53 protein-coding genes, 1 pseudogene and 1 riboswitch (1 of these 55 running past the window's edge) are annotated in these 56,144 nt (G+C 69.0%); of the genes and pseudogenes, 29 read left to right on the top strand and 25 right to left on the bottom strand.

The window, feature by feature from the left end; translation table 11 throughout:
• Positions 1 to 125: 125 nt before the first annotated feature.
• The gene (locus ABI214_RS09695) at positions 126 to 557 is read right to left on the bottom strand and encodes a MarR family winged helix-turn-helix transcriptional regulator (RefSeq protein WP_348609373.1); all 432 of its coding nucleotides are present in this window, start codon (positions 555 to 557) and stop codon (positions 126 to 128) included.
• An 89-nt stretch (positions 558 to 646) separates the two neighbouring features.
• Between ABI214_RS09695 and ABI214_RS09690 the strand changes: the two genes are divergently transcribed.
• Positions 647 to 2,599, top strand: coding sequence for an ABC transporter ATP-binding protein (locus ABI214_RS09690; RefSeq protein WP_348609366.1), 1,953 nt, complete (start codon positions 647 to 649; stop codon positions 2,597 to 2,599).
• On the opposite strand, the pseudogene ABI214_RS09685 reads toward ABI214_RS09690, so the two are convergent.
• Together ABI214_RS09685 and ABI214_RS09680 are read right to left on the bottom strand one after the other, a co-directional pair.
• Positions 2,516 to 3,928: pseudogene (locus ABI214_RS09685) on the bottom strand (FAD-dependent oxidoreductase); the annotation flags it as partial. The gene ABI214_RS09690 and the pseudogene ABI214_RS09685 overlap by 84 nt on opposite strands.
• Before the next feature lie 142 nt (positions 3,929 to 4,070).
• Complete coding sequence (locus ABI214_RS09680; protein ID WP_348609359.1) at positions 4,071 to 5,297, bottom strand: cytochrome P450; 1,227 nt, start codon at positions 5,295 to 5,297, stop codon at positions 4,071 to 4,073.
• Positions 5,298 to 5,544: 247 nt separating this feature from the next.
• Between ABI214_RS09680 and ABI214_RS09675 the strand changes: the two genes are divergently transcribed.
• The 5 genes from ABI214_RS09675 (at position 5,545) to ABI214_RS09655 (ending at position 8,781) form a co-directional block, all read left to right on the top strand.
• Positions 5,545 to 6,099: a TetR/AcrR family transcriptional regulator gene (locus ABI214_RS09675; protein ID WP_348611453.1), complete on the top strand. Its 555-nt coding sequence runs from the start codon at positions 5,545 to 5,547 to the stop codon at positions 6,097 to 6,099.
• 11 nt (positions 6,100 to 6,110) lie between these two features.
• Positions 6,111 to 6,539: an HIT family protein gene (locus ABI214_RS09670; RefSeq protein WP_348609354.1), complete on the top strand. Its 429-nt coding sequence runs from the start codon at positions 6,111 to 6,113 to the stop codon at positions 6,537 to 6,539.
• The gene (locus ABI214_RS09665) at positions 6,532 to 7,548 is read left to right on the top strand and encodes a 1-aminocyclopropane-1-carboxylate deaminase/D-cysteine desulfhydrase (protein WP_348609348.1); all 1,017 of its coding nucleotides are present in this window, start codon (positions 6,532 to 6,534) and stop codon (positions 7,546 to 7,548) included. The genes ABI214_RS09670 and ABI214_RS09665 overlap by 8 nt, the downstream gene beginning before the upstream one ends.
• Before the next feature lie 127 nt (positions 7,549 to 7,675).
• Positions 7,676 to 7,819, top strand: a complete 144-nt coding sequence (locus tag ABI214_RS09660) for a hypothetical protein (protein ID WP_348609343.1) — start codon at positions 7,676 to 7,678, stop codon at positions 7,817 to 7,819.
• Between the two features lie 170 nt (positions 7,820 to 7,989).
• On the top strand, positions 7,990 to 8,781 hold the full coding sequence (locus tag ABI214_RS09655) for a 3-oxo-5-alpha-steroid 4-dehydrogenase (RefSeq protein WP_348609338.1): 792 nt from the start codon (positions 7,990 to 7,992) through the stop codon (positions 8,779 to 8,781).
• A gap of 14 nt (positions 8,782 to 8,795) precedes the next feature.
• On the opposite strand, the gene ABI214_RS09650 is transcribed toward ABI214_RS09655, so the two are convergent.
• On the bottom strand, positions 8,796 to 9,158 hold the full coding sequence (locus ABI214_RS09650; RefSeq protein ID WP_348609330.1) for a hypothetical protein: 363 nt from the start codon (positions 9,156 to 9,158) through the stop codon (positions 8,796 to 8,798).
• Positions 9,159 to 9,365: 207 nt separating this feature from the next.
• On the opposite strand from ABI214_RS09650, the gene ABI214_RS09645 reads away from it, so the two are divergent.
• The gene (locus ABI214_RS09645; protein ID WP_348609327.1) at positions 9,366 to 10,319 is read left to right on the top strand and encodes a helix-turn-helix domain-containing protein; all 954 of its coding nucleotides are present in this window, start codon (positions 9,366 to 9,368) and stop codon (positions 10,317 to 10,319) included.
• A gap of 12 nt (positions 10,320 to 10,331) precedes the next feature.
• Here the strand turns inward: ABI214_RS09645 and ABI214_RS09640 are convergent, their stop codons facing one another.
• The 8 genes from ABI214_RS09640 to ABI214_RS09605 all read right to left on the bottom strand — a co-directional run bounded on the left by ABI214_RS09640 (position 10,332) and on the right by ABI214_RS09605 (position 19,321).
• Complete coding sequence (locus tag ABI214_RS09640; protein WP_348609324.1) at positions 10,332 to 12,110, bottom strand: AMP-binding protein; 1,779 nt, start codon at positions 12,108 to 12,110, stop codon at positions 10,332 to 10,334.
• Between the two features lie 28 nt (positions 12,111 to 12,138).
• Complete coding sequence (locus tag ABI214_RS09635; protein WP_348609321.1) at positions 12,139 to 13,557, bottom strand: aldehyde dehydrogenase family protein; 1,419 nt, start codon at positions 13,555 to 13,557, stop codon at positions 12,139 to 12,141.
• Positions 13,558 to 13,704: 147 nt separating this feature from the next.
• Positions 13,705 to 13,998 carry a SelT/SelW/SelH family protein gene (locus ABI214_RS09630; RefSeq protein ID WP_348609319.1) on the bottom strand — a complete coding sequence of 98 codons (294 nt, stop codon included), beginning with the start codon at positions 13,996 to 13,998 and terminating at the stop codon, positions 13,705 to 13,707.
• On the bottom strand, positions 13,995 to 14,750 hold the full coding sequence (locus tag ABI214_RS09625) for a (2Fe-2S) ferredoxin domain-containing protein (protein ID WP_348609316.1): 756 nt from the start codon (positions 14,748 to 14,750) through the stop codon (positions 13,995 to 13,997). Before ABI214_RS09625 ends, ABI214_RS09630 begins: the two co-directional genes overlap by 4 nt.
• Positions 14,747 to 15,556: an ABC transporter ATP-binding protein gene (locus ABI214_RS09620; RefSeq protein WP_348609313.1), complete on the bottom strand. Its 810-nt coding sequence runs from the start codon at positions 15,554 to 15,556 to the stop codon at positions 14,747 to 14,749. Before ABI214_RS09620 ends, ABI214_RS09625 begins: the two co-directional genes overlap by 4 nt.
• A complete protein-coding gene (locus ABI214_RS09615; RefSeq protein ID WP_348609310.1) occupies positions 15,553 to 16,611 on the bottom strand; it encodes a FecCD family ABC transporter permease in 1,059 nt (352 codons plus the stop codon). The genes ABI214_RS09620 and ABI214_RS09615 overlap by 4 nt, the downstream gene beginning before the upstream one ends.
• Entirely contained in the window at positions 16,608 to 17,594 is a 987-nt protein-coding gene (locus ABI214_RS09610) for an ABC transporter substrate-binding protein (RefSeq protein WP_348609307.1), read from the bottom strand. Before ABI214_RS09610 ends, ABI214_RS09615 begins: the two co-directional genes overlap by 4 nt.
• Before the next feature lie 31 nt (positions 17,595 to 17,625).
• Positions 17,626 to 17,810: riboswitch (cobalamin riboswitch) on the bottom strand.
• Positions 17,811 to 17,881: 71 nt separating this feature from the next.
• Positions 17,882 to 19,321, bottom strand: coding sequence for an MDR family MFS transporter (locus ABI214_RS09605; RefSeq protein WP_348609303.1), 1,440 nt, complete (start codon positions 19,319 to 19,321; stop codon positions 17,882 to 17,884).
• A 141-nt stretch (positions 19,322 to 19,462) separates the two neighbouring features.
• On the opposite strand from ABI214_RS09605, the gene ABI214_RS09600 reads away from it, so the two are divergent.
• Both ABI214_RS09600 and ABI214_RS09595 read left to right on the top strand, forming a co-directional pair.
• Complete coding sequence (locus ABI214_RS09600) at positions 19,463 to 20,347, top strand: phosphoribosylaminoimidazolesuccinocarboxamide synthase (protein WP_348609300.1); 885 nt, start codon at positions 19,463 to 19,465, stop codon at positions 20,345 to 20,347.
• A gap of 1 nt (position 20,348) precedes the next feature.
• Complete coding sequence (locus ABI214_RS09595) at positions 20,349 to 22,466, top strand: S9 family peptidase (protein ID WP_348609297.1); 2,118 nt, start codon at positions 20,349 to 20,351, stop codon at positions 22,464 to 22,466.
• A 60-nt stretch (positions 22,467 to 22,526) separates the two neighbouring features.
• Here ABI214_RS09595 and ABI214_RS09590 read toward each other — a convergent pair whose 3' ends face one another.
• From ABI214_RS09590 to ABI214_RS09580, 3 genes are all read right to left on the bottom strand, one after another.
• Positions 22,527 to 23,882, bottom strand: coding sequence for an MFS transporter (locus ABI214_RS09590; protein WP_348609294.1), 1,356 nt, complete (start codon positions 23,880 to 23,882; stop codon positions 22,527 to 22,529).
• Between the two features lie 150 nt (positions 23,883 to 24,032).
• Positions 24,033 to 24,737: a response regulator gene (locus ABI214_RS09585; RefSeq protein ID WP_348609291.1), complete on the bottom strand. Its 705-nt coding sequence runs from the start codon at positions 24,735 to 24,737 to the stop codon at positions 24,033 to 24,035.
• Complete coding sequence (locus tag ABI214_RS09580) at positions 24,734 to 26,371, bottom strand: sensor histidine kinase (RefSeq protein ID WP_348609287.1); 1,638 nt, start codon at positions 26,369 to 26,371, stop codon at positions 24,734 to 24,736. Before ABI214_RS09580 ends, ABI214_RS09585 begins: the two co-directional genes overlap by 4 nt.
• A 147-nt stretch (positions 26,372 to 26,518) precedes the next feature.
• On the opposite strand from ABI214_RS09580, the gene ABI214_RS09575 reads away from it, so the two are divergent.
• From ABI214_RS09575 to ABI214_RS09565, 3 genes are all read left to right on the top strand, one after another.
• Positions 26,519 to 27,931 carry a cation:dicarboxylate symporter family transporter gene (locus ABI214_RS09575; RefSeq protein ID WP_348609284.1) on the top strand — a complete coding sequence of 471 codons (1,413 nt, stop codon included), beginning with the start codon at positions 26,519 to 26,521 and terminating at the stop codon, positions 27,929 to 27,931.
• A gap of 86 nt (positions 27,932 to 28,017) precedes the next feature.
• On the top strand, positions 28,018 to 28,512 hold the full coding sequence (locus tag ABI214_RS09570; protein WP_348609281.1) for a glutathione peroxidase: 495 nt from the start codon (positions 28,018 to 28,020) through the stop codon (positions 28,510 to 28,512).
• Positions 28,513 to 28,621: 109 nt separating this feature from the next.
• A complete protein-coding gene (locus ABI214_RS09565) occupies positions 28,622 to 29,326 on the top strand; it encodes a DUF2334 domain-containing protein (RefSeq protein ID WP_348609278.1) in 705 nt (234 codons plus the stop codon).
• A 14-nt stretch (positions 29,327 to 29,340) separates the two neighbouring features.
• On the opposite strand, the gene ABI214_RS09560 is transcribed toward ABI214_RS09565, so the two are convergent.
• Positions 29,341 to 29,988 carry an MBL fold metallo-hydrolase gene (locus tag ABI214_RS09560; RefSeq protein WP_348609275.1) on the bottom strand — a complete coding sequence of 216 codons (648 nt, stop codon included), beginning with the start codon at positions 29,986 to 29,988 and terminating at the stop codon, positions 29,341 to 29,343.
• Between the two features lie 142 nt (positions 29,989 to 30,130).
• Between ABI214_RS09560 and purS the strand changes: the two genes are divergently transcribed.
• The 7 genes from purS (at position 30,131) to ABI214_RS09525 (ending at position 35,363) form a co-directional block, all read left to right on the top strand.
• Positions 30,131 to 30,367, top strand: a complete 237-nt coding sequence (purS, locus tag ABI214_RS09555; RefSeq protein ID WP_280760017.1) for a phosphoribosylformylglycinamidine synthase subunit PurS — start codon at positions 30,131 to 30,133, stop codon at positions 30,365 to 30,367.
• Positions 30,364 to 31,041, top strand: a complete 678-nt coding sequence (gene purQ, locus ABI214_RS09550) for a phosphoribosylformylglycinamidine synthase subunit PurQ (protein ID WP_348609271.1) — start codon at positions 30,364 to 30,366, stop codon at positions 31,039 to 31,041. Before purS ends, purQ begins: the two co-directional genes overlap by 4 nt.
• A gap of 118 nt (positions 31,042 to 31,159) precedes the next feature.
• Complete coding sequence (locus tag ABI214_RS09545) at positions 31,160 to 32,287, top strand: NAD(P)H-dependent amine dehydrogenase family protein (RefSeq protein WP_348609268.1); 1,128 nt, start codon at positions 31,160 to 31,162, stop codon at positions 32,285 to 32,287.
• Positions 32,284 to 32,772 (top strand): carboxymuconolactone decarboxylase family protein, encoded by a 489-nt coding sequence (locus ABI214_RS09540; RefSeq protein WP_348609265.1) that lies wholly within the window; start codon positions 32,284 to 32,286, stop codon positions 32,770 to 32,772. Before ABI214_RS09545 ends, ABI214_RS09540 begins: the two co-directional genes overlap by 4 nt.
• A 32-nt stretch (positions 32,773 to 32,804) precedes the next feature.
• A complete protein-coding gene (locus ABI214_RS09535; protein WP_348609262.1) occupies positions 32,805 to 33,155 on the top strand; it encodes a VOC family protein in 351 nt (116 codons plus the stop codon).
• Positions 33,156 to 33,178: 23 nt separating this feature from the next.
• Positions 33,179 to 34,471, top strand: a complete 1,293-nt coding sequence (locus ABI214_RS09530) for a M18 family aminopeptidase (RefSeq protein ID WP_348609259.1) — start codon at positions 33,179 to 33,181, stop codon at positions 34,469 to 34,471.
• A 169-nt stretch (positions 34,472 to 34,640) separates the two neighbouring features.
• Positions 34,641 to 35,363, top strand: coding sequence for a hypothetical protein (locus tag ABI214_RS09525; RefSeq protein ID WP_348609256.1), 723 nt, complete (start codon positions 34,641 to 34,643; stop codon positions 35,361 to 35,363).
• A 147-nt stretch (positions 35,364 to 35,510) separates the two neighbouring features.
• On the opposite strand, the gene ABI214_RS09520 is transcribed toward ABI214_RS09525, so the two are convergent.
• Positions 35,511 to 37,151, bottom strand: coding sequence for a class I adenylate-forming enzyme family protein (locus tag ABI214_RS09520; RefSeq protein ID WP_348609253.1), 1,641 nt, complete (start codon positions 37,149 to 37,151; stop codon positions 35,511 to 35,513).
• 120 nt (positions 37,152 to 37,271) lie between these two features.
• On the opposite strand from ABI214_RS09520, the gene ABI214_RS09515 reads away from it, so the two are divergent.
• Positions 37,272 to 38,129 (top strand): TetR family transcriptional regulator, encoded by an 858-nt coding sequence (locus ABI214_RS09515; protein WP_348609250.1) that lies wholly within the window; start codon positions 37,272 to 37,274, stop codon positions 38,127 to 38,129.
• A gap of 6 nt (positions 38,130 to 38,135) precedes the next feature.
• On the opposite strand, the gene ABI214_RS09510 is transcribed toward ABI214_RS09515, so the two are convergent.
• Genes ABI214_RS09510 through ABI214_RS09500 form a run of 3 tightly spaced genes read right to left on the bottom strand, consistent with a single transcriptional unit; the run spans position 38,136 to position 41,601 of the window.
• The gene (locus ABI214_RS09510; protein ID WP_348609247.1) at positions 38,136 to 38,963 is read right to left on the bottom strand and encodes an SDR family oxidoreductase; all 828 of its coding nucleotides are present in this window, start codon (positions 38,961 to 38,963) and stop codon (positions 38,136 to 38,138) included.
• On the bottom strand, positions 38,963 to 40,639 hold the full coding sequence (locus ABI214_RS09505) for a class I adenylate-forming enzyme family protein (protein ID WP_348609244.1): 1,677 nt from the start codon (positions 40,637 to 40,639) through the stop codon (positions 38,963 to 38,965). The genes ABI214_RS09510 and ABI214_RS09505 overlap by 1 nt, the downstream gene beginning before the upstream one ends.
• Positions 40,636 to 41,601 (bottom strand): cyclase family protein, encoded by a 966-nt coding sequence (locus ABI214_RS09500; RefSeq protein ID WP_348609241.1) that lies wholly within the window; start codon positions 41,599 to 41,601, stop codon positions 40,636 to 40,638. The genes ABI214_RS09505 and ABI214_RS09500 overlap by 4 nt, the downstream gene beginning before the upstream one ends.
• A 251-nt stretch (positions 41,602 to 41,852) precedes the next feature.
• On the opposite strand from ABI214_RS09500, the gene ABI214_RS09495 reads away from it, so the two are divergent.
• From ABI214_RS09495 to ABI214_RS09480, 4 genes are all read left to right on the top strand, one after another.
• Entirely contained in the window at positions 41,853 to 42,263 is a 411-nt protein-coding gene (locus ABI214_RS09495; RefSeq protein WP_348609238.1) for a hypothetical protein, read from the top strand.
• Between the two features lie 214 nt (positions 42,264 to 42,477).
• On the top strand, positions 42,478 to 44,757 hold the full coding sequence (purL, locus tag ABI214_RS09490) for a phosphoribosylformylglycinamidine synthase subunit PurL (protein WP_348609235.1): 2,280 nt from the start codon (positions 42,478 to 42,480) through the stop codon (positions 44,755 to 44,757).
• A 3-nt stretch (positions 44,758 to 44,760) separates the two neighbouring features.
• On the top strand, positions 44,761 to 46,545 hold the full coding sequence (locus tag ABI214_RS09485) for an alpha/beta hydrolase (protein WP_348609232.1): 1,785 nt from the start codon (positions 44,761 to 44,763) through the stop codon (positions 46,543 to 46,545).
• Positions 46,542 to 47,216, top strand: a complete 675-nt coding sequence (locus ABI214_RS09480) for a CPBP family intramembrane glutamic endopeptidase (protein ID WP_348609229.1) — start codon at positions 46,542 to 46,544, stop codon at positions 47,214 to 47,216. Before ABI214_RS09485 ends, ABI214_RS09480 begins: the two co-directional genes overlap by 4 nt.
• 6 nt (positions 47,217 to 47,222) lie before the next feature.
• On the opposite strand, the gene ABI214_RS09475 is transcribed toward ABI214_RS09480, so the two are convergent.
• Positions 47,223 to 47,669 carry a PPOX class F420-dependent oxidoreductase gene (locus tag ABI214_RS09475; RefSeq protein ID WP_348609226.1) on the bottom strand — a complete coding sequence of 149 codons (447 nt, stop codon included), beginning with the start codon at positions 47,667 to 47,669 and terminating at the stop codon, positions 47,223 to 47,225.
• Positions 47,670 to 47,727: 58 nt separating this feature from the next.
• Here ABI214_RS09475 and ABI214_RS09470 point away from each other — a divergent pair, with 58 nt between their 5' ends.
• From ABI214_RS09470 to purM, 3 genes are all read left to right on the top strand, one after another.
• Positions 47,728 to 48,114 (top strand): sterol carrier family protein, encoded by a 387-nt coding sequence (locus ABI214_RS09470; protein ID WP_348609222.1) that lies wholly within the window; start codon positions 47,728 to 47,730, stop codon positions 48,112 to 48,114.
• A 119-nt stretch (positions 48,115 to 48,233) separates the two neighbouring features.
• Positions 48,234 to 49,814, top strand: a complete 1,581-nt coding sequence (gene purF, locus ABI214_RS09465) for an amidophosphoribosyltransferase (protein ID WP_348609219.1) — start codon at positions 48,234 to 48,236, stop codon at positions 49,812 to 49,814.
• Between the two features lie 141 nt (positions 49,815 to 49,955).
• A complete protein-coding gene (purM, locus tag ABI214_RS09460) occupies positions 49,956 to 51,035 on the top strand; it encodes a phosphoribosylformylglycinamidine cyclo-ligase (RefSeq protein WP_127918058.1) in 1,080 nt (359 codons plus the stop codon).
• A 170-nt stretch (positions 51,036 to 51,205) separates the two neighbouring features.
• Here the strand turns inward: purM and ABI214_RS09455 are convergent, their stop codons facing one another.
• From ABI214_RS09455 to ABI214_RS09440, 4 genes are all read right to left on the bottom strand, one after another.
• The gene (locus ABI214_RS09455; RefSeq protein ID WP_348609215.1) at positions 51,206 to 51,421 is read right to left on the bottom strand and encodes a DUF3073 domain-containing protein; all 216 of its coding nucleotides are present in this window, start codon (positions 51,419 to 51,421) and stop codon (positions 51,206 to 51,208) included.
• A gap of 185 nt (positions 51,422 to 51,606) precedes the next feature.
• Positions 51,607 to 52,560, bottom strand: a complete 954-nt coding sequence (locus ABI214_RS09450; protein WP_348609212.1) for an asparaginase — start codon at positions 52,558 to 52,560, stop codon at positions 51,607 to 51,609.
• Positions 52,557 to 53,207, bottom strand: coding sequence for an MOSC domain-containing protein (locus tag ABI214_RS09445; RefSeq protein ID WP_348609209.1), 651 nt, complete (start codon positions 53,205 to 53,207; stop codon positions 52,557 to 52,559). Before ABI214_RS09445 ends, ABI214_RS09450 begins: the two co-directional genes overlap by 4 nt.
• The gene (locus ABI214_RS09440; protein ID WP_348609206.1) at positions 53,204 to 54,334 is read right to left on the bottom strand and encodes a YgfZ/GcvT domain-containing protein; all 1,131 of its coding nucleotides are present in this window, start codon (positions 54,332 to 54,334) and stop codon (positions 53,204 to 53,206) included. Before ABI214_RS09440 ends, ABI214_RS09445 begins: the two co-directional genes overlap by 4 nt.
• Before the next feature lie 88 nt (positions 54,335 to 54,422).
• Here ABI214_RS09440 and ABI214_RS09435 point away from each other — a divergent pair, with 88 nt between their 5' ends.
• Together ABI214_RS09435 and ABI214_RS09430 are read left to right on the top strand one after the other, a co-directional pair.
• On the top strand, positions 54,423 to 55,283 hold the full coding sequence (locus ABI214_RS09435; protein ID WP_348609203.1) for an aminodeoxychorismate lyase: 861 nt from the start codon (positions 54,423 to 54,425) through the stop codon (positions 55,281 to 55,283).
• A gap of 156 nt (positions 55,284 to 55,439) precedes the next feature.
• On the top strand, positions 55,440 to 56,144 hold the beginning of the coding sequence (locus ABI214_RS09430) for a cytochrome ubiquinol oxidase subunit I (protein ID WP_348609200.1). 813 nt of this gene lie beyond the right edge of the window; the window shows 705 of its 1,518 coding nt (coding positions 1–705); it begins with the start codon at positions 55,440 to 55,442; its stop codon lies off the right edge, out of view.

Below are 56,144 nucleotides of genomic sequence, written 5' to 3'. Positions count from 1 at the left end.
GCCGGCGGCCGTCGATCGGCGCTTTCAGGGTCGGGGAGTGCTGCCCCTGCTGCTCACCGAGCTCAGCCGCGCGCTCCGGGGCGGCTTCGACACCGGCGTCGCGTTCGTCGACCGCCCCGGAGGGGTCAGCACTCGTCGGCGGTGAGCTTGTCGAGGATGCGGCTGAGTTCGGCGCGGTCGTGTGCGTCGAGCGGGCCGAAGAAGTCGGCGGCCTGCGCGTCGCGGGCGGCCGACATCTTGGTGAGGAGTGCGCTGCCGGTGTCGGTGAGTTGCACGCACACCGCCCGGCGGTCGGCGTCGTCGGCGACGCGTTCGACGAGGTCGCGCTTCTGGAGTCGGTCGACCACCTCGGTGGCCGAGCGGGGCGCGATGCGCAGGGCCTTGGCCACGTCGCCGAGGCGAGGACGGCCGCCGGACTCCTGCTGGATGATGCGCAGCGCGCGGAACTCGTGCGGTGACAACCCCCACGGCTCGAGGGCGGTGAACCAGCGCCGGCGCAGCGCCCGCGACGTCGACATCATGAGGTCGCGAAGCTGCTCGGGCGATACGTCCGTCATGCTGCCGGAGCTTACCTCACTTGACAGTCACCTCATGTTGAGGCAACCTCAGCAATAGGCTTGCCCCGACATCTGAGAGGGGTGATGGCATGACAAGCCCTCATTTCGGCGGACCCGGTCCCGGACGCGGCCCGCGCGGCGCGAAGGTCGACCCCGCGGACCGCGCCCAGCTTGCCGAGAAACCGGTCAGCCTGCGCCGGATCGGCGCCCTGTTCGCGCCGTATCGCTGGCAGATCGCGGTCGTCGTCGCGCTCATCGTGGCGTCGTCGACGATCTCGCTGGCCAATCCGTTCCTGGTGCGTGAGGTGATCGACCGCGCGATCCCCGAGCAGAACGTGACGCTGCTCGTATGGGCGGTGCTCGGCATGCTCGCGATCACGGTCGCGAGTTCGGTGTTCGGCGTGATCCAGACATGGATCTCGACGACGGTCGGGCAGCGGATCATGCACAACCTGCGCACCCGCGTCTTCACGCACCTGCAGCGACAGTCCCTCGGGTTCTTCACCCGCACCCGCGGCGGCGAGATCCAGTCCCGGCTCACCAACGACATCGGCGGGATGCAGACGGTGGTCACGTCCACGGCCACCTCGATCGCGTCCAACCTCACCACCGTGGTGGGGACCGCGGTCGCGATGGCCGTGCTCAGCTGGCGCCTCTCGCTGCTCTCGCTGATCGTGCTGCCGCCGGCGATCTGGTTGACTCGCAAGGTCGCCCGGATGCGACGCGCCATCACCACCGAGCGTCAGCGCACCCTCGCCGACATGCAGACCCAGATCGAGGAGTCACTCTCGATCAGCGGCATCCAGCTCGGCAAGACGCTCGGTGCGGGTCCCGCGATGTCTCAACGCTTTACGGACTCGTCGCTGGTGCTCACCGACCTCGAAGTCCGCTCCGAGCTGTCGGGTCGCTGGCGGATGGCGACGATGAGCATCGTGTTCGCGGCCATCCCCGCGCTGCTCTACCTCGCTGCCGGCTTGCCCGCTACCTCCGGGGGCATGACGATCGGCACGTTGGTCGCGTTCACCGGATTGCAGGGTGCCCTTTTCCGGCCGCTGATGCAGCTGCTGGACGTCGGTGTGTCCGTGACGAGTTCGCTGGCACTGTTCAGCCGGATCTTCGAGTATCTGGACCTGCCGGTGGAGATCGACGACCCCGAACGCCCGGTTCCCATGCCGCGTGAACGGGCCGACGGTGCGGTGCGTTTCGAACACGTCGGCTTCCGGTACGAGAATGCCGACCGGGACGCGCTGTCCGACGTCACGATCGACGTCGCCGCCGGATCGTCGCTCGCGTTGGTCGGTGAAACCGGTTCCGGCAAGACCACGCTGGCATCGCTCGTCGCCCGCCTGCACGACCCGACGTCGGGTGCGGTGACCGTCGACGGTGTGGACCTGCGCGACATCCGGCTCGCGCAGCTGTCCGAGCTGGTCGGCGTGGTCTCGCAGGAGACGTACCTGCTGCACGCGACGATCCGCGAGAACCTGCGGCACGCCCGACCGGAGGCGACCGACGCCGAGATCGAAGCGGCGGCCCGCGCCGCGCAGGTGCACGAGCTGATCTCGTCGCTGCCCGACGGCTACGACACCGTCGTCGGCGCGCGCGGGCACCGGTTCTCCGGCGGCGAGAAGCAGCGCATCGCGATCGCGCGAACCCTGTTGCGGGACCCGCGGATCCTGGTGCTCGACGAGGCCACCAGCGCGCTCGACAACGAGACCGAGCGGGCGGTGCAGGACGCGCTCGACGTCGTCAGCCGCGGCCGGACCACGATCACGATCGCGCACCGCCTCTCGACGATCCGGGACGCCGATCAGATCGTGGTCCTCGACCACGGGCGGGTCGCCGAGCGCGGCACCCACGAGGAGCTGCGCGCGCTCGGCGGTCGCTACGCCGCGCTACTCGCTCGCGGCGGCGACACCCGCGCGCCGGCCGAAGAACGTGCCGTCGCCGAGCGAGGTGCCGCTGATGTAGCCCCACGAGTGCAGGCCCGACGTCGCGCGTCCGGCCGCGAAGAGCCCGGGGATCGCGTTCCCGTCGAGGTCTAGGACGCGGCCGTCGACGGTGGTCCGCAGGCCGCCGATGGTGAACACCTCGGCGCCGCCACCGCCGGTCCCGCCGTCGCCGTACTCCGGCGGGGCCATGCCGCGCTGGACGTCGATGGCCGCGAACGGCGACTGCAGGGGCCGCAGCCAGCGCGCCGACTTGCGGAAGTAGGGGTCCTCGCCGTGCTCGGCGAACCGGTTGTACTCGCCGACCGTGTTCTGCAGCGCGCCCTCCGGCATCCCGATCTCGCGTTCGAGCTCCTCGAGGGTCTCGGCGACGAAATGCGGCTGCACGCCCCAGCGTTCGTCGACCGGGACCTCCTCGTACGCCTGCTCGTCGAGGATGACCCACACCTGCAGGTTGTGCTTGAACAGGGCCGCCTGCCCCACCAGGCCGGGGTAGACGTCCTCGTTGATGAACCGCTGACCGACGCTGTTGACGATCATGCCGCGCACCATCATTCCCGGCACCAGCGAGATGCCGACCTGGCCCGCGGACATGTGCTTGACGGCCGCGCCGACCGCCTGCGCCATCACGATGCCGCGCCCGTCGTCGCCGCCGTCGCTGTTGACGCCCAGCCCCACGAGTTGCGGCGCGTGCTGCGCGAGCATCTCCTTGTTGTCGGCGAAGCCGCCGGTCGTGATGATCACGCCGCGCCGGGCCCGGTAGGTGACGGTGGCGTTGAAGTGTCGTGCGACCACACCGACGACCCGGTCGCCCTCGACGACGAGACGCAGCGCGGTGGTGTCGGCGTGGACCGCGATGTCGGTCTTCGTGAGGGCCTCGCTCAGCACCGCCATCAGCACCTTGCCGCCGAAGCCGTCCGAGGTGACGCGGTGACCCCGCGGCGCGGGCTCGGCGATCTCGTAGAACGGATAGGCGTTCTCGCCCATCCACATCAGGCCGTCGTCGGTCGGCGGCACCCACGTCGGCGAATCCCACAGCGACGGCTTGAACGGCACGCCGTGGTCGACGAGCCACTGGTAGTGGGCGACGCTCTCGCGGCTGTAGAGGCCCACCTTCTCCTGGTCGGCGTCCGGGCCGAGCGCGGCGAGCAGGAACTTCTCCATGTCCTCGGCGGTGTCGGCGAACCCACACGCCTCCTGGATCGGGGTGCCGCCGCCGAGGTACATCTCGCCGCCGGACAGCGCCGACGAGCCGCCGCCGCCGCTCTGCCGTTCGAGCAGGATCACGTCGGCGCCCGAGGCGTTCGCGTCGAGCGCGGCGGACGCACCGGCGCAGCCGTAACCGATGATCAGGACATCGGTCTCGTGGTCGTAGGCGTCGATCTCGGCCGCGTCGATCGGGCTGACCGGTACGCGTGCGCTCATCCGAAACTCCTGTCCTGGGGCGGAAGCTGTTTGTGGTGCCCGTCACAGTAGGGCGGGAGTCGCGGGGTGGGGAGGTGGTTTTCCGGTCAGCGGGACGGCGGGTTCGTTCTGCCAATTCGTCTGGGCCGCTGTAGGTCTCCGGTCACATGGTCGTGATTCGCAGCGGCAGGGACCGGTGCCGGCGCACGAGCAGGCTCGGGACCCACTCGGCTCCGCCGGCCTCGACCTCGAACGACGTGGTGCGCGTGAGCAGTGCGGTGAGCGCCGCGAGCGCCTCCGTCCGGGCCAGCGCCGACCCGACGCAGAAGTGCAACCCCTTGCCGAACGCGAGGTGGCCCTTGAGGTTCGGACGGTCCAGGACGACGTCGTCCGGGTTCTCGAAGGCGGACGCGTCGCGGTTGGCGGCACCCCACAGCAGCAGGAGGTGGCTGCCGGCGGGCAGGGGCACTCCGCCGAGGGTGGTGTCGGCGACGACGTGCCGGTGGTGGCCGCGGAACGGCGATTCGAGTCGCAGGGCCTCGTCGAGGAACGGGTCGATCAGGGTGGGATCGCGGCGCAGCCGGTCCTGCAACTCGGGTCGGCTCGCGAGGATGCGTGCCCCGCTGGCGATCAGCCCCGCCGTCGATTCGCCGCCGGCACCCACCAGCTGGACGAGGACGAGGACCGCGACGTCGTCGGTGAGCGCACCCTCGTTGCATGCGTGGGCGAGCACTCCGAGCAGATCGGTCTGCGGATCCCGCTTGGCGGCGGTGAATTTCGTGTGCAGGTATCCGGCGAGCTCGGCCGCGGACGTCACGAGCGACGCGAGCCGATCACCGGTCACGATGCCGCCGATCAGTTCGGTGCTGTCGTACGCCCACGCCAGCAGCTGTGGGACGTCCTCCTGCGGCAGCCCGATCAGGCTCGCGACGAGCGCGAGAGGCAGCTTGTCGGCCATGTCGCGGGCCCACTCGAACGAGCCGTCCGATCTCAGGCCTGCGTCCCACAGTTCGTCGACGAGCGTGTCGACGGTGGGGCCGAGCGTGCGGATGCGCTTGGCGAGCGTCGCCAGGACGAGCTTGCGGTGCAGCGCGTGGGCGGGATCGTCCGCGGTGGCGAGGACGTGGACGGCCCGGCCGCCGCCGTCCATGTCGAACGTGACCGGTGGGCCGCCGGGCTGGTGCACCATCGCGCCGGTGAGGTTCGACGAGAAGTCGTCTGGCCGGGCGAGCGCCTCCGTCACCAGCGCCCACGACGACACCAGGTGGAAGTCGGTGCCGGGCACCCGGTAGACGGGCGCGTGTTCGCGCAGCGCCGCGTAGAGGGCGTACGGGTCGTCGAGGTGCTCGGGATCGAATATGTCGATGCCGTCCAGTGGTGTCGCGGTCACGGGCCATCCCTTCACTGTGTTCGAACGTGTTGCATCTTCTTCACCGTTCCCGGCGTCGGCGACGTGTGTCAATGGTTCGGGGAGAAGTGAGAAGGGGTACTTCACCAGGGGTTTCGCGGTGTCTCCGGTTGGTGGCGGCGTCGTGCGTCCGTGCTGGTGGGTGCCGCGGTCGCGAGAAGCGTGTTGTAGACCGATCGGCGAGTATGTCTCACACTGAGACGAAGGTGTGCGGGTGATCGGAGTGCGGATGGCCGGGGGAGCGGACGACTGGCTGGCGGGCGGGCGGCGGCGCGTGCTCGCGGTCGAGCGGATCACGGCCGCGGCCACGGAGTTGTTCCTCGAGCGTGGATTCGATCGGGTGAGCGCGGTCGACGTCGCCGAGCGGGCGGGGTGTTCGCGGGCGACGCTCTACCGCTACGTCGGCGGTAAGCCGGCACTGGTGGCAGCGGTCGTGTCGGCGGGCGCGGCCGGCGTCGCGGACCGTGTGCGGCAGGCCGTCGACGGGCTCGACGGCGCCGATCGGGTGGTCGAGGCGATACTCACGTCGGTGGCCGCGGTGCGCGCCGACCCGACGCTGTCCCACTGGTTCGCGCACACCCGCTCCGGCGCGGCCGACGAATTCCTTGTCGCGTCGCCCGATCTCACCCGGATCGCGACGACGCTCACCGGGATCGCGACGGACGACGCGGCCGGACAATGGATCGTCCGAGTGGTGCTGGCACTGCTGGCGTGGCCCGCCTCCGACACGGAGGCGGAACGAAACATGGTACGAAGCTACGTCGCGCCGGCGTTTGCCGCATAACATCGTCAAACATGAGTCACTGCGTGTTCTGCGCCATCGTCGAGGGCGAGGCCGAGGCGAGCATCGTGTACGACGACGAGCACACGATTGCGTTCATGGACATCCGGCCGTTCACGCCCGGTCACCTGCTGGTGGTGCCCAAGACGCACGCCGCGAACCTGGCCGCGCTCGACCCCGTCGACGGCGGTCGCCTCTTCCGAGTGGGGCAGCGGATGGCGGCCGCGTTGCGTGAGAGCACGGTGGCTGCGGACGGAATCAACTTCTTCCTCGCAGACGGGGTGACGGCCGGTCAGGAGGTGTTCCACGTGCACCTCCATGTGGTGCCGCGGACAGTGGGTGACGGGTTCGGTCTGCGCGGTCGGCCCGGCACGCCGCCGCGAGCCGACCTCGACTACCTGGCGGGTTCGATCCGCGGACGGCTCGGAGTGCAGGATGCGTGACGTGACGACCACCCCGCCCCAACTGCATCGACGCTTCCCTCAGCTCGTCGAATCGCTTCCGTATGTCCGCCTCGGGGAATCGCCCACCCCGGTCCGGAAGCTCGAGGGACTCGGAACTCGAAACCGGATCTGGCTCAAGGACGACAGCGTGTACGGGTCCGGCGGCTGGGGCGGCAACAAGGTGCGCAAGCTCGAGTGGATCATCCCGGACGTGATTGCCCGCAAGTCCAAGCGGATCATCACCGTCGGTGGCCTCGGCACCAATTGGGGTCTGGCGACCGCGTTGTACGCCAGGCAGTTCGACATCGAGACGGCTGTCGCCCTGATCGACCAGCCCGTCGACGACCACGTCCGCGCCCAGCTCGGACGGTTGGAGCGGTCCGGCGCCGCGCTGCACTTCACACGGAACAAGTTCCGCACGTTCGCGGCCGCGCCGTACCTGATGCTCCGCAACATCCGCGGTGGCCGGCTGCCGTACTACCTGCCCCCGGGCGGCTCCTCCCCGATCGGGGCGGTCGGTTACGTCGAGGTGGGCCTGGAGTTGGGTGCGCAGGTGGAGGCCGGTGAGATCCCGGAGCCGGCGCAGATCGTCGCCCCGGTCGGGTCCGGTGGAACCGTCGCGGGCCTGCTGCTGGGTCTGCAACTGGCCGGCCTCAGTACCGGTGTCGTCGCGGTCGTCGTCAACGACACCCTCCCACTCGGTCCGCACGAGATCCGCGACCTCGCCCGCCGGACCGAGTCGCTGCTGCGTCGGCGGGGCGCGAAGCTCGACGACGTCGACCTCGACGCGGCCGAGCTCACCGTGACCCGCGAATATCTCGGTCCCGGATACGGGTACGCCACCGCCGAGGGTCGGGCGGCGCAGCGCGTCGGCACCGAGTACGACGTCCCCCTCGACCCCGTCTACACCGCGAAGGCGTTCGCGGGACTTCTCGAGATCGACGCGAAGTCGCGCGGGGACGACCGGCCGATCGTCATGCTCGACACCTTCGGTCCGCGGCCGGACTGACCACCGGCGAGGTCAGTACCCGCGGCCGGGTTGAGGATTCCTCGCGGGTCGAACACCGCCAGTGCCGCGACCCGATCGATCTCGGACAGCATGGGCGGCAGCTGCGGCCGGCGCCATCGTCGTCGAGGTGGAGGGAACGTTGTGCTTCAAGGCTTCCGACGGTGGTCGACAACGATGGTCGCTGCTGCCGACCGCTGTCTGTTACGTCGCCGCGTTCGGTCTCATCGCCGGCGTCCTGGCGATCGAACTGGGCGCGGCATCGGCGGCGTAGTCGCCGCGCCTTCTGTCTCGGTCAAGTTCCACATATGTGGACTGGTGTCCGGAAAGGTGTCGACCGACGATTCCCCGGCGTGGTAGAACATGTTCCAGTTTGCTGATGGTTCGTGGTGGGTGTGGCCGAGTGACGCGCGCTGTGCCGACCGCGCTCACCGAAGGATTTCGATGCACTGGTATACCGGTAACACCGTCTATGACACCGTCCTGACCTGCGCGTTCGCCTTCGCGGCGTTCGTGATCGTCGGGGGGTTCTTTGCGCAGAGCTCGTACGGCCGCTTCTCGTCGACGAATCTCGGCTTCAACCTGAACCCGAAGCTCGGGTGGTGGCTGATGGAGATTCCCGCGACCGTCGTGTTCGCAGTCTTCTACCTCACCGGCCCCAACCGGTTCGAGCCCACGTCGATGGTGCTGGCGGCGGTGTGGCTGCTGCACTACGCAAACCGTGGCTGGTTCTTCCCGCTGTCGATCCGGCAGGTCCCGGGCAAGCGCAGCACGTTCAACGTCTCCGTCATCGGTATGGGCATGCTGGTGACGTGCATGCACGGCTACCTCAACGGCGCCTTCTTCAGCCACGACTACATGCACCAGTACGGCACCGAGTGGCTCACCGATCCGCGGTTCCTGGTCGGTTTGGTGATCTACCTGAGCGGCTTCGCGCTGCTGGTGAGCTCCGAGTCGATCGTCCGCAACCTGCGCGACAAGAACAACCCCGGAGCCACCGAGTACCGCATCCCGATGGGTGGCGGCTTCCGATTCGTCTCCAGCCCTGCGTATCTCGGCGAGCTGATCGCCTGGGCCGGCTTCGCGTTGCTGACTTGGTCGCTGGCCGGCGTGGTCATCTTCCTCATCACCGCCGGTAACCTCATCCCCCGGGCGCTGGCGACGCACAAGTGGTATCAGGAGAAGTTCGACGAGTACCCGACCGACCGGAAGGCACTGATTCCGGGCGTGGTCTGAATCTGCTGCGCCGGTCAGTGGAGGCGGAAGACGGGCAGGCCGTCGTGGGCCCGGTCCGGTTCGGCCGTCACCCGGGACGCTGGGGCGCACACGTCGTACGTGCACCCCACGATCCAGGCGCAGATCCAGGTGCCGTCATCGATCTCCACCACGGCGATCACCGCCGGGGTCGGCTCGCCGCGCTGGTGGCCGGGCGGCGTCGGTAAGGGCTGCCGTGCCGAGACGATCGTTCCGCGGGTGAACTCGCGGATCTCGCCGAGGTCGGAGGTGTCCAGGTCCGGGTGGATCGGGTCGACCGGCGGCAGCGGGCCCCATGCGGGGGTGTCGTAGTCGCCGGCCTGCCCGATCTGGGTGTGCGAGGTAAGACTCTCAAGCATCGAACTACTTCCCGTGACGTTCCGTGTCCTTGCAACAGCAATCATGTCGGCCGCAGCGCCTACCGGGGTTGGTTGTGAGCGCCACGTGATTGTGTTTGAGTGTCAGAAGCACCGAAACGGCGCAGAACAGACCGGTTGTCTCGTTGTGGTGGAACGATTCTCGATCTGTAGATACCGAACGCCACCGAGAAGAGTGAAGCGGTCGCCATGGAGGATCGGGAGCTCGGTCTCCGCTCACCGGCGGACACCCGCAGTGCGTCGGCGGAGACGGCGATCGCCTGGACGGACCTGCTGCGCGAATGGTTCGTGTCCGTAGACATCCTTCCCTCCGACCGGGACTCGTGTCGCGGCCACGTCGAGCTCAAGAACCTCGGCCACCTGTCCGCGGCCGAGTTGAAGGCCAGTGGGCAGTCGGTGCTCCGGACGAACCGGATGGTTTCGGCTGAGTCGACCCAGCTGTTCCACGTCGGTCTGATCACGGGAGGCACCGCGCAGCTGACTCAGGACGGTCGGACCTGCCGGCTCACGAAGGGTGATTTCGCCGTGTACGAGACCGCACGTCCGTTCCGTTGGGACTTCCCAGGGGACTGGAACGTGATGGTCTTCACCTGGGATCGAAATCGAATCGAGTTGGCGGACGGCGAATCCGAGCGACTCACCGCGCGAACCATGCGCGGCGACTCGGGGCTGACCGGCCTGTTGTCGAGGACGCTGTCCGGCGTCGCATCGCAGGACGTCGACGTGTCCGCCCGGAACGCAATGCGGTTCGCCGACGAACTTGCCGCCCTCACCGTCACCGTCGGGCTCGAGCAGTGCACCGACACCGCGGAGCCGTCGCAGCCGGACTTGCTGCTGCGGATCCTCGAGTTCATCGAGGAGAACCTGGCGGATCCGCGACTGGGACCCCAGACGATCGCCGCCGAGTTCTACATCTCCACGCGCACCCTGCACCGACTGTTCGCGGGTGAAGGCCACACCGTCGCACAGTGGATCCGCGGGCGTCGGCTGGAGCGGTGCCGGCAGGCACTGATCGCGCGTCCGAAGGCGACGATCTCGGAGATCATCTCCCGGTTCGGGTTCGCCGACCTGGCGGCGTTCAGCCGGGCCTTCACCGTCCGTTACGGCATGAGTCCCACCGCGTTCCGCGCTGTCGCCGCGTGAACCGTTGGATCCTCACCCCGCGTACAGCGACTCGATCTCGCGCGCGTACTTGGCGTCGATGGGTTTGCGCCGCAGCTTCATCGTCGGGGTGAACTCGTCGCCGCCGGGCTCCCAGATCGTCGGTAGCAGGGTGTATTTCTTGATCTGCTCGACGCGGGAGAGCAGTGCGTTGGCTGCCGCGATCGCGCGGTCGATCTCTGTGCGTACCAATGGGTTCGACGCGAGATCTCCGGGAGAGCCGTCCTCGATGCCGTTGCGGGTCGCGAAGGCGGCCGCGGCGTCGGGGTCCAGCGTCAGCAGGGCGACGACGTAGGGGCGGTCGTTGCCGATCACCGCCGCGCCGCCGATCAGCGGGCTGGCCGCGCGGATGGTGCCCTCGATGTTCGACGGCGACATGTTCTTGCCCGCCGCGTTGATGATCAGTTCCTTCTTCCGGTCCACGATCCGGACGTAGCCGTCCTCGTCGATAGTCGCGATGTCGCCGGTATGCAGCCAACCATCTGCATCGATGGCCGCGGCCGTCTTCGCCGGGTCGCCCCGGTAGCCCTTCATCACCAGTGGACCGGAGACCAGGAGTTCGCCGTCTTCGGCGAGCCGAAGCTTCGAGCCGGGGACCGCCTGCCCTACGGTGCCGATCCGGATGGCTCCCGGGCGGTTGACGGTCACGATGCAGGTCAGCTCGGACATGCCCCACGACTCGCTGCACGGGATACCGAGTCCGAGTACGAACTCGAGGACGTCAGGCGAGATGGCCGCCGCTCCGGACACGGCCCAACGCACCTGGTCCATTCCGATCTTCCTACGGATGGGGCGCAGCACGAGCCGGTCCGCGAACTGGTGCTGCAGCGCCAGGCTCCGCGGCACCGACCTGCCGTCCGACTCCAGGCGGGCCCTTGTCCTGCCGACCCCGATCGCCCACTGAGCGAGCCGCTTCTTGACCGGGCTCGACTCCTCGGCGAGCGCCAGTTCGATCGCAGCCTTGATCTTGTACCAGACATGCGGCACTGCGAAGAAGGCCGTCGGCCGGACCTCGGGCAACACGGTGACCGCCTGCTTGATATCCGCCAGGGTGATGACCTGCACGCCGTTGGTGATGGAGACGTAGTGAGTACCGAAACGGTTGGCCATATGCGCGTCCGGCAGGAAGGAGACTATGCGGTCCTCGGGTCCGATGGGTAGTACGCGACTCGCCGCGTCGATCCCTGCGAGCAGGTTCGCGTGTGTCAACTCCACGCCCTTCGGCGGCCCAGTGGTGCCGGAGGTGTAGACGAGGGTGAGCACGTCGGAAGGTTCGACGGCGCGCCATGAGGCCTCGAAGTCGAAGTCCCGCTCGCCGACCGACTCGAGCCCCTCCAAGCTGGTGGTGCCCCCGGGCGCGCCGTCCACGCAGATGATCCGTTTGACGGCGGTGCCTTCGGCTGCTCTCCGTACGACGGGCAGGAACTGGTCCTCGCAGAACATGATTCGGTTTCCGGCATTGGTGAGCACGTAGTTCAGCTGCTCGGGGGCGAGCGTGTTGTACACCGAGAACGGGGTCGCGCCCGCGTGCAGCGCGCCGGTGTCGGCCAGATGGAACTCGGGCCGGTTGGTGAGCATGATGCCGACGGTGTCACCGTGGCGGACACCGAGTTTCGCCAGGCCGGCGGCGATCCGGCGGACCCGCTGTGCGTACTCGCGCCAGGTGACGACGACGGTGTCGCCGGGGGTGCGGAGCGCCACGGCGTCCGGGTGGATTGCGGCGGTGCGCTGGAAGGCCTCGCAGAGAGTCCGGGGGGCGGTGCTCGCGTTCATTGTGGCCCTCCCTGCTCCACGCCTGCCCTCAGGCCCGGTACAGCCGCCGGATCAGCTTGCGCGCCCGGTCGCCGTAGGGTGGGTAGGCGAAGCGGGGATCGGGTCGGAACGGCTTGACCAGCACGGCCTTCCGGTGGCTGAGCTCTTCGAAGCCCCACCGGCCGTGGTACCGCCCCATGCCGCTGGAGCCGACGCCGCCGAGCGGGAGCTGGGGTGCGACGACGTGGTAGGCGAGATGATTGACCACCGCTGCGCCGGAGCTGATCTCGGAGAGGAACCGGCGGCGCGTCCGCGGCGACTTCGTGAAGATGTAGGAGGCGAGCGGCTTCGGTCGTGCCTTCACGAAATCGATGGCCTCGTCCAACGAGTCGACGGCGAGCACCGGCAGGATCGGCCCGAAGATCTCCTCCCGCATGATCGGTTCGTCGGGGCTCGGGTCCACCAGCACGGTCGGCTCGACGGTCAGTGTCGCCCGATCGCAACCGCCGCCGTACGCAACCCTCGCCCTGGTGCCGGCGAGGTACCCGGCCAGTCGGTCGAACTGGCGTTTGTTGACGATGCGCAGGCCCCGCGGTGATCCCTCCGAACGGAACTCTTCGAGGCTGTGGACCAGGTGCTGTACCAGCTCGTCCCGGACGGTACGCGCCGCCAAGACGTAGTCGGCCTCGAGGCAGGCTTGCCCGGAGGCGAAAACCTTGGTCCAGGCGATGCGGCGGGCGGCGACGGCGAGGTCCGCGTCGTCCATGACGATCACCGGATCCTTGCCGCCGAGTTCGAGGGTCACCGGCGTCAGGTGCGGCGCGGCCCCGGCGAGGATCTTGCGGGCGATCTCGGTGCCGCCGGTGAAGACCGCGTGATCGAATCCCTGTGCGAGCAGGGCTTGGGTGGTCCGACCGTCGCCCTCGACCACCGCGACGGCCTTGGGATCGACGTACTCGGGGAGCATGCGGGCCAGCAATCGCGACGATGCGGGGACGAGTTCGGATGGCTTGACCACCACACAGTTCCCCGCCGACACGGCATTGATCAGCGGTCCCAGCGTGACCAGCACCGGGACATTCCAGGCGCCGATGACGAGCACCACGCCGAGCGGTTCGTACTGCACCCATCCCAACGCCGGCATCTGATTCAGCGGCAGCAGTTGCGGTCGGTTGCGCATCCATCGTCGCAGGTGTTTACGAGCATGCCTGGCCTCGATTTTCAGGTCGAGAATGTCGGTCATCCAGGACTCGAAGGGATCGCGACCCAGATCCTCGGCGAGGGCGCGGGTGATCTCGTCCTCGCGCTCGTCCAGCATTCGTTCGATGCCGCGCAGTTGCTCGATCCGCCACCGCGCGGTTCTGGTGCGTCCGCTCGCGTGGATATCTCGTAGCCCGGCAACGACGCCGGTGATTGCGTCAGTGGTATCCGAATCGATTGCGCGGGTCTCTACCTCGTCGGTGGTCATGACGCCTCAGCTCCATCGTGCGGTGGCACAGCTGTATCGGTGCGGCCGACGCGCGACGGGGGTCGGCCGTTTCACTGGGTGCGGTATCGCCCCATATGTCTCTGATCAACAGTGGTCGCTGATCGAGTGACCGTCAAGACCCCGAGCTCAGTCGTTGTGCTTGCGATCTGCGTGCCCGAGATCCCGGTCCGGAACGACCGCGTCACGCACCAATTTCTTGAGTGTCACGATGTCGGGAAACCCGCTGTCGCGCTTGCGATCCCATACCAGTGTCTCGCCTGCGGTGACTTGGAAGATCCCGCCGGTACCGGGAATCATTGCCACCTCGCCCAGTTCGGTGCCGAAGGTGTTCAACAGTTCCTGCGCCATCCACCCGGCCCGGAGCAGCCAGTTGCATTGAGTGCAGTATGTGATGGTGACGCGGGGCGCGGCGGTCGTCATGACTCCAGGATCGCAGATTCCCGCCGAGCGCCCTGCCACTCGACGATCGGCCGGCCCGCGACGAGGTGCTCGTCCACGAACCGTTCGACACGGTCGGCGCACATCTCGCCGTACCAGGTGTTGTCGGGGTACACCGCGACAACGGGTGCCTGAGAGCACGGGAACATGCATCCGGTCTGGGTGACGAGGACGTCGTCGTCACCCAGACCGCGCGTTTCGAGCGTCGAGTCCAGGGCCGCTGCGGTTTCCGGGCCGCCGCGCGCCGAGCACCGCGGACCCCGGCACACCAGGACGTGCCGTGCGAAGCCGGGCACCTCGTCCCAGGCGGGGGAGGTCAGGGGAGCGGTGGTGGTCCGCGCGGGCGCGGTCGACCCGGTGATCGCGGCGCCGAGCATGTCGGCGTAGCCGGCCGAGTCGCTCAGCGGGCCGGCGATTCGCACGTCCGGGGTCGGCGTCCCGGACCGCTCCCGCAGCCAGTGTCCGATCACCCGGCGGAACCACGCATCGATCTTGCGGTCGAGGACCGTCTGCGCGCTCACCACGACGACCTCGGCTGCGCCCGCGGCGGCGGCTTCGTCCAGGACCACGGCGATCGTCGGACCGGATCCGCCGAGGACCGCGGTGCGGAACTCGATGTCGGGGTGGCGCTCCCGAAGCACCTCGAGGGCGCCGCCGAGTCGATCGCGGGGATCGTCACCGCGGTCGGTGGGCGCGGTGACGATCGCCCATCGAGTGGGTCGGATCATGTTCATGGCGAAGACCTTTCGACATCCATGGCGGCGCTGCACAGCACCACCATGGGGCGCCCGGTGCGGGGATGGGGCTGCACGATCGCGTCGAGTCCGTAGACGTCCGCGAGTAGTTCCTCGGTGAGCACGACCTCGGGCGCGCCCTCGGTGACGACGGTGCCTCCGCTGAGCACCACGAGGTGGTCGCAGTACATCGCCGCCAGGTTCAGGTCGTGCATGGCGGCCACGGTCGTGAGGCCGCGGCGGCGAATCAGATCGAGCAGTTCGAGCGACGCGGAGACGTCGAGGTGGTTGGTCGGCTCGTCCAGCAGCAACACGCAGGGGCGCTGCGCAAACGCCCGGGCGAGCTGCGTCTTCTGTTTCTCGCCACCGGACAGGCTGTGCCACAACCGGTGTCGCAGCTCCGAGATTCCCGCCATGGCGAGGCTCTCGGTGATCACGTCGGCCATGCCCACGGCGGCCGGCCGGGCCCAGCCGCCCCGGTGCGGAATCACGCCGAGCTCGACGATCTGCTCCACCGTCAGCTCGAGTTCGGTCGCGGAATGCTGTTCCACCAGTGCGACCGTCCGCGCGAACTCGCGCCGGTTCATCGCCTTCACAGGCTGCCCGTCGATCGTGATCTGCCCGCGGGAGGGGCGGGTGAGTCGGGCGATCGCCGACAGCAGCGACGTCTTGCCGGAACCGTTCGGGCCGATCAGCCCGGTGACCTGTCCCGCCGGCGCACGACACGTCACGGCGTCGAGGATCGTCGTGCCGTCCAGCGACCACGTGACGTCGTCGACGCGGAACTCCGGCGAGTGGTGGGTCATGCCTGCGCTCCTCGTCGGCGGAGCAGCCACACGAACGCCGGGACTCCCACGACGGCGGTGACGACGCTGATCGGCAATTCGCGTCCCGGTAGTACGGTGCGGGCCGCGATGTCGGCCCACACCAGCAGCAGTGCGCCCAGGAGGGCCACGGCGGGAAGCAGGCGGGCGTGCAGCGGTCCGACGAGCATGCGGGCCGCATGCGGCACGACGAGCCCGACGAAGCCTATGATCCCGGCCTGCGCGACGAGCGCCGCCGTGCACAGCGACGCGGTCGCGTACAGCACCCAGCGGGAGCGTTCGACGTCGGTGCCGAGGCTCGCGGCGGCCCGTTCACCGAACGCGAACGAGTCCAGCACCCGGCTGTGGGCGAGCATGACGGTCGTGGTCAGTGCGAGGACGATCAGAATGCTGATCAGGCCCGACCACCGCACGCCGGCCACCGAGCCCAGGGTCCAGTCCAGCACCCGGCGCGCCGCGTCCCGGTCTCCGAGCATCACCAGGGCCGACGTCAAGGCTGCCGTGAGTTGCCCCACCGCGATTCCGGCGAGGACGAGGCGATTGGGCATCAGCGCACCGGACCGGGACGTCGCGATGGCGAACACCAGCAGCAGGCTTCCGAGTGCGCCGACGAACGCGGTGGACGAGACGGCGCCGAAACCCAACGCGCCCACGGCTGTCGCGCCGGTGGTGAGGGACAGGACCGCGCCGAGCGACGCGCCCCCGGACATGCCGAGCAGGTATGGATCGGCCAGCTGGTTTCCGGTCAGCGATTGCAGCACGGCGCCGCAGAGCGCGAGGCCGGCGCCGATCGCCGCGGCCGCCAGCACCCGCGGCATCCGCAGATCGACGACGATGTGCGTGGTGAGCAGGTCGGTGCCGTCGCCGATCCCGAGTCGACCGCCGATCGCCTGCAGCACGGTGCCGATCGACAGATCGGCCGCACCGATCGCGACGCCGGCCGCGCAACTCACCAGGAGCAGCGCGACCAGCACCGCCGACCAGCCGGCCGCGGGCATCGCAGCAACCCGGGCCGGCACCCGGGTCGTCACGCTCATGCCCGTTCGCCGCCTAGTTGCCCGGCCACCAGGCTCGCGCCTTCGATCAGCCGCGGGCCGGGGGTGGTCGTCGAGAACGGCACCACGACGAAGGCGTTGTCACGCACGGCCTTCAGATCCTTCAGTGCCGGATCGTTGCGGAGGTACTCCTTCTTCGCCTCGGCCGTGTCCCACGAGGCGTCGGCCAGGACGATGACGTCCGGGTTCGCCTTCAGCACCGTCTCCCAGCTGCCGTCGGCCCACGCGCCGTTGATGCCGGCGAAGATGTTGGAGCCGCCGACCGCGTCGATGATCAGCTGGGGTCCGCCGGCGTTGCCCCCGACGTACGGCGTGGTGGTCTTGCTGTCGTACCAGAAGATGGTCCTGCCCTTCGCCGGGGCAGCGGCCTCGACGCCCGCGAGGGTCTCGCGCATCTGGGCGGCCTGGGACTGCGCCTCGGCCTCGTGGCCGAACAGGGTGCCGTAGTCGGTGATCTCGGTAGCGATCGAATCCCACGCGACGGGCGGCCGCTTCGACTTGTCCTTGCAGCCGAACGGGGAGACGTAGGTGGCGATGCCGAGTTCGTCGAACGACTCCTGCGAGCCGACGCCCTTGTCGCCGAACGCGCTCGAGTACGACGCCAGTACCAGGTCCGGCTTGGTCTCGAGCAGTGCCTCGCGGCTGGGGTAGCTCTTCTCGTCGAGCACCGGGACCTGCGCGTACGCGGCCTGCCACTGCGGCGCGACGACGTCGTCGAGGTATGCGGTGCCGACCATCCGGTCCTGCGCGCCGATCGACAGCGCCGACTCGGTGGCACCCTGATTGAGGGTGACGCCGCGCTCGGCGGGCCCGGGCATGGTGACGGTGCGACCGCAGTTCTGCAGGGAGATCGACGCGGCGGCGGCGTCCGAGTTCGACGATCCGCCGCAGGCGGACAGGGTGAGAGCAGAGGCGATCGTGATCGCCGTGGCCGCGACGATCCGCGGCGTGACGTGGGTGCGCAAAGCGACCCGCCTTCCATGACTCGTGGAAAACGTGCAGGTTTGCGTCACGGCCGGTCTCCTGGCTCGGCAGGGATGACCGCCGACTACGCCTTCCCGGATGCATGCGCATCCAGTGGCTGGGGTCGAACCCCGAGTAGTCGACGTACCTGCCCACAGTGGCGAGTACCGCGCCGGCTTCTACCGGACTTCCCGAACACCGTGACGACAACGTGAAGAATAGACGACCCCGGTCCGCGCCCCCGTCCGCCTTGTCCGCTTCCGACGGCCCGGAGTGTCCATTCGAGGGTTCAGTACGTGGACGGTTTCGGCGTCTTCGGCATCAGCGCCGACGACAGCGTCAGCAGCACGGCCACACCGAGGACACCGAGGAAGACGAGGTGGATCGCGCCGGCGAGATCGGTCGGATTCGGTTCGGCGACGTCGCCGACACGCGAGTTGACGAGGGCGCCGAACACCGCGACACCGACGGCGCTGCCGATCGAGCGGGCGAACATGTTGGTCGACGTCACCACCCCGCGTTCGCTCCAGTCGACGCTGGACTGTGCCGCGATCAGTGTCGGCGTGGCGATCAGGCCCAGGCCCGACCCGATGACGAAGGCGACGGCTCCGACGTGCCACACCGCGGACGCGGACGACAGCAGCGTCAGCAGCACCGACCCGGCGAGCACCAGGGCGCTGCCGATCAACGGGGTGGTGCGGAAACCGACGCGCAGGTACAAACGTCCGGCCTGCGACGCGGCGAGCGGCCAGCCGATGCTGAGCACCGCCAGCGCGAAGCCCGCGACCAGTGCGCCCGTGCCGAGCGCCCCCTGCACGAAGGTCGGCACGTAGGACGTCAGGCCCGTCACGATCGCGCCGACCGCCATCGACGCCAGGCTGCTCGCGACCAGGACCCGGCGGGTGAGCATGTGCAGCGGCAGGATCGGATCCGCGGCGCGGCGCTCGACGAGGACGAACGCGATCAGGAGAGCGGTGCCGGCCACGAAGACACCGATGCCGGCCGGGGACACCCACGCCCACGCCTGGCCGCCCTCGAGCAGTCCGAGGATCACCAGCGTCGCGCCCGTCGTGAGCAGGACCGCGCCCGCGTAGTCGGTGCGCGGCCGGGTGCCGGTGTTCGTTCGCTTCGTCGTGTTCTCGGTGAACTTGCGCTGCAGCATCCACGCCGCGAGCACACACAGCGGAAGGTTGACCAGGAAGATCCACCGCCACGACAGGTACTCGGAGAACACCCCGCCGAGCGTCGGACCCAGCACCGCCGACATGGCCCACACACTGGCGATGTACGCCTGCACCTTGGCGCGTTCGGCCACGGTGTAGATGTCGCCGGCGATCGTCATGCTCATCGGCTGCACCGCGCCGGCGCCCAGGCCCTGGATCGCCCGGAACACGATGAGCGCGGGCATGCTCCACGCGACGCCGCACAGCAGCGACCCGACCGCGAACAGCGCGATGCCCAGGTGCATGACCGGCTTGCGCCCGAACATGTCGGCGAGCTTGCCGTAGATCGGCACCGACACGGCCTGCGCCAGCAGATAGATCGAGAACAGCCACGGGAACTGGGTGAAGCCGCCCAGGTCGCCGACGATCGTGAGCACCGCGGTCGCGATGATCGTGCTGTCGAGCGCGACCAGGGACGTGCTGAGCATCAGGGACAGCAGGATCGGGCCGCGCTCCGAACGCAGTCCTACCGATGCCCTGGCTGCGACGGTCGTGCCGGTCGCCATCCACCCTCCCGCCGATCGATCGCTAGCTCTGAACAAGGCTAACTATCCCCGGCCGTCGCGGCGTCCCCGCCACACCGGGAGAGGCCTGTCGTGGGGCCGACCACGGGGTGCGTCGATTCGCAGGACCGATAGGGTAGCCACGTGCGTCCTTCACTCGAGTCCTACTCCCACCTGGCCGGCGGCAAGGTCCGCGATCTGTACACGATCGACGACGAGCACCTGCTGCTGGTCGCGAGTGACCGGATCTCGGCCTACGACCACGTGCTCTCGACGCCCATCCCGGACAAGGGCCGGGTGCTCACCGCGATGAGCGTGTTCTTCTTCGAGAAGCTCGGCGGCACCAACCACCTCGCGGGCGATCCGCTCGACGAGCGCATCCCCGAGGAGGTCCTCGGACGCGCGCTGGTGGTCCGCAAGCTGAACATGCTCCCGGTCGAGTGCGTGGCCCGCGGCTACCTGACGGGCTCGGGGCTGCTGGACTACCAGGCCACCGGCGCGGTGTGCGGTGTCGAACTCCCCGAGGGTCTGGTCGAGGCCAGCCAGCTGCCCGAGCCGATCTTCACCCCGGCCAGCAAGGCGGAGCTCGGTGATCACGACGAGAACATCGACTTCCAGGCCGTCGTCGACAAGGTCGGCCAGGACCTCGCCGTCAAGCTGCGGGACGACACGCTCGACATCTACTTCCGGGCCGCCAGCTTCGCCCGGGATCGCGGGATCATCCTCGCCGACACCAAGTTCGAGTTCGGACTCGACGCCGACGGCAACCTGGTCCTGGCCGACGAGGTGCTGACGCCGGACTCGTCGCGGTACTGGCCGGACGAGGGCTACGAGCCCGGCAAGGTGCAGCCGAGCTTCGACAAGCAGTTCGTGCGCAACTGGCTCACCAGCCCCGCATCCGGGTGGGACCGTGCGTCGGACACCCCGCCCCCGCCGCTGCCGCAGGACATCGTCGATGCCACTCGCGCCCGGTACATCGAAGCGTACGAGCGCATCTCGGGCCTGTCGTTCGAGGATTGGGTGGGCTGAGATGAGCGCGTCGACTCCGCCGGTCGCCAAGCGGGTGCCGTTCGAGCGCACCCATCACGGGGACACGTTCGTCGACCACTACGAGTGGTTGCGGGACAAGGAGGACCCGGAGGTCATCGAGTACCTCGAGGCGGAGAACGCATACACCGCGCAACAACTCGAGCACCTGGAGCCGTTGCGCGAGAAGGTCTTCCAGGAGATCAAGTCGCGCACGCAGGAAACCGACATGTCGGTGCCGACGCGTCTCGGCCAGTGGTGGTACTACTCCCGTACGGTCGAGGGCAAGCAGTACGGCGTCCACTGCAGGTGCCCGATCGCCGGACAGGACGACTGGACCCCGCCCGAGCTGTCCGCCGACACGGCGATCGACGGCGAACAGGTCCTCCTCGACGGCAACGCCGAGGCCGAGGGGCACGAGTTCTTCTCGCTCGGCGCGTTCTCGGTGAGTCACGACGGCACGCTGCTCGCGTACGCGGTGGACGTGATCGGCGACGAGCGGTACACGCTGCGGTTCAAGAACCTCGTCACCGGTGAGATGCTCGCCGACGAGATCCCGAACACCGCGCCGGGTGCGACGTGGGCCATCGACCACCAGCACGTCTTCTACCTGACGGTGGACGAGTCGTGGCGACCGGACACGGTGTGGCGGCACAAGCTCGGCACCCGACCGGACCAGGACGTGCGGGTCTTCCACGAGCCGGACGAGCGCTACTGGGTGTCGGTCGGATCCACCCGCAGCGAGAAGTACCTGATGATCTGGCTCGGATCGAAGGTCACCACCGAGGGCTGGATCCTCGAGTCCGCGAACCCCGAGGGCGACTTCCGGGTGATCCTGCCGCGACGCGAGGGCGTCGAGTACGCGGCCGAGCACGCCGTGATCGCGGGCGAGGACCGGTTCCTCATCCTGCACAACGACGTCGTCGACGGACGGAAGGCCGAGAACTTCGTCCTGGCGCAGGCTCCGGTCGCGGATCCGAACGCGATGGAGATCCTCGTTCCGCACCGCCACGACGTGCGGCTCGAGGACATCGACACGTTCGCCGACCACCTGGTCCTCAGCTACCGCCGCGACGTGCTGACGCGGGTGGCCATCTGGCCGCTCACTCCCGAGGGCTACGGCGAGCTCACCGAGATGGAGTTCGCCGAGGAACTGTTCTCGGTCGGTCTCGGTTCCAACCCGGAGTGGGAGCAGCCGACGCTGCGGATCGGCTACACGTCGTTCATCACCCCGTCGCGGGTGTACGACTACCAGCTGGCGACCGGTGAACTGGTCCTGCGCAAGTCGCAGCCGGTCCTGGGCGGGTTCGATCCCGCCGACTACGAGCAGCACCGCGAGTGGGCCATCGCCGACGACGGCACCCGCATCCCGCTGTCGGTGGTGCGGCGCAAGGGAATCGGCGGAGATCCGGCACCCACGCTGCTGTACGGATACGGTTCCTACGAGGCCAGCATGGACCCGGCATTCTCGGTGGCGCGGCTGTCGCTGCTCGATCGCGGCATGGTCTTCGCGGTCGCGCACGTGCGCGGCGGCGGCGAGATGGGGCGGCACTGGTACGAGAACGGCAAGACGCTCACCAAGAAGAACACCTTCACCGACTTCGTCGCGTGCGCCCGTCATCTCATCGACGAGGGGCGCACCACGTCGGAGCAGTTGGTCGCCGACGGCGGCAGCGCGGGTGGTCTGCTGGTGGGCGCGGTTGCGAACCTCGCCCCGGAACTGTTCGCCGGGATCCTCGCGAACGTGCCGTTCGTCGACCCGCTCACGTCGATCCTGGATCCCTCGCTGCCGCTCACGGTGATCGAGTGGGACGAGTGGGGCAACCCGCTCGAGGACCCGAACGTGTACGCGTACATGCGGTCCTACAGCCCCTACGAGAACGTCGAGGCCAAGGACTACCCGGCGATCCTGGCGATCACGAGCATCAACGACACCCGGGTGCTGTATGTCGAACCGGCGAAATGGGTTGCGGCGCTGCGGTCCACGAAGACCGGCGGTGCTCCGCTCCTGCTCAAGACCGAGATGAGCGCCGGGCACGGCGGCGTCAGCGGACGCTACGAGAAGTGGAAGGAAGTCGCGTTCGAGTACGCATGGGTGCTCGAGACCGCGGGCGCTTCCTGATCGGCTGACACCGACGTTCCGGCGGTGCCCCCACACGGGCGGCACCGCCGGAACGCGTCGTCAGCTGTTGGCGGACACGCTCGCATCCACCGTGTGCGGGGCGGTGGTGCGCAGTCTGTTCAGGGTCTCCTTCGACAGGAAGACCGCGAGGGCCGACACTGCGATGAGCGCGACGAAGTACCACGCGATGTTGTCGGTGCCGCCGCCGTTGTCGAGGCGGTACAGCCAGTTGGCAAGGAGCGGTGCGGTTCCGGCGCCGAGGACCGAGCCGAGCTGGAAGGTCAGCGAGACGCCCGTGTAGCGATCCCGGGTCTCGAACTTCTCCGCGAGGAACGCGCCGATCGGGCCGTACATCGACGCCTGGATGATCGGGTTGCCCACCAGGAAGCCGAGTGCGACCAGCCAGTAGCTGTCGGAGTTGAACAGCGCGAACATCGGGAAGACGAGGGCGACGGAAATCGCCGCGCCGGCGAGCATGACCCGTCGGCGTCCGAACCGGTCGGAGAGCGCCGCGAAGAACGGAATCGCGAAGATGTGCAGCACGCTCGAGAAGGTCAGCATGTAGAGCGCGTCCTGGCGGGGAACCGTGCCCTGGGCGGCGATGTAGGGAACCATCCACACCGCGAGGAGCGCCTGCATGAACAGCGGTCCCGCGGCGGCGAGAATGCCGTACACGGTGGAACGGGGGTACTTCTTCAGCACACGGAGAATCGGTGTGCCGGTGCGTACCTCGCCGGCCGCCTGCGCCTTCGCGAAGTCGGGGGATTCCGTGACGCGGTAGCGCAGGAACAGACCCACGATCACGAGCACCGCGGAGAGCAGGAACGGCACGCGCCATCCCCAGCTGAGGAAGGCGTCGTCGGGGAGACCGGAGAAGAGGGCGAGAACCAAGGTCGCGAGGACGGATCCGGTGGGCCCGCCGGTGACCGCGATCGATGCGGCGAACCCGCGACGTTCCTCGTTCACGTGCTCGGCCGCCATCAGGGTGGCTCCCGCCCACTCACCGCCGACGGCCAGGCCTTGGACGATGCGAAGCGCGACGAGGATCAGCGGTGCCGCCACACCGATCGTCGCGTAGGTCGGCATCAGGCCGATGGCGACGGACACCAGACCCATCATCAACAACGTGATGACCAGGATGTTCTTGCGGCCGTACTTGTCGCCGAAGTGGCCGAAGAGGATGCCGCCGATCGGCCTCGAGATGTATCCGGCGAGCAGGATGACGAACGACAGGGTGGAGCCCAGGCCGGGGTCCATCGTGTCCGGGAAGAACAACTTCGGGAAGACCAAGCCTGCCGCGGCGCCGTAGAGCAAGAAGTCGTAGTACTCGACTGTGGATCCCAGGAAACTGGAGATCAGAGCTCGGCGTGAGTCCACCGGAGAGGGATCCGGGTGCGTCGTGTTCAGGGGTTGCATTGCGCTCCTTCAGTCGGCGACCACGTCAGTCGCCGACTGAAAGAGTTGATTGTGCCGTGCATCACATCAATCCGGCGTTCCGTACGACGGCACGGTCCGCGTGGGCGGTCGACACGGCGGGCGCTTCTGAGCGACGCCTGCCGCAGACGGTCAGCGCGACGAGGAGGCCGCCCAGCTGTAGCGCACCTGGGGGCGTCCCGTCCGCCCGTACTGGGTCCGTCGTTCCAGCACGCCGTCGTCGGCGAGGCGTTCCAGGTAGCGCCACGCCGTCACCCGGGACACCCCGGCCGCGGTCGCGACTTCGGCCGCCGTCAACGGTCCGTCGGCGTCACGCACACACGCTCCGATCAGGTCCGCGGTCTGCGGGGCAACACCTTTCGGAGTGGTGGCGCGCTGGTCGGCGCTGCGCAGCACCGCCATCGCCCGATCGATGTCGCGCTGGCTCGCTGCGGTTCCGCCCGCGGGGAGCGCGGCCCGGAACTCGCGGAAGTGCTCGAGCTTGTCGCGCAGTGCCGCGAACGTGAACGGCTTGAGTAGATACAGCACGACCCCGCGCGTCACCGCGGTCCGCACGACGTCGAGGTCGCGGGCCGACGTGACGGCGATGATCCCGGGGCTCGGGCGCAGGCCGCTCAGTGCCCCCGCGAGATCGAGTCCGCTCGCGTCGGGGAGACCGATGTCGAGCAGGACCAGGTCGATCGGCTCGTCGGAGGTCGCGGCCTCGGCCACGGCACGCATCCCGTCGCCGGCGGTGTGTACCACCGCGTGGACCGAGAAGCCCTCGACGCGTTCGACATACGAGCGGTGCGCCTCGGCGATCAACGGTTCGTCCTCGACGATCAGCACGCGGATCATCGGTCACCGTCCTTCCCGCTTTCGTCCGGCCGCGTCGCCGTCGGCAGTGGAATCTCGATCACCAGCATGCCCGCCAGCGAGGGCTCGGTGCGCAGTCGGCCGCCGTGCCGGGCCACCACCTGGGCCACCAGCGCCAGACCGAGGCCGCGTTGGCGCGCCGGCCGCCCGTCCACCTGTTTGGTCGAGTAGCCGCGGGTCGTCGCCTGCACGAGCGTCTCGGGATCCATGCCGGGTCCGCTGTCGGCGACGCGGATGACGAGCGTCGAATCCTCCTCCGCCACGGTCACTTCCACCCAAGGGCTGTCGTCGTCCGACACCCGCGCCGCCTCGATCGCGTTGTCGATCAGATTCCCCACCACGGTCACGAGTTCGAGCGGGCTCAGCGCGCGGGTCGGGCCGAGTGCGGTGTCCTCGGTGACCGTCAGCTCGACGCCCTGCTGCGCCGCCTCCGTCACCTTGCCCAGCAACAGTGCCGCGAGCGCCGGCTCGTGCACGGCGGCGGTGAGACGGTCGATCAGCTGCTGCGACGTCGCCAGTTCGGCCGTGGTGAACGCGACCGCCTCGTCGCTGCGGCCCAGCTCGACCATCGTCACGATCGTGTGCAGACGGTTCGCGTATTCGTGGGCCTGCGCGCGCAACGACTCGGCGACGCTGCGGGCGGAATCGAGTTCGCCCAGTGCGCTCTGCAGCTCGGTGTGGTCGCGCAGCGTCACGACCGTGCCGATGCGTCGGGCCTCCCACAACACGGGTGCGCGTCCCACGAGCAGCACCCGGTCCGCCGTCAGGTGCACCTCGTCCTGTTCCTCGTCGGCGTCCGGACCGATCCGGCGCAGGGTCTCGGGCAGCTGTTCCGGGGTGATCGGGCCGTCCGGCAGCCACAACAGGCGGCGGGCCTCGTCGTTCACCACATCCACCCGGGCCCGGCCGTCCCGGTCCCGGCCGAACACGATCAGGCCCTCGGAGATCGAGCGCAGCACCGCGTCGTGGTGCTCGTAGAGGCGGCGCAGCTGATCGGGGTCCAGGCCCAGCGTCTGGCGCCGCAGTCGGTTGCTCACCAGGACCGAGCCGATCGAGGCGATCCCGACCGCGATCGCGAAGATCCCGATCATCGGCGGCAGCCCCTTCGTGAACTGCTCGCCGATGCGTTCACGGGTCACCCCGACCGCCACCAGACCGAGCAGTTGCCCGTTGTCCCGCACCGGCGTGACCGCCCGGATCGACGGACCGAGCGAACCCGAGTACGACTCGGTGAACGTCTCGCCCGCCAGCGCCCGCTCGATGTGCCCCTCGAAGGGCATCCCGATCAGTGTCGGATCGGGATGCGTGTACCGCGTCCGATCGGGTGCCATCACGACGATGAAGTCGGTACCCGTCGCCAGCCGGATCCGTTCGACCTCCGGCTGCAGGGCCGCGGTGGGATCGGGCGACCGCAGCGCCGCGATCGTCGAACCGGACAGCGCCAGGGTCTCTGCGATGCCGGTCACTTCCCGCCGGGTCGCGTCGTCGGAGTCACGACGCTCGTCGAGGAGCGTCAGCGCGGCGATCGCCGTCACAACCAGCGTCAACACCACCAACTGGAGAATCAGCAGTTGCCGCGCGACGCTCAACGGTTTGCGGGACACGGCCCGGGCCACGTCAGTCCTCCCGTGAAACTTATGAACACAAACTTCTCCGGTGCCTGGATCGGTACCAGCATTCTCCCGGGCGGTACGACGTGATCGCAGTCACTCGACGATCACGCACACCACCTCCGAGAAATCCCCCGATCCAGAGGACACCTCATGAGCACGAGTGCAACAGGGACGCTGGGCGCGGCGCAACCTGCCCAGCCCGGGAAACCGCGGGACAAGACGCACTGGCTGTATGTCGGCGTCATCATCGCCGTCGTCGCCGGCGTACTGGTCGGGTGGCTCGCGCCGGAGGCCGGTAAGTCGCTCGGCGTGCTCGGCACCATGTTCGTGGACCTGATCAAGATGATGATCAGCCCCGTCATCTTCTGCACCATCGTCCTCGGCATCGGATCGGTGCGCGCGGCCGCGAGCGTCGGCAAGGTCGGCGGGCTCGCACTCGCCTACTTCATCGGCATGTCGACAGTCGCCCTCGGCATCGGTCTCGTCGTCGGCAACCTCCTCGATCCCGGCAGCGGCCTGCATATCACCGCCGACACCGCGAGCACCGGTGCGGCCCTGGCGGACAAGGCTCACGCCGCGGGCGGCACGATGGACTTCATCGCGTCGATCATCCCCACCACGATGCTGTCGTCGCTCACCTCGGGCAGTGTTCTGCAGACCCTGTTCATCGCGCTGCTCGTCGGATTCGGCGTCCAAGCCATGGGTAAGCAGGGCGAGCCGATCCTGCGCGGCGTCGGTCACGTGCAGAAGCTCGTGTTCAAGGTCCTCTCGATGATCCTGTGGCTGGCACCGATCGGCGCGTTCGGCGCGATCGCCAACGTCGTCGGGCAGACCGGGCTCGGCGCCGTCGTCCAGCTCGGCGCGCTGATGCTCGGCTTCTACCTGACCTGCCTGATCTTCGTGTTCGGCGTGCTCGGAAGCATCCTGCGCGCGGTCGCCGGGGTCTCGATCTTCAAGCTCGTGCGCTACCTGGCCCGCGAATACCTGCTGATCTTCGCGACGTCGTCGTCCGAGTCGGCCCTGCCGCGGCTCATCGCGAAGATGGAGCACATCGGCGTCGAGCGCACCACCGTCGGCGTCGTCGTGCCCACCGGCTACTCGTTCAACCTCGACGGCACCGCGATCTACCTGACGATGGCGTCGATCTTCATCGCCGACGCGATGGGGCAGCCGCTGTCGCTGACCGAGCAGGCGTCGCTGCTGGTCTTCATGATCATCGCGTCGAAGGGCGCGGCGGGTGTCAGCGGCGCGGGTCTCGCGACGCTCGCGGGCGGTCTGCAGAGCCACCGGCCCGAACTGCTCGACGGCGTCGGCCTGATCGTCGGTATCGACCGTTTCATGTCCGAGGCGCGTGCCGTCACCAACTTTTCCGGCAACGCCGTCGCGACCCTGCTGGTCGGCACGTGGACGAAGACCGTCGACACCGACCGGGTCCGCACCGTTCTCGCCGGTGAACTGCCGTTCGACGAGTCGACCATGGTCGACGATCACGACGCACCGAGCGAGGCGTCGGACACACCGGTGCCCGCGAAGACCGCCGAGCGAGAGTTGGTGGAGGCCTGATGTTCGTGGGACGGATGGCATTTCCGACGCATGGGGCCCGCGCATGGGACAAGCACGAGTCCGAGGGCTTGGCTAGGTTGGTGCGCATGACGACTCCGCTGCAAGACATCACGATCAACACCCTCGGCGGCGTGCCGACGAGCCTGGGCGAGTACGGCGGCCGCGCAGTCCTCGTGGTGAACGTGGCCTCGAAGTGCGGCCTGACGCCGCAGTACACGGCCCTCGAGAAGCTGGCCTCCGAGTACGCCGAGCGCGGTCTGAGCGTCATCGGCATCCCGTGCAACCAGTTCATGGGCCAGGAGCCGGGCACGCCGGAGGAGATCCAGACCTTCTGCTCCACCACCTACGGCGTCACCTTCCCGCTGACGGAGAAGATCGAGGTCAACGGCGAGAACCGGCATCCGCTGTACGCCGAGCTCACCCAGGCCACCGACGCCGACGGCACCGCGGGCGACATCCAGTGGAACTTCGAGAAGTTCCTCATCGCCCCCGACGGCACCGTCGCCAACCGCTTCCGTCCGCGCACCGAGCCCGACGCTCCCGAGGTCATCGCGGCGATCGAGGCCGTGCTGCCCCGCTAGGTCTGTCCCCCTCAGGGCACCATCCGACGGCGCCCGCACGAGCATTCGTCCACCGAATGTGTGTGCGGGCGCTGTCTGCTGTTCACCTGCGGCTGCCACCCTCGAAGCCATGACCGGACAGGTGATCGTGTCGGTGTCGGGGATCAGAGACGAGACGGTCCAGGTGGTCGCGGATTTCGCGACCGAGATGGACCGCAGATCCGTCCCGTTGTCGCTGCTGGTCGCCCCGCGACTCAAGGACAAGTACAGGTTGGTGGCCGACACCGTCACGCAGGACTGGCTGCGCGAGCGACGCGACCGCGGCGATGCGATCGTCCTGCACGGCTACGACCAGGCCGCCACCAAGCGCCGCCGCGCCGAGTTCGCGGTGTTGCCCGAACACGAGGCCCGGCTGCGCCTGCTGGCCGCCGACCGCGTGCTCGAGGAGGTGGGCCTGCGGACGCGACTGTTCGCGGCGCCCCGCTGGGTCGCGTCCCCGGGCGCCGTCTCGGTGCTGCCGAGCAGCGGGTTCCGGCTGCTCGCCGGCATGACCGCGATCCGCGATCTGGCCCACGGCACCAGCGTGCGCAGCCATGTCCTCGGACTCGGCGACGGCTTCCGCGCCGAACCGTGGCGGTGCCGGTCGCTGGTGCTCGGCGCATCCCGCGGCGCCCGGCGCGGGCGCCTGGTGCGCCTGGCGATCTCCGCCAAGCAGCTCGGCCGGACCGGGCCCCGCCAGGCGCTGCTCGACGCCGTCGACCTCACGCTGCACCACGGGGCGCAGCCGGCCGTCTACCGCTGGCCGCTCCAGGAGGGTGTCCGCGAGGTGGCGTGACAGCAGGTGTCCGTTCAGGACACCTCGACGCTCGACTCCTCGGGCAGCACGCGGAATTCCGTTCCGCCCGGGCCCATTTCGGTGAGCCGACCGTAGTAGATGCCGCGGGCCTCCTTCGCGACGATGCCCTGGTGGATCGGCACCGCGACCCGCGGGTGCACCGCGCGCAGGTAGTCGACGGACTCGGAGATCTTCATCCACGGGGCGGCGGCCGGGATCGCCAGGACGTCGACCTTCTGCTCCGGGACGAACAGCGAGTCGCCCGGGTGCATCAGCTTGGCCGGGTTCTCGGCGTCGCCGAGCAGGTACGCGGTGTTGTCGATCAGCGGGATCTCCGGGTGGATCACCGCGTGCGTGCCACCGGTGCCGGTCACCTGGACCTCGCCGACGTTGAAGACGTCGCCGGGGTACACCGCGGTCCACGCCTCGCCGAGCAGCGCCGTCGTCTGCGGATCCGCGTAGAGGTCGGCGCCCGGGTTGGCCTCCACGAGCGCGGGCAGGCGGGCGGGGTCCGCATGGTCCGGGTGCTGGTGGGTGATCAGGATGGCGTCGAGCCCGGTGATTCCCTCGAATCCGTGCGAAAAGTTACCGGGATCGAACAGGATCTTTGCTCCGTCGAGTTCCACCAGGACACAGGAATGGCCGAAGTGCGTGAGTCGCATGATCCGAGTATGCGGGATCACACCTGTGGGTGGGGGTGACGCCGGAGGTTCACTCGGTGCGGGAGCGGACCGGGCTGCCCGGTAAACTCCTGCATGCCCGGTGCGATCCCGGGCGGAAACCAGCCATAGCGAGGAGCAGCACGTGGCCCGTGTCGTTGTCGATGTCATGCCCAAGGCCGAAATTCTCGACCCGCAGGGGCAGGCCATTGTCGGGGCCCTGTCCCGACTCGGTCATGCCGGTGTGTCGGATGTTCGTCAGGGTAAGCGTTTCGAGCTCGAGGTCGACGACAACGTCAGCGACGACGAGCTCGCGACGATCGCCGAGTCGCTGCTGGCGAACACGGTGATCGAGGACTGGAAGGTCACGCGAGTCCAGTGAGCGCGCGCATCGGAGTCATCACGTTCCCGGGCACGCTCGACGACGTCGACGCCGCCCGCGCCGTCCGCCTCGCCGGTGGCGAGGCCGTGAGCCTGTGGCACGGCGACGCCGACCTCAAGGGTGTCGACGCGGTCATCGTTCCCGGCGGCTTCTCGTACGGCGACTACCTGCGCTGCGGCGCCATCGCGCGCTTCGCGCCCGTCATGGGTGAGGTCGTCAAGGCCGCCGAGGGCGGCATGCCGGTGCTCGGCATCTGCAACGGCTTCCAGGTGCTGTGCGAGGCCGGCCTGCTGCCGGGCGCGCTGACCCGCAACCAGGGCCTGCACTTCATCTGCCGCGACCAGTGGCTCAAGGTCGAGTCCAACAGCACGGCGTGGTCGTCGCGCTACGAGGCGGGCGCCGAGATCCTGGTCCCGCTCAAGTCCGGTGAGGGCCGCTACCAGGCGTCCGAGCAGGTGCTCGACGAGCTCGAGGGCGAGGGCCGTGTGGTGTTCCGCTACGCCGGCGACAACCCGAACGGCTCGCAGCGCGGCATCGCCGGCGTCGCGTCGGCCAACGGTCGCGTCGTGGGCCTCATGCCGCACCCCGAGCACGCCACCGAGGCGCTGACCGGCCCGAGCGATGACGGACTCGGCATGTTCTACTCCGTCCTCGAGAGTGTCCTGACGGCCTGATCCGTCGGCACCCGCCGAGACCTGAAGGGACCCTCCGGTCGCTGTGAGCGACCGGAGGGTCCCTTCGTCTGTGCGGAAGTGGGTACGAGAACCCCGCGTGTTCGCTAGCGTCCCGCGCATGATCACCACCGTCGTCTGGGGCACCGGCAACGTCGGCCGCGCGGCGATCCGCGCGGTGCACGCGAATCCCCGCCTCGAACTGTCCGCGGTCCTGGTCCACGACCCCGCGAAGGTCGGCCGGGACGCGGGCGACCTGGGTGACGTCGGCGCAGACCTCGGGGTCGCCGCGACCGACGACATCGACGCCGTCCTCGCCACCCGCCCCGGCGCGGTCGTGTACGCGGCGTCCGGCGACATCCGGCCCGACGACGCCCTCGTCGACATCGTGAAGATCCTGCGCACAGGGGCCGTCGTGGTGACGCCGTCGGTGTACGCGTTGTACGACCACCGCAGCGCCCCGCCCGACATCCGCGAACCGATCGTCGACGCGATCAGGGCCGCCGGCGGGTCCCTGTTCGTGTCTGGCGTCGATCCGGGCTGGGGCAACGACATCCTGCCGTTGCTGCTCAGCGGTCTGGGGTCCGTCGTGGACGTCCTCCGCTGTCAGGAGATCTTCGACTACTCCACGTACGACCAACCCGATTCGGTGCGCTACCTCGTCGGCATGGGGCAGCCGATGGACTACGAGCCACCGATGATCGCGCCGACCGTGCCGACGATGGTGTGGGGCGGGCAGATTCGGCTGATGGCGCGCGCGCTCGGCGTCGACCTCGACGAGATCCGCGAGACCGTGCAGCGCCGTCCCCTCGACGCGGACGTCACCACCGCCACGATGGGCGAGTTCGCAGCCGGGACGCAGGGCGCGCTGCGGTTCGAGGTGCAGGGCATCGTCGGGGGAGTGCCGCGGATCGTCGTCGAACACGTCACCCGGATCCATCCGTCGTGTGCCACCGACTGGCCCATGCCACCTGACGGCGGCGCCGGGGCGCACCGCGTGATCGTCGAGGGCCGCCCGCGAATCGAGGTCTCGGTGGAGGCCACCGACGAGGGCGGCAGCCGGGCCGCGGGCGGCAATGCGACCGCCGTCGGACGTTTGGTCAATGCGATCGACTGGCTCGTCGACGCCGAACCGGGACTGTACGACGCCCTCGACGTGCCGCTACGGCCCTCACCGGCACTGGGATTTTCGGCGACAGACACGGCAGCGGCGGGCACACTGGGGACAACCGGAAGGATCCAGCAATGAGAATCGACATCCCCGAGGGCAAGGACCCCGTCGGCTACGTGTGGGGCGAACTGGTGCCCGCCATCGGCATCCCGGCGTCCAAGCTGTCGCTGGCGGTCTACTCCGAGTCCACGCTGGGGCTGCGCGAGTTCGAGGCCGCACGGCTGCGTATCGCCCAGATCAACGGTTGCATCGTGTGCATGGACTGGCGCACCGAGCGCGACGGCGAGAAGGTCGAGGACGCGTTCTTCGAGGCCGTCGAGAGCTGGCGAACCACAGACGCTTTCGACGACCGGACCCGTCTGGCCGCCGAGTACGCGGAGCGGTACGCGCTGGATCACCACAATCTGGACGACGAGTTCTGGACGCGGATGACCGAGCACTACAGCCAGCGCGAGATCGTCGAGCTGAGCATGTGCATCGGGTCGTGGATCGCCTCCGGGCGTCTCAACCACGTGCTCGGTCTCGACTCGGTGTGTATGCTGCCCGTGCTGCCGGAACGCTGACGTTTGTCGGACCCCCGCGTTAGCGTCCTGCCATGGCACTCACACTCGGCATGATCACGATCGACTCGACCGACCCCGGCCCGCTCGCGAAGTGGTGGGCCGATCTGACCGGCGGCACGATCGAGCAGGAGAACGACGGCTGGTTCTACATGGTCGCGGTCGCCGGCTGGGCGCACAAACTCGGCTTCCAGAAGGTGGACGACCCGGCGCCCGGCAAGAACCGCCAGCACATGGACCTGTCGTCGCCTGACCTCGACGCCGAGGTCGAGCGGGTGCTGGCGGCAGGTGCCACCGAGGTGCACCGCGAGAACATGGACGGCTTCCGCTGGGTGGTGTTCGCCGACCCGCAGGGCAACCAGTTCTGCATCTCCGGAGCGCACTGAGTCCGGTACTGCATGATTGTCGTATGCCATCGATGACGCAGGCCGACGCCCAGGGATTGTGTTCGTTCGTCGACGCCTCGCCGTCGCCGTTCCACGTGTGCGCGACGGTCGCGGCCGAGCTGGCCGAGAACGGATTCACCGAGCTGCGGGAGACCGACGCGTGGCCGTCGGCGCCCGGCCGGTACTACCTGATCCGGGGTGGATCGCTGATCGCGTGGAGCACCGAGGGGCCGGCGGGGGACGGTCCCTCGGCACCGTTCCGGATCGTCGGCGGCCACACCGACAGCCCCAACCTGCGCGTCAAGCAGCACCCCGATCTGGTGTCGGCCGGCTGGCAGCTCGTCGGTCTGGAACCGTACGGCGGCGCGTGGCTCAACTCGTGGCTCGACCGCGACCTCGGCATCTCCGGGCGGCTCAGCGTCCGCTCCGGTGACGCGGTCGAGGAGGTGCTGGTGCGGGTCGATCGCCCGATCCTGCGGGTGCCGCAGCTGGCGATCCACCTGTCCGAGGACCGCAAGGGCGTCCAGTTGGACCCGCAGCGGCACGTCAACGCCGTGTGGGGGAGCGGTGGCGAGCCGCGCTCGTTCATCGGGTTCCTCGCCGGCGAGGCAGGCGTGGACGCGGGCTCGGTGCTCGGGTGGGAGCTGATGACGCACGACCTGGCGCCGTCCGCCGTTGTCGGTGTGGACTCGTCGCTGGTGAGCGCCCCGCGCCTCGACAACCTGGGCACCTGCTACGCCGGCACCCAGGCGCTGCTCGCGGCCGTCGCCGAACCGGGCGACGGCACGCCGGTGCTCGCGCTGTTCGACCACGAGGAGGTCGGCAGCATGTCCGACCGCGGCGCCTTCTCGGACCTGCTCAACTCGGTCCTCGAACGCATCGTGCTGCTGCGCGGCGGCGGGCGCGAGGACTTCCTGCGGGCGATGTCCGGCTCGGTGTGCGCGTCGGGCGACATGGCGCACGCCACCCACCCGAACTACCCCGACCGCCACGAACCGGCGCACCGCATCGAGATCAACGGCGGCCCGGTGCTCAAGGTCAACCAGAATCTGCGGTACGCATCCGACGCCACGGGCGCCGCGGAATTCGCGCTGGCCTGCGACCGTGCCGGGGTTCCGCTGCAGCGGTACATGCATCGCGCCGACCTGCCGTGCGGGTCGACGATCGGGCCGATCACCGCGTCCCGGACCGGCCTGTCGACCGTCGACGTCGGGGCCCCGCAGCTGGCCATGCACTCGGCGCGAGAGCTGATGGGTGCGAAGGATGTCCGAATGTACGCCGACGCACTCGCGGCCTTCCTCACGCCGGTTCGGTAGTTGGGACCATTTTCCCCGTTTTCCTGCGGAATTGGACGCTGGTCCAGTAGAAATGGCGACGGTTGTACTCGTGTCGACCCGTACGGGTGGACCAGGGTTGCGCCTGAGCCGACTGTGGGGAGTTCGGCACACGGCGGCGGCCCTTCACGGACCGAATGGAGAACTCTGCATGTCTCGTACCTCCCTGCGCCGCGTTGCGGCAGCAGCCGCGTCAGCCGCGATCGTCGCAGCGGGTGTCACCGCCGGAGTCGGCTTCAGCGCCGGAACCGCGGCTGCCGCACCCGTGTGCCAGCAGTCGTCGAACACGACCAAGCAGGACTTTTGGACGGTGGGTGTCACGCACACCTACAGCAAGACCGTGGACGTCACGGAGGCGGCCGCCGGCAACGAGGTGACCTACAAGACGGTCGTCGGCACCACCGGCATCGGCAACCCCTACGTCGACCGGATCACCGACTACCCGCCGGCCGGGTTCGGCGCGCCCGTGAAGGCGCGGGTGACTGCCCTCCATGCGCTCCCCGGGTCGCAGATCACCGAGACCGTGACCCCGACCAAGAACGGTGCCGGGTGGAGCGCCACCAGCACCGGGTGGTTCGTGAACTCCGGTAACCCCGTCACCCTCGAGATCACCTACGTGGTCCCGGACGGCGTGAAGGCCGGCGACCTGGTCACCAGTGGCGGCATCTCCACGGGCGGCACCGTCGGTGTCGGCGCCGACTTCCCGGGCCTGACGTCCTGCTTCACCGGCCGCGGCAAGAACGCCGGCGAGGCCGTGAGCGGCAGCCTCGACACCAGCGGCCTCGGCTCGGCCGACGGCCAGCTGTCCTCGACCGGGTCGATCAGCAACGTCCTCGGTGACGCCATCACCCGGGTCCTGCAGAACGGCAGCTAGCAAGTTCGCCGCGCGCGCCCGAGGGCGGCGCGTCGGCGCCTGACGACGCGGGCCTCCGGTTCGATGGTCGTGTCTCGGACGCGATCATCGGCCGGAGGTCTTTTCGTTTGCGCGCGAACCTCGATCTCGAGGGCGCGCACCCGCAGCTCACAGCTGGCTGCGGATCAGCTTTCCCGTGACGGTTCTCGGCAGTGCGGCTACGAACTGAACCTCGCGGGGGTACTTGAAGGCGGCCATCGAACGACGACCGTGCTCGATGAGGTCAAGTTCGCTGAGTTCGGCGCCATCGCGGACAACGACGAAGGCCTTCACCGACTCGCCTCGGTAGTCGTCCGGAATGCACACCACCGCAGCTTCTTTCACGTCGGGATGGTTCAGCAGAACCTCCTCGACCTCGCGCGGCCAGATCTTGTACCCGGACGCGTTGATGACGTCGTTCTTGCGGTCCAGGACGTAGAACCAGCCGTCGCCATCCATGAATCCGACGTCGCCGGTAAGGAACGTGTTCGTACCGGTCTCCGTCGCACCGACATCCGCGTTCGGCCAGTATCCGGGGACGACCTGCGGCCCGGTGGTCACGAGCTCACCGACGTCGCCTACTGGAACGTCCTGACCCGCTTCGTCGATCACTCGAACATCCGTGTTGTACACCGGAATTCCGACCGACAGCACCCCGGTTTCGGGGTCCACCGGTGCTCGCCGGCCGAGCGGCACGGCGTGCGACGGCGAACTCGTCTCGGTCAGGCCGTACATGTTGTGGATGTACTTGCCGAATGCGGTTTCGAGTCGGGCCAGGACGGCGGGGGACACCGGCGCACCGCCCGAATACAGCGCGGCCAGCGAGTCGAGGTCGGTGGCGTTCGCCCCGGCGTCGGCCAGCGCGATGTAGGCGGTGATCGCGGCCATCGCGAACGTCGGCCGGTGCTCACGAACGGAGTCGATCATCACCTCCGGGTGGAAGCGGTGTGACAGCACCAGAGGCGATCCCAGCAGGAAGCCCACCATCACGTGTCCCACCAGCCCCGAGATGTGGAACAGCGGCGAGAGCCCGAGCACGCGGTCGCTCGGACCCAGTCGTGCCCAATCCCGGTACACCTGCGCGCTGAAGACGAGGTTGCGGTGAGACAGCATGGCTCCCTTCGGAACACCGGTGGTTCCGGAGGTGTACATGATCATCGCCAGGTCGTCCGGAGTGGGGCTGTCGGCGATCGTCGGGCGGCGGGTGCGGTCGTGGGCGCCAACCAGTTCGTACAGGTCGGTGGCGCCCGTCGGGATCCGGTGGGTCGACGCGAACAGGCGGGGATCGTTGCGACTCTGGCCGTCGAGTGCGGACACGGTGACGACGTTCTCGATGGGGCATGAGCGAAGCGCCGCGGGCGCGACGGTCTGGAACACGTCCTCGAGGACGAGGAGCGCCTTGGGTTCGCAGTCGTTCACGAAATGGGCGAACTCCCGTTCCTTGCACATGGGGCTGAGCGCCACGGGCGTGCCCCCCGCTCGCCACGCCGCGACGACACCGATCAGGAAGGCCGGGTTGTTCTGCGTGCACAGCGCCAGTCGGTCGCCGCGGCCGAATCCCAGTCCCTGGAGGTGGCAGGCGAGAGCGTCTGCCGCCGAGCTCAGTTCGCCGTAGGAGACGGTGCCGTCGAAGTAGTGGAGGGCGACGGCCTCTGGCCCCCGCTGCACCGCGGCGTCGACCATCGCCAACGCGGTGTCGAAGTCGGGAGTGATCGAACCGGGATGTTCGGCGGGGAAACCGGCCAGCCACGGCCTCTTCGGGGACGTCACCTTCTCACCTCTCTCGATCCCGCACCGCTTGCCGCCCCGGAGGGCCCTCGGCGAGACGCACTAAACCCTACGACACGAGACGTGATCGGACCTGGTGATCCGGTGGCTACCATGTTCAGCATGGCTGAACGAGCTGCTGTCGCTGTGGGCCCGAATGTGCGCCGCGAGCGAAACCTCGTGGGGTTGACCCTCCGCGAGCTGGCGGCCCGTCTCGGCGTGAGCATCGGAACGATGAGCGCGATCGAGAATGACAAGGTCTCGCCCACGTTGGCGCGCCTCCAGGAGATCGCCGAGGAGCTCCGGATTCCGGTCAAACGGTTGCTCGACGGCCCGGTCGCCGAACCGTCGGTCGTGGATCCGGTCGCCGGCGCGGAGGGGACGTGGCGTGAGTTCGCACCGTTGTCGGTCGATCCGGTGTTGGGTTCGGCGATAGACGTGTTCACGGAGACCGGCTATCACGCGGCGACCATGCGGATGATCGCCGACGGTGCCGGTATCAGCGTGGCGGGCGTCTATCACCACTACCGCAGCAAGCAGAGCCTGCTGGTCGCCATCGTCGACATGATCATGGAGGAACTGCGGCCGCGGCTGATCCGGGCCCGCGACGACGGCGGTTCGGATCCGGTCGAGCGCTACTCGAACATGGTGGAGGCACTGTCGCTCTACTACGTGGTGCGCAGCGACATCGCGGTGGTCGGTACCAGCGAGACCCGAAGCCTGGAGGAGCCCGCGGCGGCCCGCATCGCAGGGGAGCGGCGCGCGCTGCAGGGACTGATGGACGCCGAACTCGATCGGGCGGCCGCTGCGGGCGCGGTCACCCATCCTCGGCCCTACACGACCGCGCGGGCGATCACCACGATGTGCACCGCGCTGCCCCAGTGGTTCGACCCGATCGGCCCGCTCTCCCCGGAGCAGATCGCGCAGGAGTACGCCGGTCACGCCCGCGCGATGCTCGGCATGCGACCGGCGTACTCCTAGCCCCGATCAGTCGACTGCGGCGTCGGTGGCGCGCCTGTGTCGCTGCATTCCCGAGATCCAACGGTCGATGTCGGCGGCCTTCCGGGCACGGAAGTCGGCCACCTCGGGGTGGGGAAGGACGAGGAACTGATTGCGGTCGACACCGTCGATCGCCTGGCGGGCAACCTCTTCCGGCGTCATCACTTCGCCCGCGCGGGTGATCGTGGCGGCGGCCGATCGCATCTCACGGTCCGCCGATTCGGAGGCGTCACCGATCATTGCGGTCGCGATACCCATCGGGCACACGCAGGTCACCGATACGCCCAGGTCGCCGTACGTGACGGCAAGCCACTCGGCGAATCCCACGGTGGCGTGCTTGGTCACCGAGTACGTCGGCGACCCCAACTGGGTCAGCAGTCCCGCCGCCGAGGCGATGGACACGAAACGACCACCGCCTCGCTGCAGCCACGACGGGACGAGAAGGCGGGCGGCGCGTACGTGGGCCTGTACGTTTACTTCCCACGACGTGGTCCACTGCTCGTCCGAGGCGTCCAGGCCGAAGCCCTGGAAGACACCGGCGTTCGCGACGTACAGGTCCACCGGACCGAAAGCCTCCTCGGCGAGCGCCACCGAGCGTTCGATGTCGTGTGCGTCCGAGGCGTCCCCGGCGATCCACCTGACCCGGTCGCCGTGTTCCAGGCGCAGTGTCTCGCCGGCCACCTGCACGCCGCCTTCGTCCCGGTCGGCCAGGACCACGCGGCATCCGCGGCCCAGCAACTCGCGCCCGAGGGCGAACCCGAGTCCGTGCGCAGCGCCGGTCACGATGGCGACCGATCCACTCAGTTCGGGCCCCATCACAGTGCTCCCGCCGCCGGAATTCCGTTGTCGCGCATTGCCCGACGCAGGATCTTCCCGGTCGCGGTCTTCGGCAGCTCGGAGACCACCACGATCGAGCGGGGGTACTTGTAGGCCGCCATGCGCTCGCGACAGAACTCGATCAGCTCCTCCTCCGTCGCCGAAGTGCCCGGAGCGAGCGACACGAAAGCCTTCACGGTCTCGCCGCGGTACTCGTCGGGGATGCCCACGACCGCGGCCTCCCGGACGGCGGGGTGACCGTACAGCACGTCCTCGACCTCGCGCGGCCACACCTTGTAGCCGGAGGCGTTGATCATGTCCTTCTTGCGGTCGACCAGATAGAACCAGCCCTCCGCGTCCATGAATCCGACGTCCCCGGTGCGCAACTCGCCGCCCGGCATGGACTCGGCGGTCGCCTCCGGGTTGTTCCAGTAGCCGGGCGCCACCTGCGGACCGGTCGTGGCGAACTCCCCGACCTGCCCGGCGGCAACCTCGTTGCCGTGCTCGTCGAGCACCCGGACGACGGTGTTGAACACGGGCACGCCGACCGAGAGGGCACCGGACTCGGGATCGACCGGCGCGCGCATCCCCGCGGGCACCGCGTGCGAGGGGGAACTCGTCTCGGTGAGCCCGTAGATGTTGTGGATATAGGTCCCGAAAATCGATTCCAGGCGGTCCGCGACCGCCGGCGCCACGGGCGCGCCGCCCGAGTAGACCGCACGCAGCGACGAGAAGTCGTCTGGGCAGGCGCCGTCCGCGCCGGCCAGCGCGATGAAAGCGGTGATCGCGCCGATGGTGAACACCGGGCGGTGCTCCCGGATGGAATCGAGCATCACCTCCGGTTGGAAGCGGTGCGAGAGGACGACCGGTGACGCCGTCAGGAACGCCACCATGATGTGCCCGACGAGTCCGGAGATGTGGAAGAGCGGGGCGATTCCGAGCACCGGGTCGCCGTCACGCAGGTGGGCCCAGTCGCGGTACGTCTGGGCGTTGAACGCAAAGTTCGCGTGAGTATTGACGGCGCCCTTCGGCTTACCGGTCGTCCCCGAGGTGTAGGTGAGGATCGCGAGGTCGTCGCCCGCGAGCGTCACCGGGGCGGGACGGCGTCCGTCGTGGTCGGCGATGATGGTGTACAGGTCGTCGGTGGGCAGGCTCCGTCGGGCCAGTCCACCGAACACGCGCTCGTCGTCGCGTCGCTGCCCGTCGAGCGCCGACGTCGTCACGACCAGTTCGACCGACGTCTCCTCCTGTCCGAGCACGGGTTCCGCCACCGACTCGTACAGGTCGTCGAGGACGAGCAACGCCCGTGCGCCCGAGTCCTGCAGCAGATAGGCGACCTCTCGTTGCTTGTTCATCGGGTTGACGGCGACGCCGGCACCGCCGCACTTCCATGCGGCCAGCAGTCCGATGACGAACGCCGGGTTGTTCTGGACGAACAGCGCCAGACGGTCGCCGCGGCCGAAGCCGCCGCGCTGCAGGTGGTTCGCGAGGGCGTCCGAGGCGGCATCGAGTTCGCCGTAGGTCAGCGTCCCGTCGAAGTACCTGATGGCGGGCATGTCCGGGGCGCGCCGCACCGCCGATCGGAACATGTCGAGACCGTTGCGGAACTCCGGGGTGATGTCGGGGCTCAGTCCCTCCGGATAGAGGCGCAGCCAGGGGCGGTCCCGGTAGGTCACTTGATCACCACCGGGTTCACCGGGGCGCCGGTGGCCTGATGGATCTTCAGCGGGGCCGCGACGTAGAAGAACTCGTAGGTTCCGTCCTCGGCGCAGTCGGCGGCGAGCTTCTCGAGATCGCAGATCTCGGTGAAGGCCACGCCCAGGTTGCGCATCAGGGCGTTGTGCAGGACCAGCGCCATCCCGTTGTTGGGATCGGTGGTCACCTCGTTGGCGATGGTGTCGGTGACGAGGTTGGGAATCTCCTTGTCCTGGAACCACTTGACCAGTTCGGGGGAGTAGACCAGGCCGGGCTCACAGAAGTCGGCGTAGAAGGCGTCCCGGTCGCGGAAGAACATCTCGAGATGGTTGGTGCGGATGATGATGATGTCGCGGTTCCGGATCTCGATCCCCTGACGCTCCGCGCAGGCCTCGAGATCGTTGTGGTCGAAGGTCTCGCGCTGCCCCAGGAACTCCTTGCCGAAGTGTCGCGCCATGTCGAGCAGGATCGCCCTGCCGACGACACCGCGCTGGGCGATCGGTTCCACGCCGGCCTTGTCCATGCCGCCGACCGTGGTGCGGGCGTCGTAGCCGTTCCAGATCTTGCCGTCGTACCAGACGTGGCCGAGGGCGTCGTACTGCGTCGAACCCTGCAGGAAGGCCTCGATCTTGTCGTCGGCGTAGTGGAGCCCACCGGGGAAGCAGGGGCCCGAACCGCCTTCGTCCCAATCGGATTCGTCGTAGATCATCTCGCGCGCGGCCGGTGATCGACCGGGCCACACCGGATCGCCCTTCGGGTCCCCGATCAGTCGCTGGAGCGTGAAGACCGACCCGCGCCGGATCAGCGCCGCGCCGGCGATGACCTGCTCGGCGGTCAGGTAGTTGAGGCTGCCGACTTCGTCGTCAGCCCCCCACTTGCCCCAGTTGCTGGGTGATGCATCCAGCAGATCCGTGAGATCTGACAGTTCGATGTCGGCGGACATGCGCTTCCCTTCCTCCCAATGAACTGAACCGAGCGAGCGTTCAGGCGGTTCAGGGAGAGGGTGGCAGGCGAAAGGCCGCGTAGTCAACCCCCACTTGATGATTGGTCCGCCGGGATTCGAGGCTTGTTCAGTCAGAGTGAACAGTCGGGCGAGTGAGGCCGAAGTCGGACGGTGAGGCGCAGGACAGGACGGCCTGCCGCTCGGCGCACGGGCCGCCCCCGTCCCCTCCTGCGCTGGGCTAGGTTTCGATCATGAAGACGCTTACGGCCGCGTCCGCCGTGTCGGTGTTGTGCACCGTCTCGGTGTGGCTGTTCGTGGTGCCTCAACTGGTGAGCACCGGGATGGTCGAGCCAGGCCCGCTGTTCGAGTTGATGGTGGTGCTACCGACGCCGATCGGGTTGATTGCCGCACTCGTGGGGGCTGCGGCCGGCCTGTTCGGGCTCGTGCGCCGTGGCGTACGGGTGGACATCGCTCGACTGCTGATGGCGCTCGGACAGATTGCGACGGTGGTACTGGCCGTCGTGATCATCGTATGGGCGCTGGAGTTCGGATCGACCGGTTGGGAACTGATGGCGTTGCCCGCGTCGCTGCTGCTGGGCCAGATCGTCGTCGCGGCCGGTCTGTTCACCGGTGCCTCGGTACGGCTCCGACGTGTTCCCTGAGGGAGGTCGTATTGCTTCAGTCCGCTTACCCGACGGATCGGTCGATGACATCGAGGGGCCGGACTTCTTCCGCCCCGCGCGCGAAACGGGGCCAGGTTAACCGACCGGCGAGCACTGGGTGCACGGTGCGTCGGCGACCCCGGCTAGACTTTGCCCTGGCAGCGCGCCGCCCGGCCTGCCGATTCGATCCCAGAGGGAAGGGACCACACGCCCCGTGTCTCCGCAGGTAGATACCGTCACTCACGCTTCCGCGACTCCCGACGTCGCTCAGCCGTTCAAGGAACTGGGCCTCAAGGACGACGAGTACGCCCGCATCAAGGAGATTCTCGGCCGCCGTCCCACCGACGCCGAGCTCGCGATGTACTCGGTGATGTGGAGCGAGCACTGCTCCTACAAGTCCTCCAAGGTCCACCTCAAGTACTTCGGTGAGACCACCACCGACGAGATGCGCGCGTCGATGCTCGCCGGTATCGGCGAGAACGCGGGCGTCGTCGACATCGGCGACGGCTGGGCCGTGACCTTCAAGGTCGAGTCGCACAACCACCCGTCGTACATCGAGCCCTACCAGGGCGCGGCGACCGGCGTCGGCGGCATCGTCCGCGACATCATGGCGATGGGCGCGCGTCCGATCGCGGTCATGGACCAGCTGCGCTTCGGTGCCGCGGACCACGCCGACACCCGCCGCGTCGTCGACGGCGTCGTGCGCGGCGTCGGCGGCTACGGCAACTCCCTCGGCCTGCCCAACGTCGGCGGCGAGACGGTGTTCGACGCCTCCTACCAGGGCAACCCGCTCGTCAACGCGCTGTGCGCGGGCGCGATGCGCGTCGAGGACCTGCACCTGGCGTTCGCGTCGGGCGCCGGCAACAAGATCATCCTGTTCGGTGCGCGCACCGGCCTCGACGGCATCGGTGGCGTGTCGGTGCTGGCGTCGGAGACGTTCGACGAGAGCTCCGGCGGCCGCCCCAAGAAGCTGCCCGCTGTCCAGGTGGGCGACCCGTTCACCGAGAAGGTGCTCATCGAGTGCTGCCTCGACCTGTACAAGGCCAAGCTCGTCGTCGGCATCCAGGACCTCGGCGGTGCCGGGCTGTCCTGCGCGACGTCGGAGCTGGCCGCGGCCGGTGACGGCGGCATGCACATCGACCTGGACAAGGTCCCCATGCGCGCCACCGGCATGACCGCCGCCGAGGTGCTCTCCAGCGAGTCGCAGGAGCGCATGTGCGCGGTCGTCACCCCCGAGAACGTCGACGCGTTCATGGAGGTCTGCAAGAAGTGGGACGTCCTCGCCACCGTGATCGGTGAGGTCACCGACGGCGAGCACCTCGTCATCGACTGGCACGGCGAGACCGTCGTCGACGCCCCCGCGCGCACCATCGCCCACGAGGGTCCCGTCTACGAGCGTCCCGTCCAGCGTCCCGACACCCAGGACGCGCTGATCGCGAACACCACCGCGGACCTGAAGCGTCCCGAGACCGCCGACGAGCTCCAGGCGACGCTGCTGAAGATGATCGCGTCGCCGGCGCTGTGCAGCCGCAAGTGGATCACCGAGCAGTACGACCGCTACGTGCGCGGCAACACCGTGCTCGCCGAGAACGCCGACGGCGGCGTGGTCCGCATCGACGAGGAGACCGGACGCGGCATCGCGCTGGCCACCGACGCGTCGGGCCGCTACACCATGCTCGATCCGTACGCCGGCGCGCAGCTCGCGCTCGCCGAGGCGTACCGCAACGTCGCCGTCACCGGCGCCACCCCGAAGGCCGTCTCCAACTGCCTCAACTTCGGTTCGCCCGAGGACCCGGGCGTGATGTGGCAGTTCCAGCAGGCCGTGCGCGGCCTCGCCGACGGCTGCGCCGAGCTGGGCATCCCGGTCACCGGCGGCAACGTCAGCTTCTACAACCAGACCGGATCCACCGCGATCCTGCCGACGCCGGTCGTCGCCGTCCTCGGTGTGATCGACGACGTGCACCGTCGCATCCCCACCGGCCTCGGCCTCGAGCCCGGCGAGACGCTGATCCTCCTCGGTGAGACTCGAGACGAGTTCGACGGCTCGATCTGGGCGCAGGTCGAGCACGGCCACCTCGGTGGCGTGCCGCCGAAGGTCGACCTCGAGCGGGAGCGGCTGCTGGCCGACATCCTGCTGGCCGGCTCGCGCGACGGCCTGATCTCCGCCGCGCACGACCTGTCCGAGGGCGGCCTCGCGCAGGCCGTCGTCGAGGCCGCGCTGGCCGGCGAGACCGGCTGCCGGATCCTGCTGCCGGAGGATGCCGACCCGTTCGTGACGCTGTTCTCCGAGTCGACCGGGCGCGTGCTGGTCGCGGTGCCGCGCACCGAGGAGACCCGCTTCACCGGCATGTGCTCGGCCCGTGGTCTGCCGTGGGTCCGCATCGGCGTCGTGGACGAGGGCTCCGACTCGGTCGAGGTGCAGGGACAGTTCTCGGTCACTCTGGCCGAGCTGCGCCAGACGTTCGAATCGACCCTCCCGGCACTGTTTGGGTGATGTGTGACGGACTCGGGGGTCGAACGGGAGGCGGTCGCTGAGCTGCGGGAGGACCCGCAGCCGTCGACCCCTGCCGTCACCCCCGGGTTCGACCAGCGGCACCCGCTCGTCGTGTGGGCGTGGGGTCTGCTGCACCTCGACTTCACGGGAATCGCGTTCGGAACGCTGTTCTTCTGCTGGTCGCTGACGCCGTCGCTGCTGCCGCGTGACTGGCTCTTCCAGGGCCTGATCGGCGGCATCAGCGCCGCGATCGGCTATGCCGTCGGCACCGCGATCGGATGGCTGGTCTGGGAATTCGGACTGGCCCGCCGATCGTGGTGGCCGCTGCCCGGCCGGATCATGCTCGCCCTCAAGGTCGCGGTGCCGGTGCTGTCCATCGTCGCGGCACTGATCATGCTGACCTACTCGGCCGGCTGGCAGCGCGAACTGTCGACGCTCATGAACGCCGAGGGCACGACCACCACCGGCTACTTCCGCACGCTCGGCCTGAGTGCCCTCGTCGCGGCCGCGATCATCTCGCTGTGGCGGGTGCTGCGCGATCTCGTCCGGTGGGTGGCGCACCAACTCAACCGGCTGCTCAAGATCCCACCGCCGGCCGCCTCGGCCGCCGGCCTCGCCGTCGTGCTGGTGCTGGTGTTCATGCTGGTCGACGGCATCCTGCTGCGCGTCGGCTACGCCGCCGTCAACTCGGCCTTCAGCCTGCAGAACAACGAGACCCGCGCCGGCGCCGTGCAGCCCCTCCTGCCCGAGAAGTCGGGCAGCCCGATGTCGCTGGCGCCGTGGGACACCCTGGGCTTCGAGGGACGCAACTTCGTCTCCGGCGGCATCCACGCCGGCGAGCTGACCGCCGCCAACGGCAAGCCCGCGAAGGAACCCATCCGTGTCTACGCCGGGCTCGAGAGCGCGGACGACACCGCCGCCCGGATGAAGGTCGTGGTCGACGAACTCGACCGGACCGGGGCCTTCGAGCGCAAGGCGCTCGTCATCATCCCGACCACCGGCACCGGCTGGGTCAACCCGACCGCGGCGCAGGCGATCGAACTCGTCGAGAACGGCGACAGTGCGCTGGTCGCCGCCCAGTACTCGTACCTGCCCAGCTGGATCTCGTTCATCGCCGACCGCGGTAAGGCGGCCGTCGCCGGCGATGCGCTGATCCATGCGGTGCACGACCGCTGGCTCACCAAGCCCGAGGCCACCCGGCCCAAGCTGTACGTGTACGGCGAGAGCCTCGGCACCCAGGCCGGAGAAGGGGCGTTCTCCGGTCTCGCCGACATCCGCGAGACCGTCGACGGTGTGCTGTGGGTGGGGCCGCCCAACGCGAACCCGCTGTGGCAGTCACTCACCGAGCGGCGCGACCCCGGCACGCCCGAGGTCCAACCCGTGTACGCGGACGGTCTGGTCGTCCGGTTCGCGGACGACGCCGCCGCCATTCCCGGGGCGCCGGGACCGTGGCTCGAACCGCGGGTGCTGTACATCCAGCACCCGTCCGACCCGGTGGTGTGGTGGTCGCCCGACCTGATCTTCGCGCGCCCCGACTGGCTGACCGAGCCACCGGGATTCGATCGGCTGCCGTCGATGAAATGGTTCCCGTTCGTGACGTTCTGGCAGGTCAGCGCGGATCTCGCGAATGCGGCCGGAGTCCCGGACGGGCACGGGCACAACTACGGCACCACGATCCTCGACGGCTGGGTCGCGGTCGCCCAGCCCCAAGGCTGGACACCGGCCGACACCGAACGCGCGCGCGGCGTGCTCGAGTCGCTGCGCGGGCACGACGGGCCCGAGAAGTGAGACCCGCGCCGTCGGTCGCCGCGGCGGTGTCGTCGGTGGCGCTGGTGGCGTGGAACAACGCGGTACAGCCCGCGCTGCGGCTGTCGCCGCGCAGTCGCGCGACCGCGGGAACCCTCCTGTCGGTCGGTGCGACCGGTGTCGGGCTGGCGAGCGGGCTGCGTCGAGAAGAACTGGGTCTCGCGAACTTCCGGGCCGGATTGGTGTGGGGGAGTGCCGCCGCCGCGATCCCCGTCGTCGGCTACGCGGTGGCGCTGGCGATGCCGTCGCTGCACAGCAGGTTCGCTGTGTCCGGCGAGGTGCGCCACGACTTCGCCGAGTGGGTGGGCGCGCACATCCCGTTCGGCACCGTGATCACCGAGGAGCTGCTGTTCCGCGGGGTGCTGACCGCGCTCACCGACCGGGCGTGGCCTGCGTCGGCGGCCGCCACGGTGCGCGCGGCCGCCTTCGGTCTCTGGCACGTGCACCCGGCGCACGTCGCGAACGACTCGGTGCCCGGCACCGTCGCGTTCACGGCGCTGGCGTCGGTCGTCTTCGACCGTCTGCGCGCCCGCAGCGGCAGCGTGCTCGCACCGGCCCTGCTGCACCTGGCCGTCAACGTCGGCGGCGCACTGCTGCTTCGCCGGATCCAGGTGACCACCGATGTCGCCGAGGTGCCGCTGCCACCGATGTGAGTGGTGTCAGGGCAGCCCGGCCATGCCGTACACCCGGTCGGCGTGGATCCGCAGAACCTGGCGGCGCTCGTCGATCATCGCGCGCCGGAACTGGTCCCAGTCCTCGTGCTCGCGTCCGGCCGCCGCGCGGTACGTCTCGACGAGTTCGTCGACTGCGGCGTCGTGTGGATCGGCCGCGACCGCGGACAGTTCCGCGTCGCCCTCGAGGACGGCGTAGCTCCAGAAGTCCGGTGCGCTCACGTGCAGGGAGACCCGCGGGTCGCGCGCGGCGTTGCGGGTCTTGGCGCGGTCCGCGGTCACCGAGACCCGGGCGGTGCGGGTTCCCGGATCCCACGCGTACAGGACATTGGACAGCTGCGGTCGCCCGTCGCGCTTGAGCGTCGCGAGAATCGCCTTGTTCTGTGACGCAACGAGATCGAGAAGCGGACGCTGTGTATCGACGTCGGTGCTCATGGCTGGTGCAACCGCGCCGCTCGCGGGGTTGTTCCGACGGTCAGTAGATTCACCCTCCATGCCAGCCCGTCGTGCCGTCGATCCCGCCGAACTCCGCAGCGCCCTGCTCGCCGTCGGGCCGTGGCTGCGGGGCGAGGACGACACGAAGCCGGCCCGCGCCGTGCTGGCGGCCGCGGTCCGGCTCAGCGCCCGCACCCTCGAACAGATCGCCCCCGGTTCGAGCGTCGAGGTGCGGGTGCCGCCGTTCGTCGCGGTGCAGTGCATCGAGGGGCCCCGGCACACCCGTGGCACGCCGCCGAACGTCGTCGAGACCGACCCCCGGACCTGGCTGCAGTTGGTGACCGGACTGGTCGGCTTCGACGACGCGACCGCCGCCGGATCGCTCGACGCGTCGGGCAGCCGGGCGGGGGAGATCGGCCACTGGTTGCCGCTGCTTCGCCTGTGATCGGTGTGTGACGGGCGTCGCTTCGACGTGATCCGGAGCACCGAGGGTCGAGTCATGTGAGCGCGGTCGTTAGAATGGGGCACGCCCCCCGCACCGAATCCCCTTAGGGAGCGTTTGCTGTGACTCGTGCCGAACTGTCGGTCAACAGTCGGAACCTTCTCGCTACGACCGCACCGGACGAGGACGAGAACGAACCTCGTGAGGAGTGTGGCGTCTTCGGCGTCTGGGCGCCGGGTGAGGACGTCGCCAAGCTCACGTACTACGGGCTCTATGCCCTCCAACATCGTGGCCAGGAGGCCGCCGGCATCGCCGTCGCCGACGGCTCGCAGGTGCTGGTCTTCAAGGACCTCGGCCTGGTCAGTCAGGTGTTCGACGAGCAGACCCTCGGCGCGATGCCGGGGCATGTCGCCGTCGGCCACTGCCGCTACTCGACCACGGGCTCCACGACGTGGGAGAACGCACAGCCGATCTTCCGCACTACCGCCGCCGGCACCGGCGTCGCGCTGGGCCACAACGGCAACCTCGTGAACACCGCCGAGCTGGCGCAGCGCGCCCGCGAGGCCGGACTGATCAACGAGAAGCGCCCCGGTGCGGCCACGTCGGACTCCGACATCGTCGGCGCCCTGCTGGCGCACGCCGCCGCCGACAGCACGCTCGAGCAGGCCGCGATGAAGCTGCTGCCGACGCTGCGCGGTGCGTTCTGCCTGACCTTCATGGACGAGCACACGCTGTACGCGGCGCGCGATCCGCACGGCATCCGCCCGCTCTGTCTGGGTCGACTCGACCGTGGCTGGGTGGTCGCGAGCGAGACCGCCGCCCTCGACATCGTCGGTGCGTCGTTCGTGCGCGAGATCGAGCCCGGTGAGCTGCTCGCGATCGACGCCGACGGCGTCCGGTCCTCGCGGTTCGCGAACCCGGAGCCCAAGGGCTGCGTGTTCGAGTACGTCTACCTCGCTCGCCCCGACAGCGTGATCTCCGGTCGTTCGGTGCATTCGACCCGCGTGGAGATCGGCCGCCGCCTCGCCAAGGAGCACCCCGCCGAGGGCGACCTGGTGATCCCGGTGCCGGAGTCGGGCACCCCCGCCGCGGTCGGCTACGCGCAGGGCTCGGGCATCCCCTACGGCCAGGGCCTGATGAAGAACGCCTACGTGGGCCGCACGTTCATCCAGCCGTCGCAGACCATCCGTCAGCTGGGCATCCGGCTGAAGCTGAACCCGCTCAAGGAAGTCATCCGCGGCAAGCGTCTCGTCGTCGTCGACGACTCGATCGTGCGCGGCAACACCCAGCGCGCGCTGATCCGCATGCTCCGTGAGGCCGGCGCGCTCGAGATCCACGTGCGCATCGCCTCGCCGCCGGTCAAGTGGCCGTGCTTCTACGGCATCGACTTCGCGTCGCCCGCCGAGCTCATCGCGAACGGTGCCGAGGGCAGCGGCGTGAATGCCACGTTCGACGAGATGCTCGACGGCGTGCGCCGGTCGATCGGTGCCGATTCGCTCGGCTACATCTCGATCGACGGCATGGTCGCGGCCACCGAGCAGCCCCGCTCGCGTCTGTGCGCGGCGTGCTTCGACGGCACCTACCCGATCGCGCTCCCGGAGGGGGGCATCGGCAAGAACGTCCTCGAGGGGATGTTGGAGTCGGCCGCGGGCGCGGCGGTCAGCCATGACAACGACAACGCGGACGCGCTGTCGCGCCCCTAGTTCGCAGGACGCTGCCGGGGTGCCGTGGGTACTCCGGTAGCGTTAGGGCGCAATCGAGGTGATTGCGCTGTACCCGTATGCCCGACGACGGCTGGCGCCGAAGTCGACATTCACCGAGATCAAGGCTGGAGCCAGAAACCGATGACCGAGGACAGTACCCGCACGCAGGGCGCTTCGTACGCCGCCGCCGGAGTGGACATCGAAGCGGGCGACCGGGCAGTCGAGCTGTTCGCCCCGCTGGCGAAGAAGGCCAGCCGCCCCGAGGTCATGGGCGGCCTCGGCGGGTTCGCCGGTCTGTTCTCACTCAAGGGTGACTACAAGGAGCCGCTGCTCGCGGCCTCCACCGACGGCGTCGGCACCAAGCTCGCGGTCGCGCAGGCGATGGACAAGCACGACACGGTCGGCCTCGACCTGGTCGCGATGGTCGTCGACGACCTCGTCGTGTGCGGCGCCGAGCCGCTGTTCCTGCAGGACTACATCGCCGTCGGCCGCGTCGTGCCGGAGCGCGTCGCGGAGATCGTCGGCGGCATCGCCGAGGGCTGCATCCAGGCCGGCTGCGCGCTGCTCGGTGGCGAGACGGCCGAGCACCCCGGTGTGATGGCGGATGGTGACTACGACCTGTCCGCGACCGGTGTCGGCGTCGTCGAGGCCGACCAGGTGCTGGGGCCGGACCGGGTCCGCCCGGGCGACGTCGTGATCGGCATGGGGGCGTCGGGCCTGCACTCCAACGGCTACTCGCTGGCCCGCAAGGTGCTGCTCGAGATCGATCGCATGTCGCTGACCGGTCACGTCGACGAGTTCGGCCGCACCCTCGGTGAGGAGCTGCTCGAGCCCACCAAGATCTACGCCAAGGACTGCCTGGCGCTGGCGGCCGAGACCGACGTGCGCACCTTCTGCCACGTCACCGGCGGCGGTCTCGCGAACAACCTCGCGCGCGTGATGCCCAAGGGCCTCGTCGCCGAGCTGGATCGCGGCACCTGGAGCCCGGCACCGATCTTCACGATGATCGCGCAGCGCGGTCGCGTCGAGCGCGCCGAGATGGAGCAGACGTTCAACATGGGCGTCGGCATGGTTGCGATCGTGGCGCCCGAGGACGTGGACCGCGCTCTGGCGGTCCTCACGGCCCGCCACATCGACTGCTGGACGCTCGGCAGCATCAAGAAGGCGTCGGACGCCGACGCGGCACGTGCGCTGCTCCTGGGCGATCACCCGCGCTTCTGACACCTGCACGAACCGACGACATCGTCCCCGGGGTCCACAAGGATCCCGGGGACGATGTCGTCATGCGTCAGTTCCCGACAGGGACGGCGACCGCCGGATACCACGAAATGAGGGGGAGCCGTCGGGCTCCCCCTCATTTCGAGGTAATCAGGTGACGTCGGTTACGACAGTCAACGACGCCAGTCGTCGTAGTCGTCCTCATCCCAGCGCGAGCGAGGATCCTCGTCGGCGCGCTTGTCCGCGATCACTCCGCCGTTGCGGGGCGAGCTCGGTGCTCCGCCGTTCGAGAGCTCTCGTTGCAAGCTGTCGAAATCCGTGGACGGCGAGCTGTACTTGAGCTCCCGTGCAACCTTGGTCTGCTTTGCCTTAGCCCGGCCGCGGCCCATGGCTGACCCCCTCGCGCTTTCGCGGGGCGGCCTGGGGAATTTGGCGGCCCCGCGTGAGTGTTGAATGTTTTCCTGCTCAACACTCTAGCGTGGAAAAGTCACTTCCGCTCCCACGTCCCGTCCCCGGCAGTGTCTGATTTGTCTCACAGGCCCCGTGAGCTGCTGTGATGCGGGGTTTCTGCAGGCTAGAACACGCCGGGAACGGCACGGATGGTGCCGACGCGGGCGCCGCCGCCGAGAACCGGCTGTGAGGCCAGTGCGGCGTGATCCTCCGACCACGTGACGCCGAGTCGGTGCAGCAGCGCGGCGGTCAGCGGGAGGCGCGCGCGTTCGTGCCCGTCGTCGATCTTGAACGCGAACGCGGTGCCGTCCGGCAGCGCCCCGGCGTGGATGCCGTCGGCGCCGGCCTTGCACAGCAGTCCCGGTACCGCCGGCATGAGCCGTGCGTCGTCGCGGCCGGTCCCGGAGATCACGTGCGGGTGCGCGCGGATCGCGTCGGCCACGGACCGCTCCGGGGAACCCGGCGCCGCGGTGACGAGCCGGGAGTACGCGCGGGCCAGGTTGGTCAGCGACAGCGGGATGATCGGCAGCCCGCAGCCGTCGATGCCCAGTTCGGTCTCCGGTTCGCCGCTGAGCTCGGCGACCGTGTCGATGACCGTCCGCTGCAGCGGGTGGCCCGGGTCGAGGTACGAGTCGGTGGGCCATCCGTTGGCCGCACACGCGGCGAGCATGGCGGCGTGCTTGCCCGAGCAGTTCATGTAGACCGTGCGCGGGGGATTGCCGGACGTGAGGACCTCGGCCCGGGCCAGCTCGTTCGCGGGCAGGTCCGGCGGACACTGCAGATGCGTCTCGTCCAGCCCCGCACGACTCAGGAGCGCCTCGACCAGTTCGACGTGCGCCGTCTCGCCCTCGTGCGACGCCGACGCGATCGCCAGCTCCTCGGTCGAGCGCGGCACGAATCCGCTGCGGAGCAGCGCCACCGCCTGCATGGGCTTGTTCGACGAGCGCGGGTAGATCGGGGTGTGCACCTCGCCGTGCGCGAGCGTGGGCGTGCCGTCCGGAGCGAGCACCACCAGCGATCCGCGGTGCACGCACTCACGGAATCCGGATCGGACCACTTCCACCAGTTCGACACTCACGACGACACCTGTTCTTCCAGACGGCTCAGGAACTTCCGGACGCGGGCGTCCGCCCCGTCCGCGAGATCGGGTTGCCCGGCGAGGAGCGCGCGCAGCCGGGCAGGGTCGTCGCCCACGAACACGTCGCGGACGGTCACCCCGTGCGCCGGGACCGACAGGACCTCCACCGGGTCACCGGCCTGCAGGTGCCCGGGCGCCAGCACCCGCAGGTAGGCGCCGACGTCGGCGCGCGCGGTGAAGCGTTTGACCCACTGCGGTTCGCCGGTCCAGTGCGCGAACGTCCCGCACGGCACCCGCGGCTCGGTGACCTCGAGCTCGGTGGTGCCGATCCGCCAGCGAGTTCCGATCACCGCGTCGGTGGTCGGGACGCCCACCACACGGATGTTCTCCCCGAACCAGCCGGGTGCGAGGGACCGGCCGAGCTCGTCACCCCACCGGTCCGCTTCCTCCGCGGAGTACGCGTAGACGGCCTTGTCGCGGCCGCCGTGGAACTTCGTGTCGCACACGTGGTCGCCGGTGACCCCGCCCAGCTCGACCCGCACCGGGCCGTCGACGGGCCGCTTGTCGATGGCCGTGCGCGGTGACCGTTTGCTCGGGGCGTCGCGCTCGGCGAACACGACGCACACCGCCTCGACGCGCCCCGTCACCGGCGGCCGCGCAACCGGTCGACGGCTTCCCGCCCCGCCTGGACCTCGTCGTGCCGGGGCACGGAGTCCTCGTCGATCGACGCGGCGCAGGGTCCGGTCACGAGTGCGGTGTCCGCGGGCACGGTCCGCTTCACGAGCGCGAGCGCGATGGGCCCCCACTCGAAGTGGTCGACGACGGTGCCGAGTCGCCCGACGGCGCGGCCGTCGGCGGTCACCGCCTCGCCCACCTCGGGGCGACCCTCGGCGGAGCCGTCGAGGTGCAGCATCACCAGGTGCCGCGGCGGCTTCCCGAGGTTGTGCACGCGCGCCACGGTCTCCTGGCCGCGGTAGCAGCCCTTGTCGAGGTGCACGGCGCCGTGCTCGGCGGGGCCGCCGATCCAGCCGGCCTCGTGGGGGATGGTGCGGTCGTCGGTGTCCACGCCGATGCGCGGCCGGTACGCGGCCACCCGCAGGGCCTCGAACGCCCACGATCCGGCCGGTCGGGCCCCGGCGTCGGTGAGCGCGGTCCACCACCGGGGCAGGTCGGAGCGCGGCACCAGGAGGTCGAACGAGTCCGCGGTGGGCCACGGCATCCGGCGCAGGAACCCGCCGCCCTCCAGCGACACCGCCTGGTAGACGTCCGGCAGGTCGGTGACGCCCAGCGCCGCGAGCACCGCGGGCGAGGTCGCGTCGGGGCCGATCAGGCTCAGCACGGCCATGTCGTTGCCGTCGCGGGGTTCGGCCTTGGACCAGAACACCATCTTCTGCAGGAAGCCCAGCAGGTCGGGTCCGCGGTCGGCCTCGGTGTCGATCCAGGTGACGCCGTCGATGTCGGTCTGCACCCAGTGGTGCTCGATCCGGCCGTTGAGGTCGAGGCTGAGGTTCTCGGCGCTGGTGCGGTCCGGCAGGGCCGCGACGTGCTGGCTGGAGATGGTGTGCAGCCACGTCAGGCGCTCGTCGCCGGAGATCGCGATCACGAACCGGTGGGAGCGGTCGACGACGGCGACCGCGCGGGTCGCGGCGCGCTGTTCGGCGAACGGGTCGCCGTAGTGCCAGGCGACGCCGGTATCGGGCGATCCCTCGGGCGGCGGTACCGCGCCGGGCGTGGAGAGCAGTGGACTGGGTGCAACGAGCGGAGAGTCGGCCACACGGACATTCTAGGAGCGGAAGTCGGGCATGCCCCGCGAAGCGGTATCGGAACTGCAGGTAGTGCGGGGTTTTGGCTATGGTGGGCGCATGGCAGAGCAGGTGCTGGTGACGCTGGACGGGCAGGTGCGCGACGCAGACGAGCCCCTCCTGCACGTGGACGACCTCGCTGTGGTTCGCGGCGACGGCGTGTTCGAGACGCTGCTGGTACGCGACGGCCGGGCGTGCAAACCAGCGCTTCATCTCGACCGGCTGGAGTCGTCGGCGCGGGCCCTCGCCTTGCCGTGGCCCGGGCGCGGGCTGTGGTCCCGGGCGATCGAGACTGCGGCCCGGGAGTGGGGCAGCGACCGGGAGGGGTGGATGCGGCTGGTACTCAGCCGCGGCCGTGAGGGTGGCGGCCCGCCGACCGCGTTCATCACCGTGGGTCCGGTGGCCGAGCGGGTGCTGCAGGCCCGCCGCGACGGCGTCTCGGCGATGACCCTGCGCCGCGGCTTCTCGGTCGATCTGTCGGCGACGGCGCCGTGGCAACTGTTGGGCGCGAAGACCCTGTCGTACGCGACGAACATGGCGGCCCTGCGGCACGCGCAATCGCACGGCGCCGACGACGTGGTCTTCACGAGCAGCGAGGGCCGCGTTCTGGAGGGTCCGCGCTCCACCGTCGTGATCGCCCGGGGTAAGACGTTGATCACTCCGCCACCGGATCAGAGCATCCTTCCCGGCACCACCCAGAAGGCGCTGTTCGAGGTGGCCCCGGACAAGGGGTACACGTGTGAGTATGCACCCCTCTTTCCGGCCGATCTGATTGCAGCGGAGGGGGTTTGGTTGATTTCGAGTATCACTCTGGCTGCCCGCGTGCACACCCTGGACGGGCTGAAGTTGCCGGTTCCGCCCGCGGCCGAGGATGTGACCTCGCTGGTGGGGTTGGCGGTGGAGACGGTCGGCTCGAACTGATCCCGGCTAGGTTTGAACCGGATGGTCTACTACATTCCGTAGTAACAAACAGCTGCGGGGAAGTACGCCCGGCAGTAGCTTTGTGCACAGGGATCGAGCGGACGCCCACGTCTCGAACCCGAAGCCTGTCCTACGGGCCGAGTTCTCGGAGTAGCCATGGATGTCTTGGATGTCTCCCGGTGGCAGTTCGGAATCACCACCGTCTATCACTTCATCTTCGTTCCGCTCACGATCGGACTGGCACCACTGGTCGCGATCATGCAGACCATGTGGGTGGTGACCAAGAAGGACCACTGGTATCGCCTCACCAAGTTCTTCGGCAAGTTCTTCCTCATCAACTTCGCGATCGGTGTCGCGACAGGCATCGTGCAGGAATTCCAGTTCGGCATGAACTGGAGCGAGTACTCCCGCTTCGTCGGTGACGTATTCGGCGCACCACTCGCACTCGAGGGCCTCGTCGCGTTCTTCCTGGAATCGACCTTCCTCGGTCTGTGGATCTTCGGCTGGACGCGCCTGCCCAAGGGCGTTCATCTCGCGACGATCTGGCTGGCCGCGATCGGTGTGAACGCGTCGGCATACTTCATCATCGTCGCCAACTCGTTCATGCAGCATCCGGTGGGCGCGAAGTTCAACCCGGAGACCGGACGAGCCGAACTCGAGAGCATCTGGGCGCTGCTCAGCAACAACACCGCGATCGCCGCCTACTTCCACGCGGTAGCCGGCGGATTCCTGACCGCATCCACCTTCGTCCTCGGTATCGCCGGATGGTGGATGGTGCGCAACATGCGCAAGTCCAAGACCGCTGCGCCGGAGGAGGCCGAAACCCTCGTCCAGGACGCGCGCGGGATGTTCCGGCCGGCC

The organism is Prescottella soli, assembly GCF_040024445.1.
Lineage (GTDB): Bacteria > Actinomycetota > Actinomycetes > Mycobacteriales > Mycobacteriaceae > Prescottella > Prescottella soli.
Note: the sequence above shows the minus strand (reverse complement) of the source record. Positions and strands in the feature narration are given on the sequence as shown.

Coding starts and splice junctions, on each gene's coding strand:
- ABI214_RS09665 (WP_348609348.1), top strand. CDS start 6,532: ATGCGTGACGTGACGACCACCCCGCCCCAACTGCATCGACGCTTCCCT.
- ABI214_RS09475 (WP_348609226.1), bottom strand. CDS start 47,669: ATGAGCACCGACGTCGATACACAGCGTCCGCTTCTCGATCTCGTTGCG.
- ABI214_RS09525 (WP_348609256.1), top strand. CDS start 34,641: ATGTCTCGTACCTCCCTGCGCCGCGTTGCGGCAGCAGCCGCGTCAGCC.
- ABI214_RS09640 (WP_348609324.1), bottom strand. CDS start 12,110: ATGAACGCGAGCACCGCCCCCCGGACTCTCTGCGAGGCCTTCCAGCGC.
- ABI214_RS09535 (WP_348609262.1), top strand. CDS start 32,805: ATGGCACTCACACTCGGCATGATCACGATCGACTCGACCGACCCCGGC.
- ABI214_RS09540 (WP_348609265.1), top strand. CDS start 32,284: ATGAGAATCGACATCCCCGAGGGCAAGGACCCCGTCGGCTACGTGTGG.
- ABI214_RS09570 (WP_348609281.1), top strand. CDS start 28,018: ATGACGACTCCGCTGCAAGACATCACGATCAACACCCTCGGCGGCGTG.
- ABI214_RS09670 (WP_348609354.1), top strand. CDS start 6,111: ATGAGTCACTGCGTGTTCTGCGCCATCGTCGAGGGCGAGGCCGAGGCG.
- ABI214_RS09510 (WP_348609247.1), bottom strand. CDS start 38,963: ATGGGGCCCGAACTGAGTGGATCGGTCGCCATCGTGACCGGCGCTGCG.
- ABI214_RS09530 (WP_348609259.1), top strand. CDS start 33,179: ATGCCATCGATGACGCAGGCCGACGCCCAGGGATTGTGTTCGTTCGTC.
- ABI214_RS09560 (WP_348609275.1), bottom strand. CDS start 29,988: ATGCGACTCACGCACTTCGGCCATTCCTGTGTCCTGGTGGAACTCGAC.
- ABI214_RS09500 (WP_348609241.1), bottom strand. CDS start 41,601: ATGTCCGCCGACATCGAACTGTCAGATCTCACGGATCTGCTGGATGCA.
- ABI214_RS09435 (WP_348609203.1), top strand. CDS start 54,423: ATGGCAGAGCAGGTGCTGGTGACGCTGGACGGGCAGGTGCGCGACGCA.
- ABI214_RS09605 (WP_348609303.1), bottom strand. CDS start 19,321: ATGGCGACCGGCACGACCGTCGCAGCCAGGGCATCGGTAGGACTGCGT.
- ABI214_RS09495 (WP_348609238.1), top strand. CDS start 41,853: ATGAAGACGCTTACGGCCGCGTCCGCCGTGTCGGTGTTGTGCACCGTC.
- ABI214_RS09675 (WP_348611453.1), top strand. CDS start 5,545: ATGGCCGGGGGAGCGGACGACTGGCTGGCGGGCGGGCGGCGGCGCGTG.
- ABI214_RS09650 (WP_348609330.1), bottom strand. CDS start 9,158: ATGCTTGAGAGTCTTACCTCGCACACCCAGATCGGGCAGGCCGGCGAC.
- ABI214_RS09615 (WP_348609310.1), bottom strand. CDS start 16,611: ATGAGCGTGACGACCCGGGTGCCGGCCCGGGTTGCTGCGATGCCCGCG.
- ABI214_RS09455 (WP_348609215.1), bottom strand. CDS start 51,421: ATGGGCCGCGGCCGGGCTAAGGCAAAGCAGACCAAGGTTGCACGGGAG.
- ABI214_RS09655 (WP_348609338.1), top strand. CDS start 7,990: ATGCACTGGTATACCGGTAACACCGTCTATGACACCGTCCTGACCTGC.
- purM (WP_127918058.1), top strand. CDS start 49,956: ATGACCGAGGACAGTACCCGCACGCAGGGCGCTTCGTACGCCGCCGCC.
- ABI214_RS09695 (WP_348609373.1), bottom strand. CDS start 557: ATGACGGACGTATCGCCCGAGCAGCTTCGCGACCTCATGATGTCGACG.
- ABI214_RS09595 (WP_348609297.1), top strand. CDS start 20,349: ATGAGCGCGTCGACTCCGCCGGTCGCCAAGCGGGTGCCGTTCGAGCGC.
- ABI214_RS09545 (WP_348609268.1), top strand. CDS start 31,160: ATGATCACCACCGTCGTCTGGGGCACCGGCAACGTCGGCCGCGCGGCG.
- ABI214_RS09625 (WP_348609316.1), bottom strand. CDS start 14,750: ATGAACATGATCCGACCCACTCGATGGGCGATCGTCACCGCGCCCACC.
- ABI214_RS09620 (WP_348609313.1), bottom strand. CDS start 15,556: ATGACCCACCACTCGCCGGAGTTCCGCGTCGACGACGTCACGTGGTCG.
- ABI214_RS09565 (WP_348609278.1), top strand. CDS start 28,622: ATGACCGGACAGGTGATCGTGTCGGTGTCGGGGATCAGAGACGAGACG.
- ABI214_RS09585 (WP_348609291.1), bottom strand. CDS start 24,737: ATGATCCGCGTGCTGATCGTCGAGGACGAACCGTTGATCGCCGAGGCG.
- ABI214_RS09635 (WP_348609321.1), bottom strand. CDS start 13,557: ATGACCACCGACGAGGTAGAGACCCGCGCAATCGATTCGGATACCACT.
- ABI214_RS09515 (WP_348609250.1), top strand. CDS start 37,272: ATGGCTGAACGAGCTGCTGTCGCTGTGGGCCCGAATGTGCGCCGCGAG.
- ABI214_RS09645 (WP_348609327.1), top strand. CDS start 9,366: ATGGAGGATCGGGAGCTCGGTCTCCGCTCACCGGCGGACACCCGCAGT.
- ABI214_RS09690 (WP_348609366.1), top strand. CDS start 647: ATGACAAGCCCTCATTTCGGCGGACCCGGTCCCGGACGCGGCCCGCGC.
- ABI214_RS09590 (WP_348609294.1), bottom strand. CDS start 23,882: ATGCAACCCCTGAACACGACGCACCCGGATCCCTCTCCGGTGGACTCA.
- ABI214_RS09470 (WP_348609222.1), top strand. CDS start 47,728: ATGCCAGCCCGTCGTGCCGTCGATCCCGCCGAACTCCGCAGCGCCCTG.
- ABI214_RS09630 (WP_348609319.1), bottom strand. CDS start 13,998: ATGACGACCGCCGCGCCCCGCGTCACCATCACATACTGCACTCAATGC.
- ABI214_RS09575 (WP_348609284.1), top strand. CDS start 26,519: ATGAGCACGAGTGCAACAGGGACGCTGGGCGCGGCGCAACCTGCCCAG.